Source organism: Rhodococcus sp. Ni2, from assembly GCF_021352185.1.
In the GTDB taxonomy this organism is placed as follows: domain Bacteria; phylum Actinomycetota; class Actinomycetes; order Mycobacteriales; family Mycobacteriaceae; genus Rhodococcus_F; species Rhodococcus_F qingshengii.
Genome location: NZ_WOXZ01000001.1, coordinates 2,048,516 through 2,106,186 on the forward strand (window position 1 = coordinate 2,048,516; position 57,671 = coordinate 2,106,186).

Sequence of the window (57,671 nt, forward strand, 5' to 3'; positions counted from 1 at the left end):
CATACGTCCGACCGTGATCACGGGGATCGATATCGCCTGCTTGATTCGCGTTGCATTGTCCGTGTAATAGCCGACCTTGTCGGGCAGGGGGCCGTCGGTGAAGTTGGCAAAAGCATTCAGCGCGGTACCGGTGACGTGAATGGCGTCAGCGCCGGCCTCTTCGAACATCTTGGCAGCCGCAGCAGCCTCGTCGACGGTCAGCCCGTCGGTTTCGCCGTACTCTTGACCGGCCAGACGCACGATGACGGCGAGCGCACCGCCGACCTCCTCCTTGACCGCTCGAATGACCTCACAAGCCAGGCGAGCACGGTTCTCCATGGAACCTCCGTACTCATCGCTGCGCTGATTCGTGTATCGACTCAGGAACGCTCCGAGGACGTAGTTGTGGGCACAGTGAATCTCGACGGCGTCGCCGCCCGCCGCCTTCACCCGTCCGGCAGCCTCGGCGAACATGCGAACCAGCCAATCAAGATCTTCCTTGGTTGCCTCGTGGTACGTAGCCCTCTTGCCCTCGTTGATGGCAGCCATCTTGCCCAGTTCTTCTGGCGTGCAATCGGCCATCGCGCTCATGTCACCCGGCGGCTTCGGCGTGGACGGGACCAACTGCGGTCGGCCGTCGAGGGTATCGATGCGCGCCACCTTGCCGTGGTGTGTCATCTGCACACAGAGCTTGCTGCCTGCGTCGTGGACTGCGTCGGCCAACGCCTTGAGACCGGGGATGAACCGGTCTTCCGAAAGCCCCGGTTCCTTGCGGCTGGTGCAGCCCAGCGGATACGCAACAGCGCAGCAACCGGTGATGATCAGACCCGTTCCACCAGCTGCACGCGCCACGAAGTGGTCGATGTCACCCTTTTCGATTTCCCCGTCTTCACACAGGTTCATGTCCATCGCAGGGAGAACCACGCGATTGGGCACGGTCATCGGGCCGATGGTGCCTGGTGCGAGCAGGTGCGGAAAGGTCTGGCTTCGGATCGTCACGAGCAGACGCTAGAACTGGACCACGCCCATCCGTTGCCGCACTCCCGATCAACGAGACTTCACGCGCTGTGACGTGCGAGGCACTCGGCTATCACCTCGAGCGCATATTCGAGGTCCGCGGATTCCACTCGCCCGTAGCCGATGACCAATCCGCCGGGGTCTCCGTGCGTTCGGGTGGACTCGACCAGGGTGGGCACTTCGACGCCGTATTCAAGTGCCTCGCGAGCGACGGTGGCTGCCAGATCCGCGTCGAGCATGAGCGTCGTGTGCATGCCGGCGCCGAGACCCCGCAGTTCACCGAACGATGACAGCGCTTCCTCGACCGCCCGATCACGCTCCCGGTACCTGCGCCGGGCGGTACGCACCGCTCGATCCCATTCGCCGTCACGGAGCAGGGACAGGAGTGCTTGCTGCAGCGGAACCGACGGGAAGTCGCCGATTCGCTGGCGGTGTACTGCTATGCGGTCGACCAGGTCGAGGGGAGCTACCAACCAGCCCAATCGAATTCCGGCGCCGAGCGTCTTTGCAACTGTTCCGAGATACACCACCCGATCAGGAGCCAACTGGGCAAGCGCAGGCAAAGGCGCTACGTCGTAACGGAATTCGGAGTCGTAGTCGTCCTCGAACAGGACGACGTCGCGGACGCGGGCGAACTCGATCAACTGGTTGCGCCGACCTACCGGAAGCAGCCCACCCGTCGGATACTGATGGGACGGTGTCACATACACGCCACGGACGCTCTCCGACGCAGTTTCGAGTTGGTCGACACAGAGACCATGAGCGTCGACGGGCACGTCGAGCAGCGACCATCCACAGGCTGTAGCGGCCGAGGACGCATACCGGTATCCGGGATCTTCCATCGCCAGAACAGCACCACGGGTACGCAGAGCCGACAGGGCGAGGCCGAGACCATGCGTGGCACCTGAGGTGATCAGGATTCTCTCGGGTTCAACCGACATTCCGCGGGCTCTTGCCAGCAATTCCGATAGTGCCGAACGCAATTCGTAGTCACCCGCAGGATCGGGATCCTCGAAAGGTGGCGGTTTGGACCCGACGTCACGCCACGCCCGCCGCCACGCTGCCGATGCACGCGGTGGCGTCCACGGCACGCCCGGCCGGAGCTGCACCCTGGGTGACATCTTGTCGGCGGCCTTCTTCGGTGTAGTCGTGGGAGTGACCATGGGGGAGGGCGCCTCGGCAACGAAGGTGCCTGAGCCGTGCACAGCGACAAGCCAACCCTCGGCGATCAACTGCTCATACGCCCGTTCCACGACGCCCCGCGCCACCTCGAGCTCCGCCGCCAGCTTCCGGGAACTGGGTAATCTCAGACCCACTGCCGCCTTACCACTGCGGATATCAGCTCTGAGGTGGTCGGCAATCTGGACCGGGAGCGCCCGCCGATCTGTCCGATCGAGGACCACGGCTACCGCCGAAGGCAGAAACATTCAGAACCCTCCCGGAAGTGGCAAATCGAAGTGGCCTATCGAAGTCTCCACTGATTGGACCATGACTTGAAGCCACTTTGCCACCAGCATTGTCTGCATGACAGATTCCGTTGTCTTTGCTGCCCCTGCTCCTGCCCCCACTGCACCTGTTCCGCTGTCCCCAACAGCACGTACGACGCACAAGCGCGCCCGCCACCACGGCGTCGCAGAACGCGCGGCACTCGTCGACGTCTTGCAGTCCGCGAAGCTGTGCCACATGGGTGTGACCGTCGGCGGAGTTCCCATGGTGTTTCCCACCGCCTACGGGTTCGACCTCGACGGCCCCGACCGCGGCGGATCTATTTATGTTCACGGTTCAGTCGCTTCACGGAGCTTGGCTCCCGACAGCGAAATCTGCATCACCATCACGATCCTCGACGGGCTCGTGTTGGCTCGGTCGGGCTTCCACCACTCGATGAACTACCGCAGCGGCGTCATCATCGGATCACCTCGAGTCCTGACCGACGGCGACGAACGCGTGAAGGCTTTGAATCTGATCGTCGACCAGGTGGTTCCCGGACGTTCCCAACACTTGCGGGATCACACGCGCAAGGAAATGGTGGCAACCATCGTTCTTGCGCTGCCGTTGTACGAGGCTTCCGTCAAGGCTCGCACCGGCGGCCCCGGTGACGATGCCGCCGACATCGGTATCGAAACCGTTTGGGCTGGAGTAGTTCCCGCAGCTACGCACTTCGGTGAACCGATCCCGTCCGAGGATCTCGACTCCGGTGTCGCGCTGCCGGACCATATCTCGACGATGCTCTGACCGCACACGCCGTACACACCGGGGCATGGCTAAGCCCCGGTGTGTACGTATTCAGTTGCGCCCGTTCAGGCTGCTGTGGGTGGGCTGTTCCCGCCGATCGGCTGTTGATACGGGTCGATCGACATCGGTGGATAGAACACTGTCTTCCGATCCGGCTCGATCTCCACCCGCCATTCGGTGTGGTGCAGTGTCCGATGATGATGACCACACAACAAGACCAGATTATCGAGATCCGTTGGGCCGCCATCGTTCCAGTGAACAATATGATGGGCATCGCACCACCCCGACGGTGTCCCGCACCCCGGAAACGCACACCCACCATCCCGAACCGCAAGAGCCCGCCGCTGCGGCACCGTCGCCGTTCTCGCTTCCTTACCGCAGTCGAGCGGAACACCATTCTCATCCAACAAAATTCGCGTCACGGTGCAGTCGCACGCCAACATCCGGGCGGTATCGATACTGATCGGGCCCACCCAATCCGTCCACGCGAACCCCAACTCCTCAGTGGACGGCAGGAGGTCTTTCAGAACTTTAAGGTCCGTCATATCTTTTGCCGACGCGGTCACCGTGATGTGCGGTTTCACCCCGCCCTCGATCGGACCCAACCCCGCCCGCTCGTACCGCCGCAACAACTCGCAGAACCCGTCCGCCCGCCGCAGCGCCGGCGTACGCGTGTCCTTGACACCGTCCTTCTCCGGCGTCGGCGCCGACAGACTCGACAACAACGTGATCAGACGCGCCCCGTTCACAGCATCCAAGTCACCCTTCACCGACACCCGCCCGTACAAACCTTTCGAGGCGTAGAACTCGTTACGCTCCGAATCCTCGCCGACCGGAACACCGTCCTCACGCTTGCCGTACTGCTTCTCGATCCGCCGGATCGCCGCCCGCACCGCATCACAATCGGCAATGTTCTTCGACGCCAACCCGAGCAAGATCCCGCGAGCCTTGTCCACGTCCGCCGGCGTCATGTTCTTCGGCGGATGCTGACAAAACGACGCAACCTGCCGCGCCTTCAACGCATCCACATCACCACGGTGAAACGCATCCGCCACCACGGGTTCGAGCATCAACATCCGCGCCAACCCGACCAGCAGACTGCACTCACCGATCTCCAAATTTGTCGAACCATGCAACCACTGCGCGATCGCCCGAAAACCCTTCCCACCGAGAACCTCCCGGGAAAACATCTCCACGATCAACAACACCAACCGCGACTGCAACTCGTGCCGGACACGCACCAGATCCAGAACCTCACCCTTGAGGTCCTCGCCATCCAGCTGCCACGCATCCCGACTGTCCATGCTCAAAGTCTAATCGAACATAGTTTCGAATACAAGGAACGGATAACCGAAACTAGATGCTAATCAACAACTTTCGCATTCCAGGCGAAACGGGCAGGTTCTTGGGTCGCGGGAGTTGCCGCAACTCCGCCACCGATAAAGGGCCGGACAAGATCCAGCGGCAAGGGGAAGACAACGGTGGAGTTGTTCTCGCTACCGATCTCGTGAAGTGTCTGCAGATATCGCAACTGCAGGGTGGTCGGATTGCGGCTGATCACCTCGGCCGCCTCGGCGAGCTTGGCCGAAGCCTGAAACTCGGCGTCGGCGTTGATGATCTTGGCTCGCCGCTCTCGTTCGGCCTCTGCTTGCCTGGCGATGGCGCGCTGCATGTTGGCCGGAATCTCGACGTCCTTGATCTCGACGGTCGTGACCTTGACTCCCCACGGCTCGGTCTGCTGATCGATTACCTTCTGCAAGTCCTCGTTGAGCCGTTCACGTTCGGAGAGGAGCGAGTCCAACTCAGCTTTACCGAGAATGGAGCGCAGTGTGGTCTGGGCGATCTGTGAGGTGGCGGCCAGAAAATCCTCGACCTCGACTATCGAACGGTCAGCGTCGACGACCCGAAAGTACGTGACGGCGGTGACCTTCACGGGGACGTTGTCGCGAGTGATCACTTCTTGGACCGGTATCTTCAGCGTGACGGTTCGCAGACTGACCCGCTCCATGCGATCGATCGCCGGCACCAGAATCACCAGACCAGGACCCTTCAAGGTGATTAGTCGACCGAGTCGGAACACCACCGCGCGCTCGTACTCGCGCAGAACTCTCACCGACATGCCCACAAGGACTGCAATCAGCACGACAAACACGGACAACACGACAAGCACGGTGGTCATAGCGGCAGCTCCCACGGTTCACGACGGCGCACTTTCAGAGTCAGGCCTCGAACCTGCTCTACGACGACGGATTCGCCCACGGCAGGCACAGAATCGTCGTACCCGAATTCCATTCGAGCACGCCATAATCCGCCGTCGAGCTCGACCTGACCCTGCGCACCGGTCCAACTGCGAACGGTCGCGTCCGAGCCGACAAGAGATTCCGTCCCCGTACGCACGGGAGCGCGGCGCGCGGTAAGCGCTTTTCGACTCGCTACCGCCACCACGCCCAGGCCGACTACCGCGACCCCCGCCGTCACCGGGATCGCGATCAATTGGCCGATACCGTCGGATGTGAAGAGCATCCAGACGCCGGCACCGATCATGAGTGCTCCAATCGCACCGAGCACCCCCGCGGTTGGGGCATGCGCCTCGACCACGATCAACAGGACGCCCAGCAACAGGGCAACGACACCGATCGTCGTCATCACTCGTCTCCACGCTCGCGAGGACGCGGTCACGTCGCGTAGCCATTGTGCGATCACGCCCTCGACTTCAACGGTAATCACGTTCGGCCGGATCTGCCACAAGCGCTTTCACATCACGTCAGAGAAGGACCTCACCGATCTGTCGTGCAGTCACCTTGGCAAGGTCGGCGAGAAACGGAATCCGTTCGTCGATCATCAGCTCGACCGGACCACGAAGCCCGAGAGCGTAACGCACAGTGCCGGATCCATCGATTATCGGAATTCCGATCGTTCGGAAATCCGGGGTCAACTCCTCGTCGTTGAATCCGTATCCTCGCTCACGAGTCAGTTCCAGTTCCCGGCGGATACCGGCGACATCGGTGATCGCACGCTGAGTGGTCGCTTCACGTGGCAGCGCAGCCAGCTCGGAATCGTCGACATCGGACCAAGCCAGAAAGGCTTTCCCCAGTGCGCTCGCATGCAAGGGAAGGCGGACACCCTGCAGCACGTGCCCGTCGGCCTCGCGCCACCGACTGAATCCGAGCAACACCACCTCACTTCCGCTTCGCACTGCCAGGGAAGCGGATGCTCCTGTCGTCGCGGCCAATTGCTCCAAATAGGGCTCGGACAGATAGATCCGATGCTGCCGGTAGGAGACCTGTCCGTAAGCCGCCAGCGCCGCGCCGATGCGATACCGACTGGTTGCGTCGTCCTTCTCGAGAAATCCCGCGTCGACGAGCGACTGCAGCAATCGATGCGTGGTGCTGACCGCAAGCTCTTGTCGCCGCGCAACTTCCGAGACTCCCAGTTCTTCGCCACTGCGAAAACATGTGAGCATGGTCAGGGCACGGGTTACCGTCTGAACTCCCGCGCCGCGTGCGTCCGTCACGAACGATCCTTTCGCTGTGGCCTGATCGACCTGAGAATCGGACGCTAACACGGACCCAGCAGTCCGGCCATCCTTTCCATCAGATGGAAAGGAACCGAACGTGGACCTGCAAAAGCCCAGATGAACAGACTTCCGATGTTGTCAAGATTTCCAATCTCCAGAAAACAAACGGGGGTAAAACGGACAGGCACCCAATAGCGTCATCGTCGTCAGTTCTGACGATTCAACGCCTGAAGGAGCCACATACATGTCCCGCTTCCGCCGACTGCCACGAGCTGCCGCTGCGCTCGCCATGATCCCGCTGGCCGGGTTGGCGGTGGCGTGTGGGTCTTCCGATTCCGACAGCGCCGCAGGCAATTCCAGCGCAGACTTCACGCTCAAAGTCTTCGATCCCGGAAACTCCGGTGCCATCGCCGTCGGCAAGCGTGACGGAACCTACGACGAGGCTCTGGCACCGCTGGGCGCAAAGATCGAATGGGTCAAGACCACACCGGGATTCAGCTCCAACCTCAAACTCTTCAACAGCGGTGAACTCGACATCCAAACCGGCGCATACAGTCCCGTCGTCGGCGCACTGTCCAAGGACGTGGGTGTCCGCATCTTCGCCACGTCCGACCCGTACAACAAGGACCAGGCCGGCATCATCGCCACTCCGGAGTCCGGCATCAAGACCGTCGCAGATCTGGCCGGCAAGCGCATCGCCGTCAACCCTGCAGGCAAGGGCGAGTACATCACGCTCAAGGCTCTGACGCAGGCCGGAGTGCCGATCGATTCCGTCGAACGTGTTCCGCTGCAACAGGCTGACGCGGCGTCGGCATTCTCCACCGGGCAGGTCGACGCGTGGGCATCGTTCCTGATTCCGTATCAGGAGGCCAAGGCCAAGGGCGCGGTCGAGATCGCAACCGAGGCGAGCATCGACTCCGTGGACAGCACCATCATCGCCGGCCGCACCGTAGTACTCGAAGAGCATCCCGAAGTGGTCCAGAAGTTCCTCGAGGTCACCCAGGAACTCACCGCGAAGCAGCAGGCCGACCCGGCAGCATTCGAGAACGTCTTCGAACAGACCGGTCCGCGCGCACTCTCCGGACAGCGACTCGACGACGCGATCACCCTGGGCGGCCAGATCACCAACTTCCGCTACCCGACTGCAGCCGACGCTACCGACCTCGAATCGATCTCCACGTTGTTCGCCGACAACAAGGTGATCCAGCAGCCGATCAAGGGCAGTGACGTGATCTTCGACCTCCAGGGTGCTGTGGCAGGTTCGGCAGCGGCAGCGCCCACCACCGAGGGGAAGTGACCCGATGGTGACGCTGACCCGGCCCGCACGAACTGCGTCGCCGTCAGTGGTGCATCCGCAACTCGAAACGCCCCGCTACCGCCGCAATCGCAGCAGGCCCAAGTGGGTCTCGATCCCACTCCGCTTCCTCGTGCCCGCGCTGCTGGTTGCCGGATGGTGGATCGGATCCGCTACCGGACTGATCCGCGAAGAGATCCTGGCCGGACCTCCGGCGGTGTGGACGGCATTCGCCGAGCTGTACCAGTCGGGTCAGTTGGTCGACTTCGGTCTCGCGTCGCTTCAACGTGCTGCACTCGGTGTTTCGGTCGGTGTGATCGTCGGATTGGTGCTCGGGGTTCTGTCCGGTCTCTCCTCGCTCGGCGAAGAACTGATCGACTCGACCATGCAGATCAACCGCGCGGTTCCGTTCCTCGCGCTCGTTCCGTTGTTCATCGCCTGGTTCGGTATCGACGAAACCTTCAAGGTAGTCCTGATCGCCGTCGCGACCGTCGCCCCCATGTACGCGTACACCTACCTGGGAGTGCGCGGAGTCGATCGCAAGATGGTGGAAGCGGCACAAGGTTTCGGCTTGACGGGTTGGCGACTGGTGTTCGGAGCGATTCTTCCGACCGCCCTCCCCGGTGTTCTGATGGGGCTTCGAATCTGCCTGTCGCTCAGCATCACCGGATTGATCGCCGCCGAGCAGGTCGGCACACGTGAGGGCATCGGATATCTGGTCACCCTGGCGCAGGAATACAACCGCACCGACTACATGGTTCTGTGCATCGTCATGTACGCGGCACTGGGACTCATCTTCGACGCAATCGTCAGACTGATCGAGCGGTACTCCATGCCGTGGCGGAGATTGTCGGTGGCGCGATGACGAATACAACCATCGGCTCGCTGCCATCCACCGAAGCACCTCTGCCGCCGTTGGCAGCCCGTGAGCGGACCGGCACCACTGCGGCCGAGCGACGTGCCGGATCACCGGTAGCGGTCTCGCTCACCGGAGTGCGTAAGTCGTTCGGTGACAAGACTGTTCTGGGCGGTATCGACCTCGAGATCACGCGCGGCGAGTTCGTCGTTCTCCTCGGCCCCAGCGGTACCGGCAAGACGACCCTGTTGCGAGTGCTCTCCGGTTTGGAAGCACCGGACAGCGGAGAGGTGCTGGTTCCGCGCGACCGCACGGTTGTCTACCAGGAACCGCGATTGATCCCGTCGAAGCGAGTTCTGGCCAATGTCACAGTCGGACAGAAACGGTCACGTCAGGTCACCGACAATGCACGCAACGCACTCGCCGAGGTCAACCTCGCGGACAAGCACCGCGCCTGGCCGGCCACCCTCTCCGGCGGCGAGGCCCAACGCGTCGCACTGGCGCGCGCTCTGGTTCGCGAACCTGAACTATTACTGCTCGACGAACCGTTCGCAGCCCTCGACGCTTTGACCAGGCTCCAAATGCAAGACTTGGTAGGCGATCTGGTCGCCCGCCACCGTCCGGCAGTACTGCTCGTCACGCACGACGTCGACGAAGCCGTACGACTTGCCGACCGTGTGCTCATCCTCGACAAGGGCGGGTTTGCCGTGGATGTCGACATCGACCTACCACGCCCCCGCGATCGGAACGATCCCGAATCTCTGCGCTACCGAGCGAGTTTCCTGAAGGAACTCGGCGTCGGTCGCACCTTCCCCGACGGACAGGACAGTCATGACATTGATCGCTGATTCCGCAATCGACACACTCTGGTACACCCGCTGCCCCGTTCCCACCGCCAGCGGCCTCGCCAACAGTCTCGGTTGGCTCGACCGGACGGCAAACGAATCCGGAGTGCGTTTCGGCGTACTGCAAGATGCCGGACCGGAATTGGCAGTGCGCCATTTCGATCACCACCTCTCCGGACTCATTCGCGAAGGCGGCAACGTCCCCGCACTGGCCGCGCGTGCCAGTGGTTCTCCGACGAGGCTCATCGGGCTCACCTGGATCGACGAGGCCCAGGCAATCCTGGTGCGCGGAGACTCCGACATCCGAGAAGCCGGTCTTCTGGCAGGCGCTCGGATCGGCATCCCGGCCTGGGCGGCAGATCAGGCCAGGAGCTTCCCCCGTGCCATGGCCCTGCACGGCTTCGCCTCCGCACTTCGACTCGGCGAGTTGAGTTTTGCCGACGTCACTCTCGTCGAGGTTGCGACGACGGCAGCCCCCGAGGTCCGCACCGCCTCGTCCACCCGCAACACGACGTGGGGCGTCGAATCCCTGCTACGCGGCGACGTCGACGCCATCTACGTCAAGGGTGCCCGCGCCCAGGAAGTTGCCCGCGAACATGGTCTCGCCGTTGCCGTCGATCTCGATTCCACTGCATCGCTACGTGATCGCGTCAACAACGGCACCCCACGACCGATCACAGTTCATGCCGACCTACTCGAACAACGCCCGGACATCGTCGTGGGTTTCCTCGCCGAGAGCCTGAGAGCGGCGGACTGGGCCGCAGCCAACATCGACGAGGTCCGAGCCGTTCTGCAGACCGAAACACAGTCGGGGCCCGAAGGTGTGGTGGCAGCGTACGGCGAGAACTTCCACACCGGACTGCATCTGAGCCTGTCTGACGAGCGTGTGGACCTGCTCGGGGTGCAGAAGCAATTCCTGTATGCGCACGGCTTCCTTGCCGCCGACTTCGACCTGCAGTCCTGGGTGGCGCACGAACCACTGGAACAGGCACGCAACCTTGTTGCGCAGAAGGGCACAGCAGAATGACGGACGTCTACTGGGAGCTGCCCTCTCGCGGTGACGGACGCCGGGCGGTGGCCGCACTGAACAGTCGCGGCGGCTTCGGGCCGCAGCGACCGACTACCGTTGCGACCGATGTTCGTCCCGGAAACTTCGGGCCCTTCGACGAATTGGCACAGATCGTTCTCGCAGCCGAACTGTCGGGCGTCGACGGCGTTGTCGCACCGTACGATCCGAATGGCGAAGAATCCTGGATCGTTGCTGCCGCCGCCCTACGTCAGACGCGTCATTCGCGAGTGGTCGTGGAGTTTCACCCCACTTTCGGCACCCCCGTCTACGCCGCCAAAATGTCGGCGACACTTCAGCGCCTGTCGGCAGGTCGTCTCGAATGGCGAGTGAAGGTAGAGACGGACCCCGAAGACGCCGCTGCTCGCGGCGACGTGGTTCGAGGAGCCGACCGCTACGCGCGCGCCGCGGAGTTCCTGACCGTGGCCCGTGGCGTATGGAACGAGGAGCAGATTCTCCCTGGCGGATTCGGCGGTACGGGTTACGACTTCGACGGCGAATACTACGACGTACTCGGCGGCGGATTCCGAGGCATCTTGTCGGGACTCCGTTTTCCCCGAGTACATCTGACCGGGGACTCGCCGGAAGCTCTGGAACTCTCGGCCCACCATGCCGATGTCCATCAGTTCACCCTTGCCGGCGACGAGTTGTCGACACGGATCACCACCCTCGACGACCGAGCATCCGAACTCGGCAGGACCGTCGAGAAGGTCCTGCGCATCCCGATCATCGCGAGGGAAACAGCGGACGAAGCCTGGGCTCGCGTCGAACGGCAACTGAGAGAAGCCGATTCCGCTGCACTCGAGATCGATCGGGGCGGCATCCTGTGGTCCGGATTCGACCGCATCGGCTACGAGCACAGTATCGGCCTCGTCGGAAGCTACGAGGAGGTGGCGCAGCGATTGTCGTCGTATCGCGATATCGGCGTGGACGGTTTCGTCTTGTCCGGTCGGCCACACATCGAAGAGCTGCACCGGGCGGGCGAGCATCTCCTGCACCTGGTCGATCCCGAGGGTCGGATTCGCAAGGAAGAGAAGGCCACCACAGAAGAGAAGGCCACCGCATGAGCATCGATTTCTATTGGCGGATCGGGATGGAAGGCGACCACGCGTCGCTGCGTACTCCGCGTCGCTACAACCGCGGCGATGCCGGTGGATACGGGCCGGGCAACATTGCTCCCGCGATCCGCGGCGGCGAACTGGACGGATACAGCTACATCGACCACATGGCCGCGGTGGCAAAGGCTTCCGAGTCCGCAGGGTTCCTCGGTGGACTTCTGCCGTCTTTCCCGATGACCGAGGATCCGTGGGCGACCGCAGCAGCGTTGGCCGCCGAGACCACCACCTACCGTTTCATGGTTGCGTTCCAACCAGGGTTCCTGCACCCGGTCCAGGCCGCGCGAATGTCGGCCAGTCTGCAGCGCGCAACCGGCGGACGTCTGGTTTACAACATCATCAGTGGTGGAGGCGGAGCGCCTCAGCTGTGGTGGGGCGACAAAGTCGACCACGACGATCGCTACACCAGGACGTCCGAGTTCCTCGATGTCCTCAAGGGTGTGTGGGACGGCGAACCTTTCGACTTCGACGGTCGCTTCTTCCAAACCCACGGCGCCGCACTGCCAACCGGACTGGCCGGCCAACCGTTTCCCGAGGTGTACTTCTCCGGATCTTCGGCCGCAGCCGTCGCCGCCGCCGGACTGCACTCCGATTACTACCTTTCCTGGCTGGAGCCGTACGCCGATCTCAGAGCCAAGATCGACGGAGTGCGGGAGAACTCGGCCAAACTGGGACGCACGCCGAAATTCGCCGTACGCATCGACGTCGTAGCCCGGCACACCGAAGAAGCCGCGTGGGCCGAGATCGAGAAAGGCTGGGCCTTCGTCGACAAGGGGGCCGCCGACCGTGCAGCCCAGGGTGACTCGGTGGGCGCCGCCCGCATCAAAGGCTGGGTACCCGAACACATCACCGGCTACCGAGATCTGGAAGTGCAACCCAACGTGTGGTGCGGCTTCAGCCTCATCCGCGGCGGACCGGCGTTCGGACTGGTCGGCAGTTACGAGCAGGTCGCCGAAAGACTCGACGAGCTGCGCGAACTGGGCGTCGACGCCTTCATCCTCGCCGGTAACCCGCATCTCGAAGAGGCATACCGCGTCGGCGAAGAAGTTCTTCCCCTCCTGCAGCGCACCCCGATCACACCTTCTGGACTGGAGACTCGATGACCACCACCGAAACTCGACTCGACGCCGATACCACAGCATTCGTCGAAGAGGCGCGTAAAGCAGCAGACAAGGCATTCGACGTCTTCCGCAAGACCGGAACGGTTGCAGCCAACGGGACCGTCAACTTCGTCGAACGCGTGCCCGGCACCGAAATCGCAGTTGCACTGAACGATCCGGGACCGTGGGCGGATGACCCATCGGTGTCACCGGTTGTCGCCACCTTCGACGGAGAGGTGCTGTCCGGCAACGGATCGGCCGGTTTTGTCACCGGCTACGCGTCAGTCTTCCGTCAGCATCCGGAAATCACCAGCGTTGTCCACATCCACACACCGTGGCTCGGCGGTTGGGCACAGACACATCGGACGCTACCCATCCGCTATGCGGCTTCGCAGAGGCTGACGCTCTCCCGAGAGATTCCGCCGCACGTCGATCGATCCCGGTCTGCAGGCGAGTTCATTCTCGAGCGTCTCGAACACGATCCCGATCTGGTGGCGATCTTCGAAGCCAACGGCGGGGTCAACGTCATCGGCCGCAGCGGGTTGCTCGACCTCGCGAAGTTCGTCGTCCTCCTCGAGGAAGGCGCCCAGTTCCAGGCGATCGCCGAATCCCTCGGCGGTTCGGTCGAATTCGATCCATCCAACCTCGTCGTGCAGTGGGGCCGTAGCGGACTCGCCGACGAGGCGCGTCGACGCGGCCTCATCTAGCCACCCCCATCACTGATTCAGAACAGGAAACCGTAGATCTCATGACCGTTCGCGTCGGATACTTCCCACACAACAATTCGCTGTTCGTTCTGCGCCACACCGGAATCCTCGAACGTCGTCTCCCGGACGTCGAGTGGGTGGACCTGCGTGAGCTTCCCGCCAAGCCCGCGGTCAACCCGGAGAACGCCTTGCCGACCCTGCACTCGGACTGGTTGTTCGAGGAGGGCGGATACGACGTGATCGGAACCGGATTCACGCCGCCCGTCACCGGACTGGCCCAGGGCCGCGACCTCGTCTACATCGGAATCTCCGGTCCCCGAGTGGAGAACGGGCGCCTGGTCGTCAAGGCCGATTCCGAGATCAAGTCGGTAGAGGACCTGCGCGGCAAGCGAGTCGGCATCGCGCACGGATCGTGGCAGACCACACTTTTGTTGTTCGCCTTGGATCAGGCGGGGCTGACCTGGTCCGACATCGTCCCCGTCGACACCGACGTACGCGGTGGTGGAGCGGACCTCGTCGACGGCACCATCGATGCCTGGGTTGGCGCGTACCCGGGGCTGACGGACATCGAAGCGAACCACGAACTGCGCACGCTGATCGCCACCGACGGACTCTTCAGCCACCCCTCACTGTGGTTCACCCGGCGCGATTTCGCGGATACCAACCCGGAGGCCCTCCAGGCGATCATCGAGGCCCTGCAGGAATCCGACGCCTGGATCGAAGCCAACCCCCGCGAAGCCGCCCAGGTCTTCGTCGACGACGTCGAGAAGCGTGGCGGGTCCGCGAGCCTCGATGCCTGGGAAGCTGCACTGCGCGGACGTCCTTTCGGTGTCAACCCTGTCACCGACGAGTTCCTAGACGAGCAGCAGCGCGCGGCCGATCTCCTGCTGAGCAACGGACTACTGCCGAAGGCGGTCACCGTCCGCGAAGCAGTCGTGCCGTGGATCAGCGAGTTCGTCGGTTCGGATCGTTCGTCGATCTGAGGACCCACTCCTGACAGATCCGCTTCACACGTGACAGATACCGAACGGTCTGCCATTGTGAAGGAATGCGGCGGCGCGTGGGTGAGAGTTGGTCCACGCGACCAGTCTCAGGGGTAACCCCTGGGTCGGCCAGAAGAATTGGATACTGCGTCCACCGGCGTTCGGCACGCTCCGCGTGCTTGCCGCCGCACCGGACAAAGGATTTGGTCACCCCGCCCCGTCGCATCCCGGAGTCGAATCATGCGTGACTTCGAGCTCGATCCCGAGTTGGCGCGTCGTCTGGCCGTTGCGGCCGCTGACGCTCCGTGGACCCTCAGCGGCCTCGAGGACGCATTCGGAACCGTCTTCGGCGTTTCCCCGACGCTCCTGGCCGTGCGCGTTCTCGACCTCATGCCTGGCTCGTTCACTGGATCTGACGATCTCCGAACTCGAGTGGTTCGCCGACCGAGGGGAATGGCTCCGCACGAAACCCCGACCGCTACGCCACTACCGGCCGATGCAGATCAGCAAGAAGGCCGGCGCTCGCCTCCTCGAGGTACCGAAACCCCGATTGCGCGAAATTCAGCGGAAGATCCTGCGCCGCATCCTCGACCTGGTGCCCCCGCACGACGCGGCACACGGATTTGTCCGTGGTCGAAGCCCTCTGACTTTTGCAGCGCCGCACGCACAGTCGGAAATCGTGATCGGCGCGGACCTCGCGCAGTTCTTCCCTTCGATCAGCGGCAGCCGCGTTCATGCCGTCTTCGCCGCCCTCGGCTATCCACCCGCAGTGGCAGGCGTTCTCACCGGATTGTGCACTGTTGCAACGCCTGCCGATACCCTGCGCGGCCTACCGTATGCACAGGCATCACAGCTACGCACCGCGCATCTTCCGCAAGGCGCACCCACTTCTCCTGCACTGGCGAATCTCGTCGCACGCAAACTCGACATCCGCTTGAGTGGACTCGCACAAGCGAACTGGCTCACCTACACGCGATACGCCGACGACCTCGCGTTCTCCGGAATCGAAGTAGCCGACGTCGGCACCCTCCTCTGGACGGTCGAGCAGATCGCCAGAGACGAAGGGTTTGCCATCCATCCACGAAAGATCAAGGTGATGCGCCCTCATCGACGCCAACACCTCACCGGGCTGGTGATCAACGACCAACCCTCGTATCCGCGCGACGACTACGATCGCTTGCGCGCCCTGCTGCACAATGCCGCCAGTACTTCTGCGCAGGAACAGAATCGGGATGGCGTGGAGAACTTCCGCGCCCACATCTACGGCCGGATCGCGCACATCGGCGAAACCAGCACTACACGCCGACGCACATTGCTGCGCCTGGCTGAACGTGTGGATTGGGACGGTTAGTGCCCGCGAGCAGTCAGAACCGCGGGGTGTAGGCCATGCATTCGACCTCCATGTGCGCACCCAGTGCCAGTCCGTCTGTTCCGAACGCACTGCGGGCCGGCAGTCTCGACGCCGGGAAATACTCGAGGTAGACCTTGTTGAACTCCTGCCAACGAGACATGTCGTCGAGCATGACAGTGCATTTGAAGATTGCTTCGACGCCGGAACCGTAAGCGATCAGCGAAGCCACGATGTTCTCCATGGTCTGACGAGCCTGCGCTTCGAAGCCGTCGGCCAAAGTCCCGTCCGGGAGCATGCCGATCTGACCCGACAGATACAGAACGTCTCCGACGCGCACTCCGGTGGAGAACGGCGTATCGAAAGCGGGTGGGATGAACTCGACGGTCTGAGATGAATCCATTAGATCTCCTCGGAGTTGGAATATGCGTGACGAGTTGGCGTTTCAGCGCACTGGGCGCGCACGAACATCGGCCAGGAAGTGCGCCACCAACTCGTTCCACGCGTGTGGGTCCTCGAAATAGGGGGAGTGGCCGCGGTCGGCAAGTTCGACCACTTCGGCGTGGGGCAGGAACTCGGCGGCGCTGCGAATCCGCTCGGGTGTCATCAAATCGTCCAGCTCACCCGCGATCAGCAGAACCGGCGCCGTCACCGCGGCAAGATCGCTCGGCGAGTAGTTGTGGGCCTTGAGAATTCGGAAGAACTCGGTGTCAGGTGGGCGATGACCGAAGGTGCCGAGCGCTTGGTACAGGTATGCCCTCGCCATGTCCAAGCTCGGCAACCGTCCGCCCACAGCGGGATGCTCCCCCAGGGGCCGCGCGGTGACGGGTGCTGCGGTGAGGGGAGGTGCGCTGTCCGGACCGAATCCGACGGGAATGCCGCCGGTCGTGCAGGCCAGGACTACCGACTCCACCCGGTCCGGAACAGCGATCGCGGTCCCCAATGCGGCCCAACCGCCCATCGACTGGCCGACCACGTGCGCTCGATCAACCGCCAACAGGTCCATGATTTCGATCAGATCAGAGACTGCCGCTACCGGGCCGTGGTTGCCGTTCTCGTTGGTAGAGCGGCCGAATCCTCGCTGATCCCAGCTGATCACCCGATAGTGCTGAGCGAAGTAGGGCACCTGCTGGTACCAGACGGCCGCATTTCCGCCGAGACCGTGCGTGAGAATCAGATCCGGGCCCTCGCCGGCAGTCTCGTACCAGACCCGTTCGCCGTCTGCGACGGTGATGAAGCCCTCGGTCCGTGAAATCATCCTTATTCTCCTGTGTCGGACGGGCGCTTGCCCGAAGTGTGGTCAGTGAGGAGTTGCTGCACTTCATCGGTGGCCCGCAGCAGGTGTTCTTCGACCATTCGCGTCGTTTTCGCATCGAAGTCGGTATCGAAACCGATCACCGTCAACGCACAGAGCGGAGCCCCCTTGCGGGAAGACACTGCACGCGAGACCGAACCGATGATGTCCTGAGATCGTTTGTGGACAACGGCGAATCCGGTTTTCTGCGTCTCGGCGATGTCGGCGAGAAAGCCGGTGGGTCCTTCCAGTGGATAGCCACTCTTCTCCACCATCGCCAGGTAGGGCGCCCGGGTGTTGTCCTCGAGTGCCGCCACCAACGCGAGCGGACCCGCGAACCGGTGCGGCGGAAGCAGATCCCCGAGCATCCGAGTGATCATCTTGAGTCGCTCGGGACGCAGCGCCGCGATGATCCGCGTCCCGCCGCTCTCGAGAACCTGCAGATTCACCATCATGTCCGTGCTCTCGGACAGCACCCGCATGGTCGGATCGCACAAGGCCGCCAACGAATGCGCTGCCGCTTCGTGGGAAACCTGTAGTGCAGCCGGGCCGGGGAGATAGCGACCGTCGTAGCGGAAGACCCAACCACGGTTCGCGAGTTCTCCGAGCACTCGGTGCGCAGTCGGGCGGAGCATCCCGACTTCTTCTGCCAGTTCGCTGAGCTTCATCGGCGTGGTCGAGCGCGCGATGGCCTCGAGTAGATCCAGCGCTTTGTCGACGGCGGACGCAGAACCCTTCGTCATCCGATCCCCTCCCGGTGCCGTGGATGTACCCGGCGATCCGAAATCTCGTGTTCTTGGAAAACCCTTGGCATTCGCCTAGGAAATTACTATAGTCACAACAATCATTCCGGCGTACGGAATTCTTTGAGCGTCTTCACCTTCCCACCGGATTACCGGCAAGGAAGTCATATCTTTCCCAGCGAGAGGTTTTCGGACATGACGGTTGGACTTACCCTTCGGTCGACACCACGGTTCAGAGTTGTTGCCCTGGCCGCGGTCGCGACCGCGGCATTGGCACTGACAGGCTGTTCGAGCGACGCCACGGCCTCCGACGACGGGGGCACCCAGACCACCACGATTCGAATCGCACCTCAGCCGATCGCGGACTTCGCACCGATTTGGCTCGGCATGGAGCAGGGGTACTTCACCGATGAGGGACTCGACATCCAACTCGTGGAGGGCGGCGCTAGTTCCTCGGCTCAAATTCCGTTGTTGCTCAGCGGAAATGCAGATATGGCAGCCACGACTGCCGCTGCCGCAATTCAGGCACGGAGCCAGAACATGCCCGTCACCATTGTCGGCGGGCTCACGAATTTTGCCGCAAATGACAGCGTCGACCAGTCCGGTCTCGTGGTCGCCAAGGACAGTTCCATCAGCGGCTTCCGTGACCTCGAAGGCAAGACCGTCGCGATCAGCGGTTTGAAGTCCGTCAGCGAAGCAGTCATCTCTGCCGCGGTGGAGAAGTCCGGTGGCGCAGCGAACAAGGTCTCGTTCATTCAGGCGCCCATGCCCAACCTCGGCGACCTGGTTTCCACCGGCGGGGCCGACGCGGCGTTCCTCATCGATCCGTTCCTGAGTAAAGCAACCGACTCGGGGCTGAAGATCCTCGGCCACCCCTTCCCCTTGGCCGCGCCCGGTGTGCCAGGGACCTCGCTGGTCGCTTCGGAATCGTTTGTCAATGCGAACCCTGACTCACTCGCGAAATTCCGTACCGCGCTTGCCAAATCAGTTGACTACGCCAATCAGAATCCGGGCGCGGTCAAGGCTGCACTCTCGACACAAGCCAAGATTCCGCTCGAAATGCTGGCCAACAGCAAGAATCCTCAGTTCGTCGCAGTAGTGGAACCGGGTGCTCTCGGCACGGAGATCGAACTGCTGGTCAAGTACGGGGTACTGACGGATTCGGTCGAGGCCGAATCCCTGCTGACCCCGGCCAACTGAGTTGTCCGCCTTGACAACCCTGCAGACTCGCCGCAGGCAGGTTCTGCTCGGTCGGCTGCTGACGCTCTTCGCGTTGGCAGCCGCCTGGCAGATCTTCGGAATGCTCGGCGACGAGGACGTCCAAGGTATTCCGAAGTTCAGCGACGTGGCAGTGGCCTTTGTGAACGAACTCGGCACGTCCTCGTTGTGGACATCACTGGGACAAACGGTGACCACGACGGCGATCGGATTGGCGCTGTGCCTGGTGATCGGAATCCCGGCAGGGCTGCTGCTCGCCGCGCACCCGTTCCTGACAGTCTCCTCCCGTTTCGTCATCGACTTCTGCCGAACTGTTCCGCCGCTCGCAATCATTCCGCTTTTTCTGCTGATCATGGGCCCGACGCAACGGATGGCGGTGGCACTGATCGTGGCAGTAAGTGTGTGGCCGATTCTGCTCCAGACGATTCACGGTGTGCGCAACGTCGAACCGGAACTGCTGGCGACCGCACGCTCCTTCCGACTTCCACTGTGGCGCAGGCTCGCTCTCGTCGTCGCACCGGCGTCGATGCCCTACATCTTCACCGGGATTCGCATTTCGGCAACACTGAGCTTGCTGCTGACCATCGGTGCAGAATTGATCGCCGGCGTGCCGGGACTCGGTAAGGAGATCCTGCTGAGCCAATCCGTTCCCGATCGAATGTTCGCACTGATCATCGTCGCCGGACTACTCGGAATGCTGCTCGCCTTCGCCGTGATGGCGATCGAGAATCGTTTACTTGCTTGGCATTACATCCCGAGGAGGATGACGACGTGAAGATGATGTCAGGACTTCGACTCCTCGTGTGGGAGTTGTGGCTGCCGATCTTGATCGTCGTCGTATGGTACTTCGGTTCGGAGTCGAGCAAGTCGCCTTACTTCCCGCCGCTGTCGCGTATCTGGAAAGCGTTTGTGGACAACTGGTTCGGTCCGGGATTCGTCCACGACGTCGTACCGAGCTTGACCAACCTTGCCTTCGGTCTCGCCGTGGCACTGGTGGTCGGCGTCGGTGCCGGTCTCCTGCTGGCACTGTTCCCGCTGGCTGCCGACATTGCCGATCCGTTTCTCCAGTTCTTCCGCGCTATTCCGGCGCTGGCCGTATTACCCGCTCTTTTCATCGTTTTCGGAACCGGTTCGACGGGTAACGTTGCCGCCATCGCCTTCGGCGCGGTCTGGCCGATACTCCTCAACACCCTCGACGGCATTCGCTCCATCGACCCGAGTATCCGATTGGTGGCGCGCAGCTACCGGATCCGTACACCCCTCCTGGTGACGCAGGTACTCCTCCCCGGAGCGATGCCGCAGATAACAGTCGGTATCCGTACCAGTCTCGCGATCGGTGTCGTCATCATGGTCGGAAGCGAAATGTATGTATCCACTGCAGGAATCGGTCACTTCGTGATCGTCGCGCAACAGACATTCGCGATCGCGGACATGTGGTCCGGAATTCTCCTGCTGGGAATCATCGGATACGTGCTCAACCTCGGATACGGCGTGATCGAACGATGGTTGCTCAGATGGCAGCCGCGGACCCACGACGCTCTCGCAGTGAAAGGAAACTGATGTCATCCACAGAATCTGCGGCATCGATACCCGCAGTCGAACTGAGCGGCCTCGGGGTGACCTACGGCGGCCCCACCGGCCGCGAAGTGCTCCGCGGGATCGACCTTACGGTCGCACCGGGAGAAATCGTCTGCATCGTCGGCCATTCCGGCATCGGCAAGAGCACGCTGATTCGTTGCATCGCCGGTCTGCAGAAGCCGACCACCGGTGAGGTCCGCATCGCCGGGATCGCGATCGATGCACCGCCGGCCACGCTGGCTCTCGTGTCACAGGACTACGGACGCACACTGATGCCGTGGCTTCGAGTGGGCGAGAACGTTCGCCTGCCGCTACGGGGCAACGGTCTGGCGCGGAAGGTTCAGAACGAGAGGGTTAGCGATGCACTTGCCGTTGTCGGTCTAGGCGGTGCTGCGCGTTCCTACCCCTGGCAGTTGTCCGGCGGAATGCAGCAGAGAGTGGCGATAGCTCGCGCTCTCGCCTATCGGCCGCAGGTACTCCTCATGGACGAACCCTTCGCGTCGGTCGATGCGCAGACCCGCGCGGAACTCGAAGACCTGCTGCTGACGCTTCAGCGTGATCTTGGCATCACCGTCCTCCTCGTCACCCACGACGTCGACGAATCGGTGTACCTGTCCGATCGAGTAGTCGTCCTCGGCGGAACTCCGGCATTGATGCAGGACATCGTCGACGTCCCGTTGACCGGAGCTCGAGATCAACTGACCACCAAGGCAGACCCACTGTTCATCGAGTGCCGTACCAGGGTCCTGTCCGCGATCCAGCAGTCGAAGGTGGTGGCGCCCGTGTCGTAAGCGCCTCGCCTAGGCTGGCTCCGTGATCCTTCTCCTCATCGGCCTCGCGCTGCTCGGATTCTGCGGCTACCGGTTCAGGCAGGATCGACGGAGGCTGAGCAACGGCGTCTACCTACTTCTCGGACTGATCTTCACCGGTCTGTGGATGTTGCAGTCGGGTGCGCCGGGAACCGAGGTCCCGTCGTTCGTCATCGCGACGATCGCTCTGCTCTCGCCGTTGCTGGTGCTCATGCTTGCAGGATTCCTGATCGTCAACGGGGTCACGATGCTGCGGCGCGAGGGATTCAGCGTCGCGAATCTGCTCTCACTCGTCGCCGGACTCGGCCTGCTCGTTCCCTACGTGTTGCTCGCATCAGCGCTGCTGACGCAGAGATATTGGCTCGCAGTCGTTCTCGGTTCGTTCAGCCTGGTCGCGTCGTACCTGGGCTTTCTGTTCACGAGCTTTCTGCTCTACTCCTACGTCTACGGACGCCAGAAGTACCAGCCCGGGATGGACGCAATAGTGGTTCACGGCGCCGGGCTTTCGGGCGCCGACGTGACACCCCTGCTTGCCAGCCGTCTGGACAAGGCGGCCGACGTCTTTCGCGCCGAGGTCCGCGAAGGACGTTCACCACTGTTGGTCGTGAGCGGCGGGAAGGGTTCGGACGAGGTGGTCAGCGAGGCGGAGGCAATGTGCGTCTACCTCGTCGATCACGGGATACCGCGCGAGAGCGTGATTCTCGAGGACCGCTCGACCACCACGCTCGAGAACCTCGAGTACACCAGAGACCTTCTCCGTGCCAACACCACGAAGCCTCGAATGATTCTGGTCACCAGCAACTTCCACATCCTCCGAACCGCGACGTTTGCCCGAAGCCTCGATCTGGATGCGGAAGTCATCGGTTCCCACACCGCCCGGTACTACCTGCCGAGCGCCATTCTGCGCGAGTTCGCCGCCGTCACGGTGGAGCACAAGTGGCTCAACGGAACTGTCTGCCTGATCCTGGCCGCCCTGCCCCCACTGGTGGTCTGGGCGGCAGGAGGCATTTCGTAGCCGGATTCAGCGAATCAGGCTCTCGACGCCCATCGGTCGGCGACCCAGAAGCAGTTCGACGGCCGCGCTGCCGGCAAGAAAATCATGGTGGTTGTAGAACTCGAACATCGCCGCCAGACGCGAGCTGGCGTTGACGTCAAGGCTGCTGCCGATCTGTTCGCGCCATTGATCCACGCTGATCTGATCTATCGCGACGGTCCGTGACGTCTGCTTTTCCACCATCTGTGCCACCTCCATGACGCTCAGAGCTTGCGGGCCGCCCACCTCGTACGTCGCTCCGTGATGTTCACCCGAGCCCTCGCTCAGTACGACCGCGGCAACAGCCGCCACGTCCGCCAAACTCACGAACGAGAACTTCGTTTCCGCGCTGTACGGCAGGACGATGGTGTCAGACCGACCAGTGAGTACCGCCTCGAAATTCTGCGCGTACGCACACGGTTGCAGCACAGTCCATTTCAAGGGTGAACGATGCAGTTCGTCCTCACACCTGGCTTTGTCCAGGTGATGCGGCATGGACGGGCTGAACGGCCACGCGACGGAGTGATAGACAAAGTGCTCCACTCCCGCCGAAGCCGCTGCCGTCAGCGCATTGCGAAGCAGTGCGGGCTCGTCGGGATGGACGTTCGGGGCAATGAAGTACACGCCTCGGCACCCGGCGAGCGCCTTGCGCAGTCCGCTTCCGGTTTCCAGTTCTACCTCGAAGTCCCCGTCGACACGCGCCTTTCGCACCAGCCGCCGAACTGTCACGCTCGGCGGCAGTGCGGCGACGACGGCCTCACCGGTCTTACCCGCGGCGCCGATCACCGCGATGTCGGCGCCGCGAGCAATTCCGTTCTCCATGAGAGTTTTCCGTCCTAGACGTAGTCGTAGACCGCTGAGGTGGCGCCACCGGAAAGCTGCGCGTAGCCCGGACCCCGATCGAAGAAGGGCTCGTTCTCACCGCGTTCCGAGCGCAACTGATCCCGCAACTCCGTGGTAGCAGCCTCGTCGACGGTCGGCTCGTCACCCTCGATCACGACAACGCCGTAGTCGTCGCGTGCGCCCTCGACGGAAACCTTGCGCCACTGAATGTCTCGCAAGACCTCTTCGGTCGGGCGCTCCAGGGGATCTCCCCAACCACCACCACCGGTGGTGCGAATCCGTACGACCTCGCCGGCCTTGATCGGCTCGGCATCGGTCAGCGCGTCGAACTCACGCTCGTTCGGTCCACCCGGATCCAGGACGACGGAGAACGGCCGACCGGCCTTGCCACCCTTGACTCCCCAGCAGGCGAGAATCGAACGGTCCGCGATGGACATGAAGTGAGCATCCTTGAGCATGCGGATGTGCTTCTCGTATCCCAGACCGCCGCGGTAGCGTCCGGCTCCGTCGGAATCCATGGCCAGACCGAGCTTTTCGACGATGAAGGGGAAACGGCTCTCGGTGAATTCGGTCGGCAGGTTCCGTGAATCGGGAACGACGTGAATCGTGTCCTCGCCGTCGGCGTAGTAGCGTCCGCCGGAACCTCCGCCGAGCACCTCACGCATGAGGTACGAGTGACCCTCGAAGTCCTCACCGTAAACACCGGTGTACCTGATGGTCTCCTGATCGGCGGGCATGTTGCCGTCCACAGCCTTGGCCACGACGCCGGCCAGCACTCCGAGCAGACGGAGGATGACGAACGTGCGCGCGTTGGTGGGGGCAGGGAAGATCGGGGTGATCAATGTTCCCTTTTCGGGGAACTTCATCTCGATCAGCGGTACGACGCCCTCGTTGACATCGAGTTCGGCCATGCGCTCCGGGGTGTCCGCGAGGTTACGCAGAATCGGGGCCAACCACTTGATGAGGAAGTTTCCGTCCGCGTAGTCACCGCAGTGGTTGATCGGACCCTTTGCCTGCGGTCCGGTTCCGTTGAAGTCCAGGATGAGTCGCTCGCCGCCCTCGTCCTCCGGCCGCGTCTTCGTGAGCGTGATCCGCTGGATGTGGAGCATCGGTTCGTCGACGCCGTCGTGCTCGGCGTAGTCCTCCCACGTGTACTCACCGACCGGGATCTTGCTGAGGATCTCGCGGCGGTACGTCTCGGTGGTCGCGTCCATCATCGCGTCGAAGCACGACTCGACGGTGTCGACGCCGTAGCGCTCGAACAATTCGGTGAGTCGACGCGCACCCATCAGGCACGCCGAGCACTCGGCGTCGAGGTCAGCTGCGAGAGCGTCGGGCATGCGGGAGTTACGCGTCATGATTCGCAGCGCCGCCTCGTTGGGAACTCCCTGGTCCCACAGTTTGATCGGCGGAACCATCAGTCCCTCTTCGTACACCGTGGTCGCGCCGGACGGCATGGAGCCGGGGCAGCAACCGCCGATGTCGTCGTGGTGACCGAATGCCTGAACGAACGCAACAACCTTCGGCTCGGCATCGGGAGTGACGCGGGCGAAGACAGGCACCGTGACGCAGAGGTCGGGGAGATGGCCGATGCCACCTTCGGACAGGTAGACGTCGTTGTGGAAGTACACGTCTCCCGGCTTCATCGTCTCGAGTGGGAAGTCCCGGGCGATCGGATGAACCAGGGCGGAATACGAACGGCCCGTGAGCTTGCGGAGGTTCCGGTCGTGAATACCGGCACGGAAGTCGTGAGCGTCACGGATCATCGGTGAGCGCGAGGTGCGCGAAATGGAGGTCTCCACCTCCATTTCCACGCTGGCAAGGTAACCGGCGACGATCTCGACCAGAATCGGGTCAGGTGACGCGCCGTCGGTAGCGGTGAGTCGGTACGGCTTGGCCGCGGTGGCAGCAGCAGCATCGAGAATGGCGGTCATCACTTCACTCCGTTCGAGTCGGAAGACTTCGAGATACGAATGTTCCCGAAGGTGTCGATACGTGCCGAGAATCCGGGATGGATCGGGACAGTCGAGCTGAACTCCTCGATCACGGCCGGTCCTTCGATGACGTCACCCGCACCGAGCAGTGTGCGATCGTAAGTGGCCGTTTCGACCCAGCTGTCGAAATACGATTGACGCGAACCGGTTCGAGCGGTGTCGGCGCCGGTGCCGGCCGGGATCTCCTTGAGCGTCGGACGCTTGATCGGGCCGATGCCACTCACGCGCAGGTTGACCCATTCCACGTGCTGCGACGGGTCTCCCCGGAAGTCGTAGCCGTACAGTTCGCGGTGCGCCTGGTGGAACGCCTCGGCCGCGTCGTCCATGATCTGCGCCGTGACGGTACCTTCCGCCACCGGGACGCGCACCTCGAATGCCTGACCGAGGTAGCGCAGATCCGCAGTACGAGAGTACTTGCGCTGCGTCTCGTCGAAACCCTCTTCGGCAAGCGCAATCTCGGCTTCGCCGGCCAGCGCGTCGAACTGGCTCTGCAGGTCTTCAGCCTTCAACCGGTCGTGACGACTGACATGCGTCTGGACGTAGTCGTTGCGGACATCGACCGTCAGCAGACCGAACGCGGAGACGTTACCCGGATTGAGCGGGACGAGAACGTCTTTCAGACCCAGGATGTCGACGAGACGGCAGGCGAGCAGCGAGCCGGAGCCGCCGAACGTCACGAGGGTGAAGTCGCGAACGTCGAGGCCACGCTTGACGGTGATCTGACGCAGGGCGTTGGCCTGGTTCCACGCCGAGACCTCGAGGACGCCGACCGCGCACTCCTCGAAGCCCAGACTGAGCTGTGTTGCAAGCTCTTCGAGGCCCTTGCGTGCCAATTCCGTGTCGAGAGGAATCTCGCCACCGAGCAGGTGGGGTGGGATGCGACCGAGCAGGACGTGCGCGTCGGTGATGGTCGGTTCGCTGCCGCCCTTGCCGTAGCACAACGGTCCGGGATCGGCGCCGGCCGACTGAGGGCCGACTCGGAGGGTGTGTTCCGGCGTCATCCACGCGATCGACCCACCACCGGCGCCGACGGTCACGACGTCGATCATCGGGATCTTCGACGGGTAGTTGCCCACTCGCCCTTCGGTGGTCAGCGCGGGCTCGCCGCGAACCACGACGGTGACATCCGTCGACGTTCCGCCGCCGTCACAGGTCAACACCTGCTCGACGCCGGCGGCGTCGGCGATCAGCGCAGCACCGAGGGCTCCGGCGGCCGGTCCCGACAGGACTGTCGTAATAGGCTGGTGAACAACCTCTTTGGCCGACAGGACACCGCCGTTGGACTTCATGACGTAGAACGGGATGTCGCGGGGTTCACCGTCGGTGGTCGAGAACTCACGCAGACGATTCGCGATGTTGTTCACGTAGTTGCGGATGTTCGGCTTGACCGCGGCGTCCACGAGTGTGGTGATGGACCGCTCGTATTCGCGGTACTCACGCAGCACCTGGCTCGAGATGCTCACCGTCGCATCGGGGAAAACTTCGAAGAGGATGTCGCGTACGCGCTCCTCGTGCGTCGGATCGGCGTACGAGTGCATGAGGCAGACGCCGATGGTCCGGATCCCGCGGTCCTTGAAGAACTGCGCTGCGCTGCGAACGCTCTCTTCGTCGAGCGGACGAATCTCGCTGCCGTCGAAGGAAAGGCGTCCACCGACGGTGCGTACACGATCGGCGGGGACGATGCGTTCGGGCTTGACCCAGAAGTACGAGTTGCCGTAACCGTCCGGCACCGACTGACGAGCGATTTCGAGAACGTGCTCGTAGCCCTCGGTGGTGATGAAGCCGAGGTTCTCGACCTTGCCTTCGAGCAGCTTGTTCGTCGCTACGGTCGTACCGTGGCTGACCGCACCGATCGAGTCGCCACTCTCACCGAGCTTGGCGAGTACCTTCTCGATACCGGCGAGAAAGCCCTCGGCGGGGTCCGCCGGGGTGGACGGGGTCTTGGTGGTGACGATGGCGCCGGTTTCGTCGTCCACTGCCACGATGTCGGTGAACGTTCCGCCGGTATCGATACCGACCCGAATCTTCCTGGGTTCCACGCTTCCTCCTGAGATCTTTGGCTCGTCTCGTCTGGTACCGATCGACGGTTGCGGCCTAGCCGGTAAGTGGCTCGTACCTGACGTGTAGAGCTATTCCACAGGTTCGGAAGAGCGGATTCTTTGTCACAATTCGCCGAATCGGGGGACCAAGGTTCGGCGCACGATCACGAGCGGATCTTCGCCGGCGCCCCCGTGGGTTACGCGGACGTGAAAAACGCCCCGAACCTGGTCGGTTCGGGGCGTTTCCCTCATCGCAAATCAGCTGTTGACACCTGAGTGAACTACTCGCGACAACCAGAACGCGCCAGGAATCCGCCTATAGCAACACCTGACAAAGCAATGGCTGCGCCGACGACGGCGCTGACCATCACCGTGCGAGCATCTGTGCCGCCCGCTGTCGGTGCAGCGGCCGGGAGAACCGCCGGTGCCGCGACAGCTCCGGAAACTACCGGCGCGCCTTCGACCGCCACTGCCGGTACCGCCGCCGCCACGGCGGCAGTGACCTTCTCGGGGATGCCGTTGGCAATGACGCCGTCGATGCTCTTGAAGAACACCCCGGCCATCTTCTTGGCTACACCGGTGATCATGCGCTGCCCGACGCCGCCGACCATCCCGCCGACCACGGCGTCGGCGTCATACGAAAGCAGCGTGCCACCCTCGTTCTCCGTCAAGGTGACCGTGACGTCCGCCTTCACCGTGCCGGGAGCACCCGCCCCCGAAGCCGTCATGACAAACGAATTGGGCCGATTCTGTTGCGACAGAACAACCTCGCCGTCGTAGACGCCCTTGATCGACGCAACTCCCGCCATGATGGAGAGCTTGTAGTGATTGTCCGTGAGCTGCTCGAGCGACTGCACACCGGGAATGGTCGCGGCCAGTACACGACCGTCCTGGAGCTTGTCGTAGACCTCTTCGCGAGGTGCCGTCAGCTGCGCGGTGCCGGCGATTCTCATGCATTCTCCTCTGATGACGAACCCGCGTGTGCGAGTCGAAGTTCGAACAGTTCGGACGGTGAAATGGGCATGGACGTGATCGAGATTCCTTCGGCGTCCTCGATGGCAGCCGCGATGACGGCGCTGGTGGGGATCACACCCGCCTCACCGGCACCCTTCATTCCGAGCGGGTTGAGTCCCGACGGCGTGACGGTGTGATCCATCTCGAGCGAATCCGGCATCTCGGTGACGAACGGCATCAAGAAGTCCATGTACGACGCGTTGAGCATCTGCCCGTGCTCGTCGTAGACGATCCGCTCGTAGAGTGCGCCGCCGATACCTTGCGCGACGGCGCCCATGACCTGACCTTCGACGATGCGGGGGTTGATCACGTTTCCGCAGTCGTGGATGACAACGTAACGACGGACCGTGATCTCGGCTGTCACGGGATCGGTTTCGACGATCGCCGCGTGCACTCCCGAAGCGAAGGTGGAACTGGGCGGCGAGTAGTAGCCGGTTGCTTCCAGACCGGGCTGCTCACCCTCGGGAATCGGCGGCTTCGACATGTCCGTGTCGGTCTTGGCGAAACCGGTGGCCAGCTTCGACTCACGGTCGAACGCATATCGTAGCGGGTTCGACAGCACGGCAACAACACTCAGCGGTACGGACGTACCCTCCACTCCGGCTTCGGTGCCGATCTTGCACACGTGCCCTTCCCGGAGTTCCAGTTCGGTTTCCGGCAGATCCAGGATTCCGGACGCGATCTTCTTCGCCTTCTCCGCGACCATCTGCGCTGCGACGTGGAAGGCCGAACCTGACATGACCGCACCACGCGAGGCGAAAGTGCCGACGGCATAACCGAACCGGCGGGTATCACCCGTGACGATCTCGACGTCGGAGACCTTGACTCCGAGGTCGTCCGCAACGATCTGGGCGAACGCGGTCTGGTGGCCCTGACCCTGCGTCGTCAGGCCTGTTGCGGCCTTGACCTTTCCGGACGTCTCGACCACGACGTGCGCACCCTCGTAGGGTCCGGGTCCGGTTCCCTCGACGTACGCGCCGATACCGATGCCGACCGACCGACCTTCGGCACGAGCCTTCCTCTGGTACTCGGGAAATCCGTCCCAGTCGATGAGCTTCTTGAGCTTGTCGATGCCCGCCTGGTAGTCGCCCGTGTCGTAGATCAACGGGCGTCCGTCCTGGAACATCAGGCCGAAGTCGTACGGCATGTCCTCGGGGCGAATGAAGTTCGCCTCCCGCACCGCGATCTTGTCCTTGTTCAGGTACTTGGCGATGGCGTCCATGGATCGCTCCATCGCGAACACGGCCTGCGGACGTCCGGCGCCGCGGTACGGGGTCACGATCACGGTGTTGGTGTAAAGCGAATAGGCGTTGACCCGGAACGACTTCGGCTTGTACGGCCCGAGAACCTGCGTCGCGGTGTTGATCATGACGATGATCCCGTACGGCAGGTAAGCGCCGTTGTCATGCCAGAACGTGAAGTCGAACGCCAACAGACGACCATCGTCGTCGAATCCGATGTCGACCTTCTGGATCTGCCCGCGCTCGTGTGCGCTCGAGATGAAGTGCTCACGGCGATCCTCGACCCACTTCACCTCGCAGGAGATACCGGCCTGGCCGAGGCGTCGAGCGGCCCACGTGATCATGACTTCTTCGGGCCACGGGTGAACGATCTTGACGCCGAATCCGCCGCCGACGTCAGGAGCGATGCAGTGAACCTTGTTCAGCGCCATCCCCAATCGCGCGGCGATTGCGGCGCGGGCGGACGTGGACGTCTGGGTGGAGGTCCAGAACGTGAGGGTGTTCTCGTCACCGTCCCAACGTGCGTAGACGCCCTTGCCCTCCATCGGCATGGAAGCCGAACGCTCGATTTCGAGATCCAGCGTCAGTCGGTGCGGCGCGGCGGCCAGTTCGGCATCCAGATCTCCGAACCCGTGCTGCAGGTGAGCGGCGACGTTGTCCGGAACGTCGGCGTGGACGGCGTTGGCGGCGGTGCGAGCGACGTCGATCCCCACTACAGGCTTCAGCGCCTCGTAGGTGACGTCGATCTTCGCGCAAGCGTCCTCGGCGATGTACCGGTTGTCGGCGACCACCATGGCGATGGCTTCTCCGACATGCTTCACCTCGTCCTTCGCGAGGGGATACCCGTTGCGCGGAGCGATGATTCCCGGATGAGGAATGAGCAGTGGCAGGTTCTCCGCCATTTCCGGCGTGTCCGCGAGGAGATCTTCGTAGGTGTAGATGGCATGTACGCCAGGCACTTCCAGCGCCTGATCGATGTCGATGTCGATGATTCGCGCATGGGCGTGCGGCGACCTGACGAATGCCGCGATCAGCGCGTTGTGGCCCAGATCGTCGAGGTATCGCCCCTGCCCGCTGAGCAGACGCGTATCTTCCTCGCGCGGAATCGGTTTGCCGAAGAACTTGCCGTCGTCGGCAACCGAATGATCGGCCGTCGAATGATCGGAAGCGGGATGCTTCGCCCCGTTGCGCTTTGCTGGTTTGACCGGAGTACTCATGCCTTACCCGCCCGTCCTCCGACGGGATTCGTTGTTCCCCGCACTTTACGATCCAACGCCTCCCGAGTGGACGCGTCGTCGATTCCGAGCGGGAACTGCCCGGCCCGTTCACGCTTGATCTCGGCTGCGCGCAGAACCGACGCCCTGATGTTCTGGTACCCCGTACAACGGCAGAGGTTTCCCGCTATCGCGTCGGTAGCTTCCTCCCGCGTGGGGTTGGGGTTCTCCTCGAGAAATGCCGCGATGGTCGTCACGAATCCCGGAGTGCAGAATCCGCACTGCAGACCGTGACAATCCTTGAACGCCTGCTGAACCGGATGCAAAGTGCCGTCCGGCTCGACGAGGCCTTCGACGGTGGTGATCGATCGACCTTCGAGGCTGGCCGCGAGGACGAGGCAGGATCGAACAGGCTTTCCGTCGAGCAGCACGGTGCACGCACCACACACGCCGTGTTCACAACCCACGTGCGTGCCCGTCTTACGGAGGTGGTGACGAATGGCATCCGAAGCCAGAGTGCGGGAGGGAAGAACGACGGTGTTCGTCACCTCGTTGAGCGTGAACGTGACAGCTACATGGTGCTCACCGGTATCCGCTGCCAGCTCGGCAAGTTGATCATCGATGGAGCGATCGTTTTTGGACATTGTCACCACTTTCCTGCCAGTACTGCGTTCTCACTGAGAGCATCCGTTGCCGCCGCGAAGCCGACCCGCGCCGTGAGCGCGGACACCAACTGCGAGCGGTACGCCGCCGTCCCGTGAATGTCTGCCTCGGTATCTATCTGCGCGCGGGCGCATTCCCCGAGGGTGCGCCACCGCGGGTCCCGCTGATCCGTCGCCGACGCCCCCGCCAGCACGTCCGTGTAGTCCACGACCTGCCCCAGCTCTCCGGCGGACACGTACGTCATGTGCGCTTCGGCCACCAGACCGTCGACCACGCGAATCCGGGCGACGACACCGACCAGTGCATAGTCACCGTGACGACGCGCGATCTCGTCGATGGCGGTTCCCACGCCGGGTTCGGCGGCGGGCACCGACACCGACACCGCGATCTCGTCTGATTCCAGGCTCGACTCGAGAGGGCCGGCGAAGAGATCCGTCGACGCGATCTCGCGGGTGCCACGCACCGACTGGACGGTCACGCTGCCCCCGAGCAGCGTCAGGACTGCCGGCATCTCCGCCGACGGATCGGCATGGACGATGGAGCCGACGCTCGTCCCGCGGTTACGGATCGTGGGGTGCGCTACCAACTGCAGAGCACGGTTCAGCAGAGGCTGGACTCGACGAGCACCTTCGTCGGCCGCCAGCACCGAGTGCGTGGCCAGGGCCTGGAACCGCACTCCTTCGTCTTCGGACGAGGTCACCGAAGCGAGGTTCGGGATCGATCCGATGTCGACGATGTGGGCGGGCGCGGCGAGGCGCATGGACAGCAGCGGCACAAGCGATTGCCCACCGGCGAGCACCTTCCCCTCGTGAGAGACCTCGGAGAGGATTCGGCACGCGTCCTCGACCGAGGACGGTCGGTGATAAGTCAGCGGCGACGGTTTCATTACTCAATCCTGCCTCTATGAGTCACTTCACGTTTTGTGCAGATGTGACAACGGTCACGGGTCATACCTGGCATACATTCAACTTGGCATCACGTGAGCTGCGCCACGGGCTCTTCGCGTTCGTCATCTGACGCATTCGCCCCCGGCGTTGCGCCCGGCCGCCTGCCGGACTTCGGCCTGTTCAGTTCAGGGTTCCAGGACCCTACGAGCCGGCAGAGGTGGTACATCACGATCAAGACGATGGTGCCGAGCGCGATACCTCCGAGCGAGAACGTGTCACTGAACTTCAGCGCCGTGTCGCCGATACCGATGATCAGACCGGCGGCAATCGGCATCAGATTCAGCGGGTTCCCGAAGTCGACGCCGTTCTCTTTCCAGATCTTGGCGCCGAGCAGACCGATCATGCCGAACAGAACCACAAGAATTCCGCCCAGGACGCCGCCGGGCGTCGCCGCCATGACTGCTCCGAACTTGGGCGAGAAGCCGAGCAGGATCGCGATGAAACCCGCAATCACGTACGCGGCGGTCGAGTACACCCGCGTGGCAGCCATGACACCGATGTTCTCGGCATGCGTCGTAGTGGGGGAGCCGCCTACTGCGCTGGCGATGGCGGTGGCAAAACCGTCACCGGCAATGGCGCGTCCGATGTACGGGTCGAGATCGTCGCCCGTGATTTCGGCGACCGCCTTGACGTGTCCGGCGTTTTCCGCGACCAGTGCGATGACACCGGGAAGCACCAGAACGATGAACGTGAGGCTGAACGAGGGAGCGTGGATACCGACGATCCCGTTGGCTTCGTCCGAGAACGGCGGCAACCCGAACCAGGACGCCGAGTGCACCGAATCCCAGTTGACACGAAAGTGCTCGGTGGGTGCGCCGCTACCACTGGCGGACGTGATCGGACCGGAGAGCCGGTCGAGGACCCACGAGAAGATGTAGCCGAAAACCAGCGCGACGAGAATGGCGATACGTCCCAGGAAGCCGCGTAGCGCAACGCTCATCACGATCAGTGCAACCATCACGATCAGTGCCACCCACTGATCCTGCGGCCAGTACAACCCCGCGACCACAGGCGCCAGGTTGAAGCCGATCAACATCACCACAGCGCCGGTGACCACCGGCGGTAGCGCTTTACTGATGACGCCACCGCCGAGAAAGTGGATGGCGATGCCGACGAATCCCAGAACCAACCCCGACACCAGAATCGCACCGGTCACTTCGGCCGTCGTTCCACCTTGGGCACGAATGGCGGCAACGCCACCGACAAAAGCTGCGGATGTTCCGAGGTAGCTGGGGACGTGCCCCTTGACCACCAGCAGGAAGAAGAGCGTACAAAAGCCTGACATCATCACGGCAAGTTGAGGATTGAGGCCCATGATGATCGGGAAGACGAACGTCGCGCCGAACATCGACACGACATGCTGGCCGCCCAACCCGATGGTTCTCGCCCAACTGAGTCGCTCGCCGGGAGCGACCACTTCACCGGCTCCGATGTTCTTTCCGTCTCCGTGCAACGTCCAGATCGGCATGACGAGACCTTTCGCAAAGGAGGAAGGTGTTCGAAATGCTTTGTGCCCCAGCTCACAAACACCGTGTCTGGAGTGAAACGCTAATGCAGGAACGAGATTTGGACGTGATGACAATCTGCCAGAACCCACTCACCGAGATTGGCAACAATGGTGGCAGATGATGCGGGCAGGGGTCATCGTCAGTGTTGGAGGCAGTTTCGACCGAAATGAGGACCACGCCACGAAGGGCCCAAACATTTTCTTCGGCTTAATGATTCCGTAACACGATGTCTGTCAACGGAAAACGACAGTCCTAGCCGAGGGCTGCGAGGATCCCTGCTGCCATCTCCGCGACCTGATCATCGGTCATGACAAACGTCGGCGAAATCTGCATCGCACCCTGACCCGCCGCGCGACCCGAAATACCATGCTCGCGAAGCGTCTTCACGAACGGCAACGCCTCCGCCGGATCAGCCAACTGCACCGCAGCAACCGCACCGAGCCCACTACGAACCTCCGCCACCCGCGGATGCTCCGCCAGCGGCTGCAGATGCGTATGCAACGACGCCTCCAAACGCTTCGACTCCGCGAGCAGATTCTCACGCTCGAGAATGTCGAGGTTCGCCATCGCCGCCGCAGCAGCACCGGCATGCCCGCCGTAGGTGTACCCATGACGCCACCACGAACCGGCATAGAACGGCTCCGCCACCCGCGGCGCGATGAACACCGCACCCATCGGAACGTAACCCGACGTCAAACCCTTTGCCGTGGTCATCATGTCAGGCTGCAAATCGAAACGAGTGGACGCGAACCACTCACCACCGATACGACCGAAACCGGTCACGACCTCGTCGACGACAAACAGAATGTCGTGCTCACGGCAGATGTCACGCACCTCGGCCAGATACCCCTCCGGCGGCAGATACACCCCACCCGCACCGATGATCGGCTCCGCGAAGAACGCAGCGATCTTGTTCGCACCGACCCGCTCGATCAACTCGAGCAGGCTCTTCGCATCATCCCAGCCGACCGTCGCCGCATCCGCCATCAGCTCGCCGTACCCCTCACGGTTCACCGGAATACCAGCGAGAGCCGTTCCCGCAACGTGCATTCCGTGATACGCCTTCTGGCGTCCGACGATGATCGCCTTCTCCGGCTGCCCCACCTCGTGCCAGTACCGGCGAGCCAGCTTCGCCGCAGTGTCCACCGAATCCGAACCACCCGAGGTGAAGAAGATCTTGCTCCCGGCAACCGGCGCGATGGCCGCCAGACGCTCGGCCAACACCTGCGTGGTCTCGGGAACAAAATCACCGAAATTCGAGAAATGAGCGATCTTCGACAACTGAGCCGCCACCGCATCCGCGATCTCCGTGCGCCCGTGCCCGACATTGGTGAACCACAGGCCCGCCGTCGCATCCAGATACCGAGTGCCCTCGCGGTCCCAGATGTACGCGCCCTCACCGCGAGAGACGACAAACGCGCCGTTCTTCTCCACAGCGCCCATGTCCGCGAACCCGTGCCACAATGCCGAAGCCATCGTCGTTCTCTCCCAACTGGATACGTTCGAAATAGATCGGTCAGTTCACGCGGAGTGCGGGCGGAAGAACCCGCTCGACCCACTGGGTTGCCTGCTCGAATGCGTAGGCGAGTTGGAGTACGTCCAAGTCGGCTCCGTGCCGACCGATGATCTGGATACCCATGGGAAGCGAACGATCGTCGAAGCCGACCGGCATCCCCGCAACCGGAACCCCGGCCATCGTCCAGGGAACAACCGTCTCCATCCACCGGTGATACGTGTCCATCGACCGCCCGTCGACGGTCTCGGGCCAGTGAGTGTTCTTGTCGAAAGGAAACACCTGAGCACTCGGCGCGAGAATGTAGTCGTAGGTTTCGAACATCTTGGTAATGGCCGACAGCCAGCCGTTGCGGGCCTCCGCGGCCTTGGTCACGTCGAGAGCCGACAGTGTGACCGCGTGCTCGAGTTCCCACAACAGTTCGGGCTTCATCAACTCGCGCAAGCTCGGATCGTTGTACTGATCGATCAAGCCGAGCTGTGCCCACCAACGCCACCGCAAGAACAGTTGCCAGATGTCCTCGGGTTTGAAGTCGGGAAGCGCCGCCTCGACGCGGCACCCCAACTGTTCGAAGACCTCGAACGAGGATTCGCACAACTCGAGAACTCCAGGTTCGGTTGCCAGGTAACCGTTCCAGTCACCGACCCATGCGATCCGAGAGCCCTTCAGATCACGTGCGAGGCTTTCGGTGAATACCGCGGGATCCTCACGAATCCCCAACGGTGCATAAGCATCCGGCCCCGCCATCGTGGAAAGCAGGTGAGCCACGTCGGTGACGGTTCGGCCCATCGGGCCCACAACGGCGCCCTGAGCGATGAATCCCGTCTCCGGTATCCGACCCCAGGATGGTCGAAACCCAACAACGTTGTTGAATGCCGACGGGTTTCGGAGCGAACCCATGTAATCGCTTCCATCAGCCACCGGCAACATGCGGAGCGCCAACGACGCTGCGGCGCCACCGCTGCTACCGCCGGCAGTGCGCGAATGGTCGTACGGCGACACCGTCGTACCCCACACCGGGTTGTACGTCTGGGATCCGAGCCCGAACTCCGGTGTGTTCGTCTTGCCGATCACAATGGCACCGGCAGACCTGATCCGCTTGACGAACAGTTCGTCATCTTCGGCGATTCGATCCGCGAACATCGGCGACCCGGACGTGAACGGCAGACCCTTGGCTGCCGAAAGATCCTTCACCGCATGCGGAAACCCGTGCATCCAACCGAGATACTGCCCACTCGCCAACTGCGAATCACGCTCGCGCGCCTCCGCCGTCAACGCTTCCCGATCCCGCAATGCGACGATCGCGTTCACCGCCGGGTTATGTAATTCGATCTGATCGAGGAAGCTGTCCATCACCTCGACACACGACACTTCACGCCTGCGTATCAGACCACTGAGCGTGACCGCATCGGCCATGACGAGTTCGCGATTCTCGGGCGCACCGGAAACGCTCTCGTCGACAGGGTCAGCAGCATGAACCATCGTGAATCCTTTCAAGCAGTGAAGTGGGGTACGCCGCGGCGGACTCGCCGACACCGGCAACTGATTCGAGGACGAATTGCCGGTGGCGGCGCGACTGTCGAGGTTTCCAGCGAGGTTCTTGCCTACTACTGACCGAGATCGACGATGGCAGCGACTGGGCCGCCGCCCTCGGGACCCTGGTGCGCTGCCGATACCGAGACGAACACTGCCGGATCGCCGGTGACAGCTGCCGTGACTCCGCCGACACACGACTTGATCTGGCGGTGCCAGTGCACGTCGGAGTCGTCGAGCATCGCATTACGACGGCCACGGACCGTTCCGTCCTGACTGGCCTCGCACTTCAAGAACACGTTGACGAGTTGACCGTCCAGGTCGCTCGAGTGCGGCCGCTCCGGAAGTTCGAGTCCGGCGTCACGGATCGCCGCCCAGATGCCGTCCTGGTCGAGCGGATCCTTCATCACGCTGTGGCCGATCCGGTAGCGTCCGCCGACGCCACGTGCGTTACCGACGACGACGATCTGCGCGCGGTCCAACTCGACGCCGGACGAGCAGGATGCGACAGAGGAGAAGAGTTCGCGGCTGTGCATGACATCCTCGTCGGTCGGCATGTCGATTTCGCCGAGCGCAACCGCGATCCCCAGAGCCGTTCCGCCGTTGGACAGGTCCATCGACTCATGAGTCTGTTCGGTCCACACAGTCTTGCCGCGGCTCTTGGCGTCACGGATGGTGTGAATTGTCAGCAACGGAGTCTTGGTCTGTACGTAGTGCACGTCGGCGGGATCGGTGATGCCGGCATTGGCCATCGCGTCTTTCACTGCCGCAGCAACTTTGGTGATCATGGCCGTACGGCCGATGTCCTCGGGCAGCAGTTGCTCACTCATGGCGACACCCACGGTCAGTCGCGGCTCGTCGGTCTTGGTGACCTTGTCTGCCGGCACGGTCGCGAAGATCGTCGCGTGCGGGCTGATCACGCCGTCCGTGCCGCCGGACCAGACGATCGGCACCTCCGCCACTTCTTCGGGGCTGCGATTACCCTTGGCGGAGAGAACCTCTCGGAACGCTCGGTCCGCGATGATGCGCGTGTAGTCGTTGACGCCGCCGTTACCCTCGGTTTTGCCGATGACTGCAATGACGCGGTCGGCCTCGAGGACACCGTCGTCGATCAGCTTGGCGAGCTCACTGGCGTCGGAGACGCTGTGTAGCGGAACCTTACGGACCTCGATTGCTTCGGGCATTGGCATCTCCTTGTATAGGGAATCGTGGAGGCAAAATTGGGCCTTGACAGCTCCGGGCGCCCAGTCCAGCCGAGCGGTTCGGAACTGCCGTGTCGACCACGCTATGACGACTCGAACCCATCGGCATCGTCAATACTTGCCCAAACGAAAACCGCGATTGGTTATTTCGACTCCGAATCACCGGTTGTGCGCCGCCCCATCGGTTCTCACTTACGATTCGACCATGGACACCACTGTTGTCGACCATCCGCTGGCGGCATCGCTGCTCACGACCATGCGCGACGCTCGCAGCGACAACGCAACGTTCCGGTCCGCCTTGCGCAGACTGACCCATATGTTGGTCTACGAGGCCATGCGCGGCGCAGAACTGGAACAGTTCGACATCGAGACGCCAGTTGCTCCGACGCTGGGGGTGCGGCTGGCGAATCCACCGCTCCTGGTCCCGGTCTTGCGAGCGGGCCTCGGCATGGTCGAACAGGCGAGTGCCCTCATTCCGCAGGCAGGCGTCGGTTTCGTGGGAATGGCACGAGACGAGAAGACACACCAGCCGGTTCCGTATCTCGAGTCCCTGCCAGCTGATCTGTCGAGCACCCCCGTCTACGTCCTCGATCCGATGTTGGCGACCGGTGGATCCATCGTCCGCACAATCGATCTGCTCATTGCACGCGGAGCCACCGATGTGACTGCAATATGTGTCGTCGTGGCTCCGGAGGGGATCGAAGCACTGAAGAACTCCGGACATCCGGTCCGGCTCCTCACAGCGAGCATCGACGACGGCCTGAACGAAAATGCTTTCCTGATACCTGGACTCGGAGACGCGGGCGATCGCCAATTCGGGCCGCGGTAGTTGGCAGACATACGGAGAACCGCTCATTTCGAGAGGCTATTTTCGTCAACTGTTGACAATGTTCGTCGCGTGATCGAGCGTAGTCTCGCGACATGGATAGATCTGCCAAATATTCGAGCGAAGAGCTTCAACATTTGCCAGAAGGTGGCGACTACAGACTCACAGTTCGGGATGTCCTCGAGCTGCCCAGTCTGCGTGGAGCCGAAGTCCTTGCCGGGCACGGGGGCTTACGCCACCTCGTTCAATCGGTGAACGTGATGGAAGTACCGGACATCCTCGCTTGGGTGAAGCCGAACGAGTTGTTGGTGACAACCGGGTTCCCGCTGCGCTACGGGCGAACCGGCGAGCTTCTCGACGACACAGATCTCAGTGACCTCGTCGACGGTCTTGCACGTCGAGGAGTCGCGGCACTTGCCGTGAAAACGGGCCGTTATCTCGACGAGCTGCCCGAGGCGATGCTGCACATGGCAGAGCAGCGAGGGCTTCCGCTGTTGGTTCTTCCCGTCACCGCGGGATTCGACGAGGTGATCTCGGAGGTCTTCACCAAGTTGGTGGCGAAGCAGTCCGCGGCACTCGACATTGCCGATCGACTTCACCGCTCGTTGACGTCGATCGTCTTGGAAGGTGGCGATCTACCTCAGATTGCCGCAGAATTCGCCGCGCTTTTCGACGTCAGCGTTCTCATCTGCTCGCCGGACGGAAGGGTATTGACCGAGGCCGGGGATTCAGCCGCGCTGAACGCGCTTCCGTTGTTCGAAAGCACCGGTCGGTTCCTGACCGAGCGGGTCGCCGTCGGTTTACAGAACGCGCCCAAGGGATTTCCCGGCCAGTTGGCGCTCACCCGAGTGGTGGCCGGCGGCACCGACCACGGCCGGATGGTGGCGTACGCCGGCACCCACGAACTCGGCGCAGTTGTCGTTCAAGCGCTGGAGCGAGCGGCCACCGTTGCCGCGCTGGCCGTCACCAAACAGCTGGCAGTTGCGGCAGTGGAATCCAAGTTCCGCGGCGACTTCCTCCGTGACGCACTGATAGGCGAAGCCGGCTCGCCTGCGGAAGTGAGCGCGCACTTCACCCAGTTGGGGTGGGATGTCACTCGTCCACTTGCCGTTGTGGTTGCAGAACTCGACGTCGATCACCCGGAATCCCAGCACGCGAATTCCACTCGCACGGACCAAGATCGACTCAGCGACGGCTGGCAACAAGTGGTACGAACACACGAGCGGACGGCGCCGTCCGTCGGGTTTCGACACGAGGTGGTCACGCTTTTCCCGACCAGCACCGACCGTGCGGTTCGGGACATCGAAGGGTTGGTGCGCAAGGTTGCCGGCGATCGCACCAGCGGCCGCCGATCCTTCAGCACGGGAGTGAGCCGGGTGATCTACTCCCTGGCCGATCTACCCGCGGCCTACGACCAAGCCTGTACAGCCGTGGTCGTCGGCCGACGTATCAACGGGCCGGGGCAGATCGCACACTTCGACGAACTCGGTGTACACCGACTCCTCTCGCTCCAGACGGACAAGAGCGAACTGCGTTCGTTCACCGATGACGTTCTGAAGTCCTTGTCGGAGGACAACGCCGAAGCCGCTGACCTGCGTCTGACACTCCAGACCCTGCTCGACTGCAATTGCAATGTCGCCGAGGCCTCCCGGGCGCTGCACATGCACTACAACACTTTGCGTTACAGAATCGGAAAGCTGGAGAGCGTCGTCGGATCGTTCACCGACGACCCCGTCCTTCGATTGAACGTCTCACTCGCCCTGCAGGTCATGAAGATGCACGAAATGTCATGACTTCGCACGATATGAGCTGACAGAACGTCCCGATAACGGTTCGATACAACCGCAATCGCGCCGCCCGGTGAGCGTTCGTCACTTCTTACCCACCACTGACACCCGTCGTCGGCAAGGTTACCCATGTGCCGTTCACCGGTGCCCGCTTACGGTTCGAAAGACGGGCCGCACATACCTCCTTCAGTGGCCCTGGCCGGTTTCTCGGTCCAGCGGACCGGAGTCGACCGAACTACGGAGGCCTCAACCACCAACTGGCTCAGCCAATTACACCAGAACACGGCGGTGCGACATGAACTCGACTTCGAAGCCTCACAACACAAGTGCTCGTAGTGGTCCGTTACACGACGTGATAGTCGTCGACCTCACGCGCGCACTCGCGGGTCCTCACGCGGCAATGATGCTCGGCGATCTGGGTGCCGACGTGATCAAGGTCGAATCACCTCACGGCGGCGACGACACCCGTGGGTGGGGGCCGCCTTTTGTGGAGCCCACGTTGGAACCACCGAACACACAACGGGAATCGACGTATTTTCTGTCCACGAACCGGAACAAGAAGTCGATCACGCTCGATCTGAAATCCGACAGTGGGCGAGCGACCCTCGAAGATCTCGTCTGCCGCGCCGATGTTCTCATGGAGAACTTTCGCACCGGAGTTCTCGATCGACTCGGATTCTCGACCGAGCGGCTGGCCGAACTCAATCCTCGACTGATCGTTCTGTCCATCAGCGGTTTCGGCCACGACGGCCCGGAAGGCGGTCGCGCCGGCTACGACCAGATCGCCCAGGGGGAAGCCGGACTCATGTCGCTGACCGGCTCGAGTCCGGACGACGTTCAACGAGTCGGAGTTCCGATCGCCGATCTTCTCGCCGGAATGTACGGGGCGTTCGGTGTCGTCGCGGCTTTGAAGGAACGCGAACAGACGGGGAAAGGCCGCGTTGTCCGAACGTCGCTCTTGGCCAGCGTGGTCGGTGTTCACGCGTTTCAAGGAACGAAGTGGACCGTCGCCGGTGAGGTAGGCACAGCGCAGGGCAACCACCATCCCTCCATCGCACCGTACGGGCTCTTTCGTACCGGCGATGGCGCAGTGCAGATCTCGGTCGGCAGCGAAAGCCTGTGGAGAAGATTCTGCGAAGGATTCGACCTCGACCCTGACGCCCCGGGTATGGCAACAAACGCCGAACGCGTCGAAAATCATTTCCAGGTCGTCGAATTGATCGAACGTACCTTCAAGCCGTACTCGCGTGACGAGCTTCTGACCGAACTCGACCGCATCGGAGTACCGGCAGGACGGGTTCGGACGATCTCCGAAGTGTACGAATGGGAGCAGACCCGATCACAGGGATTGCTCGTCGACGTCGACCACAGCACGCTCGGAAACATCACACTGCCCGGTCCACCGCTACGATTTTTCGATCCGGACGGAACCGAAGTGACGGAGACCCGCCACACTGCACCTCCGGTTCTCGGTGAAGACACTGACGAAATCATGTCATGGCTACAAGGATTCACCCGATGAACCGCCTGACGGCTCGCGACTTGCTCGACCTGGTGATCGATGCCGGCACCTGGGAGTCGTGGGATACCCCTCCGATTCCCGTCGCGACCGACTCCGATTACGCCGAAGCACTTCTGCGGGCCCAGGAGAAGACCGGACTCGACGAGTCCGTCCTGACCGGAAGCGCCTCCGTCCGAGGCCGCCGTGTGGCAATCATTGTCTGCGAGTTCGGTTTTCTCGGTGGTTCGATCGGCGTGGCGGCGGGAGAACGCCTCGTCGTCGCCATCCGTCGAGCCACCCAAGAGCAGCTGCCCCTTCTTGCGCTTCCCACGTCCGGGGGAACGCGTATGCAGGAGGGGACGACGGCGTTTTTGCAGATGGTCAAGATCACCGCGGCGCTCATCAAGCACAAAGAAGCGCACCTGCCCTACATCGTCTATCTCCGAAACCCCACCACCGGAGGCGTATTCGCGTCCTGGGGATCACTCGGTCACGTGACGATCGCGGAACCGGGGGCCCTCGTCGGATTCCTCGGCCCTCGAGTGTTCGAGGCCTTGTACAACTCACCTTTCCCCGCCGGTGTCCAGACAGCGGAGAACCTTCACGAGCACGGACTCATCGATGCAGTGAGGCCGCCAGACCAGCTCGCCGAAATCGTCGAACGCGCATTGCGCATCATCACCGGGGCGCATCGTGGGTACTTATTGCCCAGTGACCCGTGCTCGTACGATTGCCCACCCGATACGTCGGCGTGGGAATCCGTCGTCGCATCCCGGCGCGAAGACCGACCGGGGATACGGGAAGTGTTGCTCAATTCCGCCTCGGACATGCTCCCGCTCAACGGAACCGGCCAAGGCGAGAACGATCCCGGCATCATGCTCGCGCTCGTTCGCTTCGGCGACATGCCCTGCGTCCTTCTCGGACAGGACCGGCGCGGACAGACTGCTCACTCCCCACTCGGCCCCGGCGCTCTGCGGGAGGCTCGGCGAGGTATGCGGCTGGCCGCAGAACTCGACCTGCCGCTGGTGACGATCATCGACACAGCGGGCGCGGCACTGTCGAAGGAGGCCGAAGAAGGCGGACTGGCGGGCGAGATCGCTCGGTGCATAGCCGACATGATTTCACTCGAGGTCCCCACCATTTCCCTCCTGCTCGGGCAGGGCACGGGCGGCGGCGCCCTGGCACTGATTCCGGCCGATCGAGTGCTGGCGGCCCGCCACGGTTGGCTCTCGCCCTTACCTCCCGAAGGTGCGAGCGCGATCATGTTCCACGACGTCACGCACGCGCCGGACATGGCAGCCAGTCAAGGGATCAGGTCCTTCGATCTGCTCGCGGGCGGCATCGTCGATCGGGTCATCCCCGAATTTCCCGATGCCGCGGACGAATCCGCCGCCTTCTGCACTCGAGTCGGAACGGTACTGCACTACGAGCTGAGCGTGCTCAGTGCTACCGATGCGACTGAACGGCTCAACACCCGCACCGAACGCATCGACCGTATCGGCCTGGTCGAAGCCAGTACCTCCGTCTGATCGATCAGTACCCAGAACACCGGAAAGGCCGGACATCCTCCGCGGAGGATGTCCGGCCTTCGTCGATCGAGCACACTCAGCCAAGCGTCACGTGAGTTGCTTGGCGGGTTCCTCCCGCTCGCCGCCGGGAGTCTTCGAATCCGGCTTGTTCGGTTCCGGATTCTTCGCATTCAGTTCCGGGTTCTTCGAACCGATGAACTGGCACAGGTGGTACATCCCGATCACGACGATGGTGCCGAGCGCGATGCCGCTGAGCGAGAACGTGTCACTGAACTTCAGGGCCGTGTCGCCGATACCGATGATCAGACCGGCCGCGATCGGCATCAGGTTGAGCGGATTGCCGAAGTCGACGCCGTTCTCCTTCCAGATCTTGGCGCCGAGAAGGCCGATCATGCCGTAGAGCACCACGGTGATTCCGCCGAGAACACCGCCGGGCGTCGCCGAGATGACGGCACCGAACTTGGGGGAGAAGCCGAGCATCATGGCGACGATGCCGGCAACCGCGTAGGCGGCGGTGGAGTACACACGGGTCGCTGCCATGACACCGATGTTCTCGGCGTACGTCGTGGTGGGCGAACCGCCGACGCTGCTGGCGATAGCGGTGGCGAAACCGTCACCGGCGAGCGCACGTCCCATGTACGGGTCGAGGTCGTCCCCGGTCATCTCGGCCACGGCCTTGACGTGGCCCGCGTTCTCCGCGATCAACGCGATGACACCCGGAAGGACCAGGATGATGAACGTGAGGCTGAACGACGGAGCGTGGATGCCGACGATTCCGTTGGCCTCGTCCGAGAACGGCGGAAGCCCGAACCACGACGCCGACTGCACCGAATCCCAGTTGACGCGGAAGTGCTCGGTGATCTGACCGGTGCCTGCGTCGTAGGAGGTGATCGTCCCCGAGACCCGGTCGAGGATCCAGGAGAGGACGTAGCCGAAGATCAGCGCCAGGAAGATGGCGATGCGCGCCATGAAGCCGCGTAGCGCGATACTCATGACGATCAGGGCCACCATGACGATCAGAGCCACCCACTGGTCCTGTGGCCAGTAGAGCCCCGCGACGACGGGTGCCAGGTTGAATCCGATCAGCATCACCACTGCGCCGGTCACCACCGGGGGAAGAACCTTGAATACGACCCGGCCACCGAGGAAGTGGATCGCGATACCGATGGCCGCCAGGACCAGTCCGGACACCAGGATCGCGCCGGTCACCTCTGCGGATGTTCCGCCCTGGGCACGAATGGCGGCGATACCACCGACAAAGGCCGCCGACGTACCGAGGTAGCTGGGGATGCGTCCCTTGACCACCAGCAGGAAGAAGAGCGTACAGAAACCCGACATCATCACGGCAAGTTGAGGATTGAGCCCCATGATGATCGGGAAGACGAACGTCGCGCCGAACATCGACACCACGTGCTGGCTGCCCAGCCCGATGGTTCTTCCCCAGCTGAGCCGCTCGCCGGGAGCGACCACTTCACCCGGTTTGATGTTCTTTCCATCTCCGTGCAACGTCCAAATCGGCATGATGGGACCTTTCGTGCAGAGGAAGGTGTCCGAACGCTGAGTGTGCTCCAGCTCACAAAACACCGTGACTGGAGTGAAACGCTATTACAGCGCAGGGGTATCGACGTGATGACAATCTGCCAGAACCCACGGACTCGGATTGGCAATATTAGTGATTGATGCCGCGCATCGCGGTTATCTTCAGTGCTAGAGACAGATCCAGCCGTAGCTCGGGTTGCGCCGTGAAGGGTCCCAGCATTTTCTCCAGCTTAACGACCCTGTAACGCAGTGTGTTGTAATGGAAGTGGAGCTTGCGCGCTGTCTCGGCGATGTTGATGTTGGTCGCGAGCAAGACTTCCAATGTCTTGCGCATGTCCTGCGCTTCGGCAGTTTCCTCCGTCAGTTCCCGCAGTGTCTCCCGCGCGAACGTCTCCAGCTCGTTTTCGTCCTCGACCAGACTGAGCAGTCTGTACACGCCCAGATCGTCGAACTGAGTCACCGTCCACGGACCGGAGATCCGTCGCCCGACGGTCAGTGCGGTGCGCGCCTGACTGTAGAGCGCCGGAACGGCGTCGATCGCCGCTGTCGGCCGGGACACCCCGACACTGAACGGCCTTCTCCCGCCGCCACCTTCACCGCGAACGACCGTGACGAGGTCCCGCACCAATGCCATCGTGTCGGTGCCGACGCCCATCACGATCACCGTCTCGCCCGTCAGCGCGGTCACCGCCGCACCGGGATCGCGGTGGGCGATCGCCCCGGAGAACGCCATCGCCTGGCGATCGACAACAGGCAGCCGAGCGGGCGCCGCAGAGGCCGGTTCGTCGATCGGGTCAGGCTCGATCGAGACGATCACCAGCGGGCGGTCGAAGTCCCAACCGAATGTCTTGGCATGGGAGACAACGTGATCGTGGTCCCCGGCCCGACCGAGGAGCAGGTCGTGAACGAAGTTGGCGCGATGGCGTTCCTCCACCGACGCCACGGCTTGTTCGCGGGTGATGACCAACGCACACACCGACGCGGCCCGCTCGACCAGGTACTGGTCGTAACTCGTCATCACGCGCTCACCGGTGAACAACGCGAGACGCCCGTGGTCGATGTGATTGGCGGAAATCGCGGACACCGCGATGAATTGACCGTCGAACTCGTGCAGACCCAATCCGCCCTCGACGGTGTCGGTCCGCAGACGACCGGTGGAATCGACGGCGGGACAGGCAGACAGATGCTTGCGCTCCGCGGCGTCCCCGGCGCGGCAGATCTCGCGTCCGTCCGAGGTGGTGATCAGGGCAGCGCCCTTCATCTCCCGAGCGATGACTTCGGTCAATTGCGGGAGGCCGCCGCCGCCCATCACGACGTCGACCAGCAGCCGTCGCAAGCGCTCGGCCCCGAACATGGCGTCGATCTGGGCCGACTCCGTCTGCTCACGGTCTCTCGCCGCAGGGTGATCACACGCACCGTGAAAAACCAGGAGCGGGAAGCCGGCGCTTTCGGCCGCGTCGACCAGCTCCGGCGCGAGAGTGTCCCCGTCTGCGCCGAATTGGACGGCAAGTGCCGCAACACCTCGCGTCGACAACCGTCCGACAAATGCTTTGAAGGTTTCGGTGACCCTGGCGAGGGTTTCCGGCGTGGTGATCAGCAACTGTCCGTGCCGCAGCCACGGTCCGATGTCCGGAACCGCCATGAATCCCACCCGGGCTACCGTCGGGTCTTCGCAGCCGCCGGCGACCTTTCGAACACCAGGAAGGAGCTGGGTTCGAAGAAGTTCGGAGAGAACAGCATTCACCTCGGATGCCGGTACGGCCGGGTTTGCCACTTGGCAGGCACCTCGATTTCATTCGGATCACGGAAGATGGTTCACGAAAGAAACGATCCTATCCCCACCGAACACAAGATGTCCGAATTCAGCGCAGTCGACTCAGGCCGTTCGATGCAGGGCGGTCGGATTCTCCTGAGGTGGCGGGTGGATCGGCCCCTGCAGATCCCGCAGTTCCAAACCGGAGGCATTGCGCAGGGTCTTGGTCATCTCGGCGAGGATCGACACTGCAGTCTCCTCCGGTGTCCTCGCGCCGAGATCCAACCCGATCGGTGAGTGCAGACGCCCCAACTCGGCGTCGGTGACGCCTCGCTCCTTCAACAGCGCCACCCGACGCTCATGCGTCGCACGACTTCCCATCGCGCCGACGTACGCAGCCGGCGAACGCAGCGCGATCTCGAGCAGGGGGATGTCGAACTTCTCGTCGTGCGTGAGCACGGCCAGGACGGTTTTGTTGTCGATCGGTGCGGTTTCGAGGAACTTGTGTGGCCACATGACGACCAGATCGTGGGCGTCGGGGAAGCGCGCCCGTGTCGCGAAGACCGGCCGTGCGTCCACGACGGTCACGCGATAACCCGCAAAGGCGCCCAACGTACACATCGAGGCCGCGAAGTCGATGGCCCCGAACACGTACATCCGCGGTAGTGGCGCGAAGATCTCGACCAGCAGGTCGTGCTGCGAATCGATGAGAGTTCCCCCCGGCGCGACAAAAGCGACGGACTCACCGGTGTCCATCGTGCGCAGCAGGATGGACACCTCGTCCTCCGTGGCATCCAGATCCCCGCTGCGTCGGCCATGCTCGACGACGAGGTGCCGTGCCGGTGCTCCCGGACGCACTTCGGTGACCACGACGACGGGCGTATCGGCCTCGATCCGTTCACAAACCTGACCGAACTCGACGAAATCGGCTCCGACGGCCTGGACGAACACTTCGATGGTTCCGCCGCAGGTCAGCCCTACTCCGATGGCGTCGTCGTCGGAGACGCTGAAGACCTCGACGCGACTGGTGCCGTCGGCGAGAACCTCCTGGGCGATCTCGTACAGTGCACTCTCGATACACCCGCCCGAGACGCTGCCGACCACCTCGCCGGAGCGTGAGACGGCCATCGAAGCACCGGGCATGCGCGGTGAGGATCGCCAGGTACGGACAACCGTCGCCAGTGCAAAATCCTCGCCGCGGGCGTGCCACTGCGCCAGCTGAGTGGAAATGTCGCGCATCGCCTCGCCTCCCGCTTGCATCGCCGTCCGTAGAGAGTTCACGGTATCGGCCCACCGCAATCCTGCCTGTCACACAATGCGCCTAAATCCGGGCCCTGCAGTTGTGCAATGTCGCCGTCGCATCACCTTGCGCTCTCGACCAGTGTTGTCACCGAGCCCAGCCGAAAGCAGGCCTGACCTTCATTCTTCCCCTCTCCGACGATCACTGCAGCGGCAATTCACGCAGATGGTGCGACGGATCGAGTGGGCGACGTTGCACACCACAGAACCGAGGTTTCTCCCATGGACCAATTGCTCAGCGGTATCAAAGTTCTCGACCTCACCCGCGCTCTCGCGGGGCCTCTGTGCACGTCGCTGCTCTCGGACTTCGGCGCCGACGTGGTCAAGGTCGAAACCCGTGGCTCCGGCGACAGTTCGCGTCAGTGGCCGCCGTTCGACGGCGATCGAAGCCTCTACTTCGCTTCCGTGAACCGCGGCAAACGGTCGATCGCCATCGACATGCGCAGTGACCGCGGGCGGAAACTGCTTCGCAGCCTGGCCCTCGACGCAGATGTGCTGGTCGAGAACTTCCGTCCGGGAGTACTGGCCGACATGGGGCTCGATCCCGACTCGCTCGAGCAGGAGAATCCAGGGCTCGTCGTGATGAGCATCAGTGGTTTCGGCCCGGTGGGCCCGGACCAGTTCGCGCCCGGACTCGATCAGGTGGCCCAGGGCATGTCCGGGCTGATGTCGGTCACCGGTGCCGGGGAACAGACCCCGATGCGGGTCGGTATCCCCATCATCGACACGGTCTCGGGCATCTACGCGGCACTGGGAATCACGGCGGCACTGGCTTCGCGCGGACGCGACGGTCGTGGGCACCGCGTGCAGACCTCGTTGCTGGAATCCGCGATCTCGATCATGACCTTCCAGGCGCAGGACTACCTGAGCACCGGGCGGGTTTCGACGCCGAACGGCAATACGCACCCGACGATCACGCCGTACGGCGCTTTCGACACTGCCGACTTCCCGATCAACATTGCCACCGGCTCGGACAAGCACTGGATCGCACTGTGCTCGGTACTCGGTGACCCCGAGCTCGCCTTCCGTACCGAATATGCCACGGGTAAAGAACGTTTGGCGCACCGAGACCAACTGACCAAAGAACTCGAGGACCTACTGACCACGAAGGGCGCGGCGCAATGGATCTCCGAGATCCGCGGTGCCGGAATCCCCTGCGGCCCGATCCATTCGATCGATCAGGTGTTCTCCGACCCGCAGGTCGAGGCATTGCAGATGGTCGAGCAGACCCAGAGCGCCGACGGAACGTCGATTCCCGTTGTCCGCGGACCGTTCTGGGTGGACGGCAAGACCCTTCCCGTCAGGAATGCGCCACCCATGACTCTCGGCGGTGACGCCGACGACGTACTCACCGACTTCGGCCTGCGCCCGGAGGAGATCGAGGATCTTCGCGCAAATTCGGTGATCTGACCGCAGCCTAGTAACAGAGCAGACGCTCTGTTACTGTGCGTTCATGCCTCGGCCACGCGTCCACGACCTCGACACCCTGCTCGACGCTGCCGAAAAACTTGCCGCCACTGCCGGACCGAGCGCTGTCACGGTCCGGGCAGTCTCCGACGCCACCGGTGTATCCAACGGGGCGATCTATCACGCATTCGGCTCTCGCAGTGGACTGGTCGGTAGCGCCTGGCTGCGTGCTGCGCGACGATTTCTCGCGCTTCAACAATCGAGAGTGGACGACGCTCTCGCGGACCCGTCGCCGACTTCGGCGGTTTCCGCCGTCGTCGCGGCCGCCGAAGTTCCGGCTGTCTTCGCGCTCGACTACCCACAATCCGCGTTGCTGCTGTTGACGATCCAGCGCGACGAACTGCTCGGCACCGACGTCCCTGCCGACATCGCCGAGCAACTCACACAACTCGACCGGTCTCTGGTCGAGTTGTTCATCCGGTTGTCGACCGCGCTCTGGGGCCGCAAGGACGGCAGAGCCGTCGAGGCAATCGAGGCCTGTGTTGTCGGCCTGCCTACCGGACTGCTCATCCATCCCGCCAAACGCGCCGACGGTTGGCGAGTCCCCGACGCCGCAGCACGCGCGCGGTTGGATGCCGCCGTTCGAGCGGTTCTGCATCTCGACCCACCACTGCCCAAGCCACGCAACAGGAAAGGCCAATCATGACCGCAACTCTGCGCTTCGAAGACAAGATCGCCGTTCTCGATCTCGGCGAGGACGAGAATCGATTCTCGCCGGAGTGGCTCGATTCCGTCGACAAGCTACTCGACCAGGCTTTGAGCGAAAGCGCACATGCCCTGGTCACCACGGCGACGGGCAAGTTCTACTCCAACGGACTCGACCTCGACTGGCTGGGCGCGAACGGCGACAAGGCGAAGTGGTATGTGCAGCAGGTGCAGTCGCTGTTCGCCCGGATGCTGACGTTCCCGATGCCCACCGTCGCGGCGATCAACGGCCACGCCTTCGGAGCCGGCGCCATGCTCGGCATCGCGCACGATTACCGCGTCATGCGCGATGATCGCGGCTACTACTGCTTCCCGGAGGTGGACATCAACATCCCCTTCACCGAAGGAATGGCAGCTCTCATCCAGGCCAAGCTCAGCCCGGCGTCGGCAATCGTCGCCATGACCACGGGGCGGCGATACGGCGGAAGTGACGCATTCGCAGCCGGTTTGGTGGACTTCACCGCATCCGTCGACGCTTTGACCGCCAAGGCCATCGAAATGGTTGCACCGATCGGCCCGAAGAATGCGGGCACACTGGGGGCAATCAAGTCGACGATGTTCGCTTCAGTGGTCACCGCTCTGAACACCGACGGCTAGAAGCGACGGACTGTGTTCTCGCAGAGCCGCTTCCAGATCGTCGGCAACACTTTCGGGATCGCGGCCTTCGGTGCTCAGAACCACGTCGACTCCACTGAGCGTCGGCATCGAACCGGCCAGCAGTTGTGACGCCTCCACCAACTCGTCCAACCCGGCCCAGCCGGTCGGTTCACGCTCGATGATTCTGGTACGCAATGTATCCGGATCGGCCTCGAGGCGCGCCAGCAGGTGCCCCTCGGCGCCGGTCGCGGCCAGCAGGGCGCGCCCGTAGTCGTCGTCTTCGACGGTAGCCGTGAGGAACAGGAGTTCGTACCCCGCTTCCCGGTACGACGCGCACAACATCCCGACGTGTGCGATTGCCCGCTCGGTTCCCAGCGGCGGGTAGCACCGCTCGAGTTCGTCCACCTCGATCATCGCGTTGCTCACCCCGGCCTCACCGAGTCGATCGTGAAGCGCGGTCAGCACGGAACTCTTCCCCGCGCCCGGCGGGCCTGTCAGCAGCAGTACGAACACGTCCTCCACTATTGCAGAGCCGTAAGCACGTCCAGAACCTTGTGCAGGCGCGGGGCGGCGAGAAGGCTGAAGAAGACAGATTGACGTGTACAACAGCCCTGATCGGAGCACAGCGATGACCACCACGATCACCGAAATCGCGCCGGACATCTACCGACTGTCGACCTTCGTGGACGAAGCGAACCTCACGATGAACCAGTTTCTCGTCGACGGCGAGGAACCCTTGCTCTTCCACACCGGGCAGCGAGCGTTGTTCACCTCGGCTTCCGACGCACTCTCCACGCTGATCGACATCGACCGTCTGAAATGGATCACGTTCGGTCACGTCGAGGCCGACGAATGCGGGTCCATGAACTCCTGGCTTGCGGCGGCCCCCGAAGCGCAAGTTGCACACGGTGCGATGGGGTGCTTCGTCCAGGTCAACGATCTGGCCGATCGGGCGCCACTTCCCTTGCAGGACGGCGACGTACTCGAAACCGGCAGCCGCCGAGTCCGGCACATCGACACCCCACACGTCCCACACGGTTGGGACGCGGGCCTGATGTTCGAGGAGACGACGTCGACGCTGTTCTGCGGAGATCTCTTCACCGCGTTCGGGCACCACCCCGCGACCACCGAGCACGAAATCGTCGGTCCCGCTTTGGAAGCCGAAGACTTGGGCCACGCCACCTGCCTCACCCCGGATCTCGAACCCACGATCCGTGCCCTGGCCGACCTCGAGCCGCGGATTCTGGCGACCATGCATGCACCGACGTACTACGGCGATTGCGTCACCACTCTTCACGACCTTGCCGACTCGTACGCAACACGTTTCGCAGCCGAAACCGAAAAAAGGAAGTCAGACTAGAGCTTGCGAATTCGACGTGATTCGCGCCGCCACGGACAGCGCAACGTGCTCGCGGAACGGTCTCGCCACCACCTGCACCCCGATCGGTAAACCGTTGCGGGAGAGTCCTACCGGAACCACAACCGACGGAAGACCGAGCACACTGATCGCCCGGCAACTCGCGAGCGCATCCATCCACGTGAGTTTGCGACCGTCCACCTCGAAGCTCTCCACACCGAGCGGCGGAGCGAGCACCGACGCAACCGGCAGAATCAGGACGTCGCCCATCTCGTCGAGGAAGTCGGCGATCAACATCGCACGATCCGCCCACAGCGCTTCCACCTCGGCGGAACTGCGATCATGGCCTGCCGCAAGCATGGCGGTGATGTCCGCGTCGAAAGAGTGCGCTGAACCTGCGGCGAGAGAGTGGATGTCCGCGTGGGTCTCGACCGATCGCAACGCGCCGAAAAGCGCGTTGGCCCGCGACAGGGCCAGACCGTCGTACTCGCTCGCATCCAGACTGTTCGCCACCGAGCGAACCGCCGTCAGGATTTCTTCGTCGACAGGCATGGTTCCCTCGCCGGGTGCCCAGCGGATGTCGAGGTCGTCGACGTCGACCGAATCAGGCTCGCTCCACGAGAAATGCGGCATCGACAGGACGCGCAACGCAAGCGCCGCATCACCGAGGTTGCGGGCCAGTGGGCCGATGGTCTGGATCGTGCCGTGCATCGTCGCAGGGTTGGCGAGTACCCGTCCATCCGAAAGCACGCCTGGATACTGACCTTCCGGATCGACACGTCCGAGCGTCGGGCGAACCGAAGTGAGGCCGGTGCAGTGGGCGGGCCAACGCACCGAGCCACCAAAATCCGTACCGAGTCCGAGCACGCTCATTCCGGCAGCAACCGACGCGGACTCGCCGCCACTCGACCCGCCGGGGGACCGGACGACGCCGTCCGGTCGCACCGGACTGGCCGTGGTTCCGAACAGTTCGTTTCGAGTCAGGCCGCACGCGCCGAATTCCGGGGTGTTGGTCTTGCCGATCAGAATTGCACCGGCAGCCTTGAATGCCGCGACGGCCGGGGCGTCGGCGGTCGGGATGTTGTCCGCCAGAGTGCGAGAACCGGCAGTGGTGCGCACGCCGGCAGTGGCGATCAGGTCCTTGACCGTGAACGGAACCCCGGCAAGGGGGCCGAGTGTCTCACCGAGAAGGCGTCGTTCGTCCAGGGCATCCGCGGCCGTGCGAGCCTCCTCGGCGCACACGGTGACCAGTGCGTTGAGTTCGTCATTGCATTCGTCGACCCGTGCAAGGTGGTCTTCGACGACGGTCCGCGCCGACGCCTGACCCGACCGCACGGCTTCGGCGATGGATCGGGCATCACGGCCCACCCAGCTCTCACGACTCATCGCACGCCTCTCCTTGCCAGTACCCTCTGCCGAGCCTAAGGACAGCGAGTGAACCGAGAAACGACCACAATGCACATACCGACGGCTCCGGCGATGTGAGGTTTTGCCACAACGTTGGCAGCTCCCGAGGGATCGGTCAGGTGCTGGTATCTACAAACCCTGCCTGATGAATGCTGCAAGCTTCTCGATTTGACTCACCATCACTCGAATCTCCACGACACATCGATGCATCCCACTGCCTACTGGCACGGCGGCAAGGTCTCCGTACCGGTACCGATACGGATGAGTTGATCAAGTGCCTGACCTCAGACGATTTCCCATTCCCCTCTTGCTGAATGTCAGCGGGGGCGTGCACCGAGTAGTGCGGGTACGCCGCTACGCGCGCGAACCCAGTCTGCAATAAGCGGATCAATCCATTCGAGTACCTCGAGCAGTTCGCCGTATAGGCCGGCAATGTCCTTCCCGGTATCGGCGATCTGTGATCGGTGAATGGGTTCGTGGTGGGTATGCGATTACGGAGGGTGTTGAGGTGATCGAGTCGCGTGTAGACGGTCTGGCGTCGTCGAGGTTGCAGGTGTGGGTATGCCAGGCGTAGGCACGGGGTCCACAGCGTGGCCTCATAGCTTCTGGCATGGAGGAACCTCCAGAAGCCGAACATCAGTTCGGCAACGACCCTGCCGGGCCGCTCCGGTCGTCCACTGCGGGTGGCTCGCTGCCGCGCCTTGCCAATGTCGTCCTGGGACGCCTGGCTGAACACAGAGTGGCTATACCAAGGTGAATTACCGCTCTGTCGGTGACTCCATTCGTGGAGTTGGTTGTGGCACGCGTTGCGCAGGACGACCTCGAGATAGCTGAGGTCTTCGAACACCGCGGCACTGATGCGGCCGTTCCACTCGTAAAGATCCAAAGCCCGGTCGATGTCCCCGCCGACTGCGGCCTTGTACGGTGCGAGACGTTCGGGGGTAAGAAGCGTATCCAGGCTCTGGATTAGGGTGGTGGAACGGTTGTGCATCTCACTCCTGGTTCTTTGGGTGGCTGGTGGATGTGCTGTACCATCTTGTACGAAGACCCCGGATCGGCCTCTGCACATAGTGCATGTCACCGGGGTTTTGATCTTTAACGCTGGGTTCGTCAGCGTCCGGAGGTTTACTCCACCTCAAAGATTTGGGCGGCTTGCTCACGGATCCTGTTCAGCCGCTTCGAGACGGCGCTGTGATTGCGATATCCCATAATTTCTCCGATCTCGGTCAGCTTGGTGACTCCGCTGTAGAGCAGGATCACGATTTCGCGGTCACGCGCGTTGAGGAGCGTCAGAAAGTCGCCGTACACCGTCCGATCGACGATCTCAGTCTCAGGCCCCTGCACTGGGATCGTGTCGGGCAGCTCGACAAAGCTGACCTTGACCTTCGAACGCTTGCTATAGAGCTTCCGCTCAAAGTCCTCCCGCGCGCGAGTCCAATGAGGGGAAAAGTCGTCTTCGACTCGGTTGGAGCGGACGGCATCGAGAATGCCCCGCAGACGACCGTCGGTGTCGGCCGCCTCGACAGTCCTTCGGGTGATCTCGGCGGCTTCCTCCTCGCCGGCCCACAAAGTGCCACCCATCCGAGGATTTTCCACGGTCACACCCTCAAGTAGCGATCCGTCCTCAAGTATTGCCGGACCTGTGGGGGCGCCGTTGTCGACGACCGGAAAATCGAGCAACTCGTCTTGGATAACCTGGTTAACCGGCGGGATCCAGAAGTCCAGGTTGTGCGCCAGCAGCCGGATTGGATCTGATTTGGTAAAGCCCCGTATCGGGGACACAGGCATCAGATGCCGCCACACAGTGCCGGCCCAAGCCCGCGAAAGTCTGGTCTCGAAATCGTGCGGAAGGTTGTAGTCCGGGTTGATCACGTCGGCGAGGAAGGGCCACTGCCCGGGGGGCAGCACAGGAAGGCCGTGTCGTTCCGCGACGGCCCGGGGAAGCAGGTGGAACAGCGACGAATGCTCGTGATAGCGGGACTTCGTGCGTGGAACGAACACGACGTTTAGGTCGCCACGGTTAGCTACTTTCTCCAACTCGGGGGGAAGGTCAGCGCCGACGATCCGGCGACGGAACTGGGCTGCCTCCCATAGCATGTTCCATTCTGATATAGCGACTTCCAGTCGCGGCTCGTCACTTCGAAGTGGGATCGAGACCGTGATGTACTCCGGTGGCGTCGGATCCTGCGCGCGAAGGACAGCTTTGAATAGGAACCCTGCAGAGATGTTTCTGAGGGAGGGGTAAGAGTCGGGATCGGCTCGCTTATCCTGCGGGTCGAGTACGACGCCCATGTCCTCGGTGTGGTCCATGTCTTCTCCGTCAGAGTCGTCGGGTGCGGCTACATCAGTTGCTACTGCGATGGCGGTCATATATATGACACGGCAGCAGGGCGGATTTTCGTTCCACTGCCACGATGTGACGCTCGACACTATGAGTGAAGGGTCTAGCTCCGGAAAGAAGGCATCGGGAGGCAGTGCATCATCCGCGCATGGCGTGACAGATACGGAATCACTGGACACAGATGGCATTCCTACCCTGCTGGTTCCGATCATGAACCCTTTTCCCGTTGGCTGGCTGACCTTTCCTACATCGCAACGGATCTGGAGACCGCCGCCAGATTCCTTCAGAAGTTCATGACCCTCGCAGTGCACGGCATTCCAAAGAACGGAGAGCCTCTCAAGACGGATCTACACGCGTTGTGAAACGCCTCGTTCATCTCGTACCGCCGGGAGAGGACTTCCGCGCCTCGACCTCCCAAATGGACCTCAACCGAAACTGGCGGACGACATCATCAAGCACCTATCCGCAGAAGAGCAGACGGCCCACCGGGTTGTCTGGGATCAAACGAACAACATGGCAGACAGCATTGCTGACCTTGAACAAACTCGGGTGGACGCAACCCTCACTCCACAGCGATGCAGCACGGGGGGCAGCGGGATGATCGTTCGAACATCGGCCCAGATCCCCCTGACGCTGAAGGCTGTCGCCCTGTACACGCAGACCATTCCATGTCGTTGAGCATGAACTCCACGACCTAATAACAATTCGACCCCTGCGCTTTTCTGAGGATCTCGACGTTCAATCCCTCGACGCAAGTGTGGGAGACGATTCAGAAGGGGAGGAGCCCCGAACACCGGATGATCCGGAAGGTGCGGTAGCGCCTCGAAATCGATGGATTTCCATCACCATTCGATTCGAGATTACGGAGGCCCTAAGGGAAAATCGGGGTCGTCCTACCTGTAACTCGCCTGACGATGGGCCCATACTTCTAGTGTGGATGAACTTAACCTTGGGCTCCAATTGGCCCAGATCCCGGCACCGATCATTGCAGCAGTTATAGCCGGTGGAGTTGCATTGTGGGTCAACAGTCGCAATCTTCGGAGGATTAGTGCGAACGCCGACAAGGCAATCGCAGCGGCTGCAGCGAGCACAGAAAAAACGATCGCCGCGGCAGCAGC

The 57,671-nt window shown here is 62.6% G+C and carries 50 protein-coding genes (2 of these 50 running past the window's edge); 24 read left to right on the plus strand and 26 right to left on the minus strand.

Annotated elements, in window-relative coordinates; genetic code table 11:
• A protein-coding gene (locus tag GN300_RS10085; protein WP_063315404.1) for an FAD-dependent oxidoreductase crosses the window boundary here: on the minus strand, positions 1 to 978 show its beginning. Its footprint begins 1,140 nt before the window's first position; 978 of the gene's 2,118 nt are visible here — the first part of the coding sequence; the start codon lies at positions 976 to 978; its stop codon lies beyond the left edge, outside the window.
• Between the two features lie 59 nt (positions 979 to 1,037).
• The gene (locus GN300_RS10090) at positions 1,038 to 2,423 is read right to left on the minus strand and encodes a PLP-dependent aminotransferase family protein (protein ID WP_063315403.1); all 1,386 of its coding nucleotides are present in this window, start codon (positions 2,421 to 2,423) and stop codon (positions 1,038 to 1,040) included.
• Positions 2,424 to 2,520: 97 nt separating this feature from the next.
• On the opposite strand from GN300_RS10090, the gene GN300_RS10095 reads away from it, so the two are divergent.
• Complete coding sequence (locus GN300_RS10095) at positions 2,521 to 3,228, plus strand: pyridoxamine 5'-phosphate oxidase family protein (protein WP_063315402.1); 708 nt, start codon at positions 2,521 to 2,523, stop codon at positions 3,226 to 3,228.
• 65 nt (positions 3,229 to 3,293) lie between these two features.
• Here GN300_RS10095 and GN300_RS10100 read toward each other — a convergent pair whose 3' ends face one another.
• From GN300_RS10100 to GN300_RS10115, 4 genes are all read right to left on the minus strand, one after another.
• Positions 3,294 to 4,532 carry an HNH endonuclease signature motif containing protein gene (locus GN300_RS10100; protein WP_063315401.1) on the minus strand — a complete coding sequence of 413 codons (1,239 nt, stop codon included), beginning with the start codon at positions 4,530 to 4,532 and terminating at the stop codon, positions 3,294 to 3,296.
• A gap of 59 nt (positions 4,533 to 4,591) precedes the next feature.
• Positions 4,592 to 5,407: a slipin family protein gene (locus GN300_RS10105; RefSeq protein WP_003946040.1), complete on the minus strand. Its 816-nt coding sequence runs from the start codon at positions 5,405 to 5,407 to the stop codon at positions 4,592 to 4,594.
• Positions 5,404 to 5,874, minus strand: a complete 471-nt coding sequence (locus tag GN300_RS10110; RefSeq protein WP_063315984.1) for an NfeD family protein — start codon at positions 5,872 to 5,874, stop codon at positions 5,404 to 5,406. Before GN300_RS10110 ends, GN300_RS10105 begins: the two co-directional genes overlap by 4 nt.
• Before the next feature lie 118 nt (positions 5,875 to 5,992).
• Positions 5,993 to 6,742 (minus strand): IclR family transcriptional regulator, encoded by a 750-nt coding sequence (locus tag GN300_RS10115; RefSeq protein ID WP_030537941.1) that lies wholly within the window; start codon positions 6,740 to 6,742, stop codon positions 5,993 to 5,995.
• Between the two features lie 247 nt (positions 6,743 to 6,989).
• Between GN300_RS10115 and GN300_RS10120 the strand changes: the two genes are divergently transcribed.
• The 9 genes from GN300_RS10120 (at position 6,990) to GN300_RS10160 (ending at position 16,062) form a co-directional block, all read left to right on the plus strand.
• Complete coding sequence (locus tag GN300_RS10120) at positions 6,990 to 8,042, plus strand: NrtA/SsuA/CpmA family ABC transporter substrate-binding protein (RefSeq protein ID WP_050656908.1); 1,053 nt, start codon at positions 6,990 to 6,992, stop codon at positions 8,040 to 8,042.
• A gap of 4 nt (positions 8,043 to 8,046) precedes the next feature.
• Entirely contained in the window at positions 8,047 to 8,904 is an 858-nt protein-coding gene (locus tag GN300_RS10125; RefSeq protein ID WP_007735506.1) for an ABC transporter permease, read from the plus strand.
• Positions 8,901 to 9,743 carry an ABC transporter ATP-binding protein gene (locus GN300_RS10130; protein WP_007735504.1) on the plus strand — a complete coding sequence of 281 codons (843 nt, stop codon included), beginning with the start codon at positions 8,901 to 8,903 and terminating at the stop codon, positions 9,741 to 9,743. The genes GN300_RS10125 and GN300_RS10130 overlap by 4 nt, the downstream gene beginning before the upstream one ends.
• The gene (locus GN300_RS10135) at positions 9,727 to 10,767 is read left to right on the plus strand and encodes an ABC transporter substrate-binding protein (RefSeq protein WP_007735503.1); all 1,041 of its coding nucleotides are present in this window, start codon (positions 9,727 to 9,729) and stop codon (positions 10,765 to 10,767) included. The genes GN300_RS10130 and GN300_RS10135 overlap by 17 nt, the downstream gene beginning before the upstream one ends.
• Positions 10,764 to 11,873, plus strand: coding sequence for an LLM class flavin-dependent oxidoreductase (locus GN300_RS10140; protein WP_050656907.1), 1,110 nt, complete (start codon positions 10,764 to 10,766; stop codon positions 11,871 to 11,873). The genes GN300_RS10135 and GN300_RS10140 overlap by 4 nt, the downstream gene beginning before the upstream one ends.
• Positions 11,870 to 13,024 (plus strand): LLM class flavin-dependent oxidoreductase, encoded by a 1,155-nt coding sequence (locus GN300_RS10145; protein WP_007735501.1) that lies wholly within the window; start codon positions 11,870 to 11,872, stop codon positions 13,022 to 13,024. The genes GN300_RS10140 and GN300_RS10145 overlap by 4 nt, the downstream gene beginning before the upstream one ends.
• The gene (locus tag GN300_RS10150; protein ID WP_063315400.1) at positions 13,021 to 13,728 is read left to right on the plus strand and encodes a class II aldolase/adducin family protein; all 708 of its coding nucleotides are present in this window, start codon (positions 13,021 to 13,023) and stop codon (positions 13,726 to 13,728) included. Before GN300_RS10145 ends, GN300_RS10150 begins: the two co-directional genes overlap by 4 nt.
• 41 nt (positions 13,729 to 13,769) lie before the next feature.
• Positions 13,770 to 14,711, plus strand: a complete 942-nt coding sequence (locus GN300_RS10155) for an ABC transporter substrate-binding protein (protein ID WP_063315399.1) — start codon at positions 13,770 to 13,772, stop codon at positions 14,709 to 14,711.
• 244 nt (positions 14,712 to 14,955) lie between these two features.
• Positions 14,956 to 16,062 (plus strand): reverse transcriptase family protein, encoded by a 1,107-nt coding sequence (locus GN300_RS10160; protein ID WP_233405616.1) that lies wholly within the window; start codon positions 14,956 to 14,958, stop codon positions 16,060 to 16,062.
• A 13-nt stretch (positions 16,063 to 16,075) separates the two neighbouring features.
• Here GN300_RS10160 and GN300_RS10165 read toward each other — a convergent pair whose 3' ends face one another.
• From GN300_RS10165 to GN300_RS10175, 3 genes are read right to left on the minus strand one after another with little or no spacing between them, the layout of a single operon-like run.
• Positions 16,076 to 16,462 carry a RidA family protein gene (locus GN300_RS10165; protein ID WP_050656904.1) on the minus strand — a complete coding sequence of 129 codons (387 nt, stop codon included), beginning with the start codon at positions 16,460 to 16,462 and terminating at the stop codon, positions 16,076 to 16,078.
• A 42-nt stretch (positions 16,463 to 16,504) separates the two neighbouring features.
• Positions 16,505 to 17,317 (minus strand): alpha/beta fold hydrolase, encoded by an 813-nt coding sequence (locus tag GN300_RS10170; protein ID WP_050656903.1) that lies wholly within the window; start codon positions 17,315 to 17,317, stop codon positions 16,505 to 16,507.
• A gap of 2 nt (positions 17,318 to 17,319) precedes the next feature.
• Positions 17,320 to 18,096: an IclR family transcriptional regulator gene (locus GN300_RS10175; protein WP_063315398.1), complete on the minus strand. Its 777-nt coding sequence runs from the start codon at positions 18,094 to 18,096 to the stop codon at positions 17,320 to 17,322.
• A gap of 195 nt (positions 18,097 to 18,291) precedes the next feature.
• Here GN300_RS10175 and GN300_RS10180 point away from each other — a divergent pair, with 195 nt between their 5' ends.
• Genes GN300_RS10180 through GN300_RS10200 form a run of 5 tightly spaced genes read left to right on the plus strand, consistent with a single transcriptional unit; the run spans position 18,292 to position 22,716 of the window.
• Entirely contained in the window at positions 18,292 to 19,296 is a 1,005-nt protein-coding gene (locus GN300_RS10180; RefSeq protein ID WP_054781165.1) for an ABC transporter substrate-binding protein, read from the plus strand.
• A gap of 10 nt (positions 19,297 to 19,306) precedes the next feature.
• Positions 19,307 to 20,089 (plus strand): ABC transporter permease, encoded by a 783-nt coding sequence (locus GN300_RS10185; protein ID WP_197487707.1) that lies wholly within the window; start codon positions 19,307 to 19,309, stop codon positions 20,087 to 20,089.
• Positions 20,090 to 20,091: 2 nt separating this feature from the next.
• Positions 20,092 to 20,874 (plus strand): ABC transporter permease, encoded by a 783-nt coding sequence (locus GN300_RS10190; RefSeq protein ID WP_231914972.1) that lies wholly within the window; start codon positions 20,092 to 20,094, stop codon positions 20,872 to 20,874.
• Positions 20,874 to 21,683 (plus strand): ABC transporter ATP-binding protein, encoded by an 810-nt coding sequence (locus tag GN300_RS10195; RefSeq protein WP_063315395.1) that lies wholly within the window; start codon positions 20,874 to 20,876, stop codon positions 21,681 to 21,683. The genes GN300_RS10190 and GN300_RS10195 overlap by 1 nt, the downstream gene beginning before the upstream one ends.
• 22 nt (positions 21,684 to 21,705) lie before the next feature.
• Positions 21,706 to 22,716: a YdcF family protein gene (locus tag GN300_RS10200; protein ID WP_063315394.1), complete on the plus strand. Its 1,011-nt coding sequence runs from the start codon at positions 21,706 to 21,708 to the stop codon at positions 22,714 to 22,716.
• Positions 22,717 to 22,722: 6 nt separating this feature from the next.
• Here the strand turns inward: GN300_RS10200 and GN300_RS10205 are convergent, their stop codons facing one another.
• The 11 genes from GN300_RS10205 to GN300_RS10255 form a co-directional block, all read right to left on the minus strand.
• Entirely contained in the window at positions 22,723 to 23,556 is an 834-nt protein-coding gene (locus GN300_RS10205; protein WP_030537953.1) for an NmrA family NAD(P)-binding protein, read from the minus strand.
• 14 nt (positions 23,557 to 23,570) lie between these two features.
• Positions 23,571 to 25,511, minus strand: a complete 1,941-nt coding sequence (locus GN300_RS10210) for a hydantoinase B/oxoprolinase family protein (RefSeq protein ID WP_063315393.1) — start codon at positions 25,509 to 25,511, stop codon at positions 23,571 to 23,573.
• The gene (locus tag GN300_RS10215) at positions 25,511 to 27,610 is read right to left on the minus strand and encodes a hydantoinase/oxoprolinase family protein (protein WP_003946077.1); all 2,100 of its coding nucleotides are present in this window, start codon (positions 27,608 to 27,610) and stop codon (positions 25,511 to 25,513) included. Before GN300_RS10215 ends, GN300_RS10210 begins: the two co-directional genes overlap by 1 nt.
• A gap of 281 nt (positions 27,611 to 27,891) precedes the next feature.
• The gene (locus GN300_RS10220) at positions 27,892 to 28,563 is read right to left on the minus strand and encodes a carbon monoxide dehydrogenase subunit G (protein WP_007735490.1); all 672 of its coding nucleotides are present in this window, start codon (positions 28,561 to 28,563) and stop codon (positions 27,892 to 27,894) included.
• Entirely contained in the window at positions 28,560 to 31,082 is a 2,523-nt protein-coding gene (cutA, locus tag GN300_RS10225; protein WP_042448026.1) for an aerobic carbon-monoxide dehydrogenase large subunit, read from the minus strand. The genes GN300_RS10220 and cutA overlap by 4 nt, the downstream gene beginning before the upstream one ends.
• Positions 31,079 to 31,723, minus strand: a complete 645-nt coding sequence (locus GN300_RS10230; protein WP_003946048.1) for a (2Fe-2S)-binding protein — start codon at positions 31,721 to 31,723, stop codon at positions 31,079 to 31,081. The genes cutA and GN300_RS10230 overlap by 4 nt, the downstream gene beginning before the upstream one ends.
• Before the next feature lie 2 nt (positions 31,724 to 31,725).
• Positions 31,726 to 32,628, minus strand: coding sequence for a xanthine dehydrogenase family protein subunit M (locus GN300_RS10235; protein WP_042448023.1), 903 nt, complete (start codon positions 32,626 to 32,628; stop codon positions 31,726 to 31,728).
• An 89-nt stretch (positions 32,629 to 32,717) separates the two neighbouring features.
• Entirely contained in the window at positions 32,718 to 34,157 is a 1,440-nt protein-coding gene (locus GN300_RS10240; RefSeq protein WP_003945984.1) for a uracil-xanthine permease family protein, read from the minus strand.
• Between the two features lie 292 nt (positions 34,158 to 34,449).
• Complete coding sequence (locus tag GN300_RS10245; RefSeq protein ID WP_063315392.1) at positions 34,450 to 35,673, minus strand: aspartate aminotransferase family protein; 1,224 nt, start codon at positions 35,671 to 35,673, stop codon at positions 34,450 to 34,452.
• 40 nt (positions 35,674 to 35,713) lie between these two features.
• Entirely contained in the window at positions 35,714 to 37,192 is a 1,479-nt protein-coding gene (locus tag GN300_RS10250) for an amidase (protein ID WP_063315391.1), read from the minus strand.
• A 125-nt stretch (positions 37,193 to 37,317) separates the two neighbouring features.
• A complete protein-coding gene (locus GN300_RS10255) occupies positions 37,318 to 38,427 on the minus strand; it encodes a ring-opening amidohydrolase (RefSeq protein WP_007735206.1) in 1,110 nt (369 codons plus the stop codon).
• A 223-nt stretch (positions 38,428 to 38,650) separates the two neighbouring features.
• On the opposite strand from GN300_RS10255, the gene upp reads away from it, so the two are divergent.
• From upp to GN300_RS10275, 4 genes are all read left to right on the plus strand, one after another.
• Positions 38,651 to 39,274, plus strand: a complete 624-nt coding sequence (gene upp / locus GN300_RS10260; RefSeq protein WP_007735207.1) for a uracil phosphoribosyltransferase — start codon at positions 38,651 to 38,653, stop codon at positions 39,272 to 39,274.
• Positions 39,275 to 39,366: 92 nt separating this feature from the next.
• The gene (locus GN300_RS10265) at positions 39,367 to 41,064 is read left to right on the plus strand and encodes a PucR family transcriptional regulator (RefSeq protein WP_063315390.1); all 1,698 of its coding nucleotides are present in this window, start codon (positions 39,367 to 39,369) and stop codon (positions 41,062 to 41,064) included.
• 289 nt (positions 41,065 to 41,353) lie between these two features.
• Positions 41,354 to 42,580, plus strand: a complete 1,227-nt coding sequence (locus GN300_RS10270; RefSeq protein WP_007735210.1) for a CaiB/BaiF CoA-transferase family protein — start codon at positions 41,354 to 41,356, stop codon at positions 42,578 to 42,580.
• On the plus strand, positions 42,577 to 44,088 hold the full coding sequence (locus GN300_RS10275) for a carboxyl transferase domain-containing protein (RefSeq protein ID WP_063315389.1): 1,512 nt from the start codon (positions 42,577 to 42,579) through the stop codon (positions 44,086 to 44,088). The genes GN300_RS10270 and GN300_RS10275 overlap by 4 nt, the downstream gene beginning before the upstream one ends.
• An 87-nt stretch (positions 44,089 to 44,175) precedes the next feature.
• On the opposite strand, the gene GN300_RS10280 is transcribed toward GN300_RS10275, so the two are convergent.
• The 3 genes from GN300_RS10280 to GN300_RS10290 form a co-directional block, all read right to left on the minus strand.
• Positions 44,176 to 45,609 (minus strand): uracil-xanthine permease family protein, encoded by a 1,434-nt coding sequence (locus tag GN300_RS10280; protein WP_042450598.1) that lies wholly within the window; start codon positions 45,607 to 45,609, stop codon positions 44,176 to 44,178.
• A 148-nt stretch (positions 45,610 to 45,757) separates the two neighbouring features.
• The gene (locus tag GN300_RS10285) at positions 45,758 to 47,401 is read right to left on the minus strand and encodes a PucR family transcriptional regulator (protein ID WP_007735212.1); all 1,644 of its coding nucleotides are present in this window, start codon (positions 47,399 to 47,401) and stop codon (positions 45,758 to 45,760) included.
• 102 nt (positions 47,402 to 47,503) lie between these two features.
• Positions 47,504 to 48,619, minus strand: a complete 1,116-nt coding sequence (locus tag GN300_RS10290; protein ID WP_063315983.1) for an XdhC family protein — start codon at positions 48,617 to 48,619, stop codon at positions 47,504 to 47,506.
• A 282-nt stretch (positions 48,620 to 48,901) separates the two neighbouring features.
• On the opposite strand from GN300_RS10290, the gene GN300_RS10295 reads away from it, so the two are divergent.
• The 3 genes from GN300_RS10295 to GN300_RS10305 are packed head-to-tail and all read left to right on the plus strand — an operon-like array spanning position 48,902 to position 51,448.
• The gene (locus GN300_RS10295; RefSeq protein WP_003946016.1) at positions 48,902 to 50,089 is read left to right on the plus strand and encodes a CaiB/BaiF CoA-transferase family protein; all 1,188 of its coding nucleotides are present in this window, start codon (positions 48,902 to 48,904) and stop codon (positions 50,087 to 50,089) included.
• Between the two features lie 43 nt (positions 50,090 to 50,132).
• Complete coding sequence (locus tag GN300_RS10300; RefSeq protein ID WP_003946066.1) at positions 50,133 to 50,792, plus strand: TetR/AcrR family transcriptional regulator; 660 nt, start codon at positions 50,133 to 50,135, stop codon at positions 50,790 to 50,792.
• Positions 50,789 to 51,448 carry an enoyl-CoA hydratase-related protein gene (locus tag GN300_RS10305; protein ID WP_007735215.1) on the plus strand — a complete coding sequence of 220 codons (660 nt, stop codon included), beginning with the start codon at positions 50,789 to 50,791 and terminating at the stop codon, positions 51,446 to 51,448. Before GN300_RS10300 ends, GN300_RS10305 begins: the two co-directional genes overlap by 4 nt.
• Here the strand turns inward: GN300_RS10305 and GN300_RS10310 are convergent.
• Complete coding sequence (locus GN300_RS10310; RefSeq protein ID WP_233405617.1) at positions 51,416 to 51,961, minus strand: hypothetical protein; 546 nt, start codon at positions 51,959 to 51,961, stop codon at positions 51,416 to 51,418. The two genes, GN300_RS10305 and GN300_RS10310, sit on opposite strands and share 33 nt — an antisense overlap.
• A 115-nt stretch (positions 51,962 to 52,076) precedes the next feature.
• Here GN300_RS10310 and GN300_RS10315 point away from each other — a divergent pair, with 115 nt between their 5' ends.
• The gene (locus GN300_RS10315) at positions 52,077 to 52,808 is read left to right on the plus strand and encodes a hypothetical protein (RefSeq protein ID WP_063315388.1); all 732 of its coding nucleotides are present in this window, start codon (positions 52,077 to 52,079) and stop codon (positions 52,806 to 52,808) included.
• Here the strand turns inward: GN300_RS10315 and GN300_RS10320 are convergent.
• Both GN300_RS10320 and GN300_RS10325 read right to left on the minus strand, forming a co-directional pair.
• A complete protein-coding gene (locus tag GN300_RS10320; RefSeq protein ID WP_063315387.1) occupies positions 52,800 to 54,191 on the minus strand; it encodes an amidase in 1,392 nt (463 codons plus the stop codon). The genes GN300_RS10315 and GN300_RS10320 overlap by 9 nt on opposite strands.
• A 1,146-nt stretch (positions 54,192 to 55,337) precedes the next feature.
• The gene (locus tag GN300_RS10325) at positions 55,338 to 56,522 is read right to left on the minus strand and encodes a sigma-70 family RNA polymerase sigma factor (protein WP_156511701.1); all 1,185 of its coding nucleotides are present in this window, start codon (positions 56,520 to 56,522) and stop codon (positions 55,338 to 55,340) included.
• Between the two features lie 964 nt (positions 56,523 to 57,486).
• Between GN300_RS10325 and GN300_RS10330 the strand changes: the two genes are divergently transcribed.
• On the plus strand, positions 57,487 to 57,671 hold the beginning of the coding sequence (locus GN300_RS10330) for a hypothetical protein (RefSeq protein ID WP_063315384.1). The gene runs 583 nt beyond the window's last position; 185 of the gene's 768 nt are visible here — the first part of the coding sequence; it begins with the start codon at positions 57,487 to 57,489; its stop codon lies beyond the right edge, outside the window.

What these genes read in the sequence shown, in the direction of transcription:
- GN300_RS10240 (WP_003945984.1), bottom strand. Translation starts at nt 34,157, where the DNA reads ATGCCGATCTGGACGTTGCACGGAGACGGAAAGAACATCGGAGCCGGT.
- GN300_RS10105 (WP_003946040.1), bottom strand. Translation starts at nt 5,407, where the DNA reads ATGACCACCGTGCTTGTCGTGTTGTCCGTGTTTGTCGTGCTGATTGCA.
- GN300_RS10220 (WP_007735490.1), bottom strand. Translation starts at nt 28,563, where the DNA reads ATGAGAATCGCCGGCACCGCGCAGCTGACGGCACCTCGCGAAGAGGTC.
- GN300_RS10150 (WP_063315400.1), top strand. Translation starts at nt 13,021, where the DNA reads ATGACCACCACCGAAACTCGACTCGACGCCGATACCACAGCATTCGTC.
- GN300_RS10175 (WP_063315398.1), bottom strand. Translation starts at nt 18,096, where the DNA reads ATGACGAAGGGTTCTGCGTCCGCCGTCGACAAAGCGCTGGATCTACTC.
- GN300_RS10190 (WP_231914972.1), top strand. Translation starts at nt 20,092, where the DNA reads ATGATGTCAGGACTTCGACTCCTCGTGTGGGAGTTGTGGCTGCCGATC.
- GN300_RS10120 (WP_050656908.1), top strand. Translation starts at nt 6,990, where the DNA reads ATGTCCCGCTTCCGCCGACTGCCACGAGCTGCCGCTGCGCTCGCCATG.
- GN300_RS10110 (WP_063315984.1), bottom strand. Translation starts at nt 5,874, where the DNA reads ATGACGACGATCGGTGTCGTTGCCCTGTTGCTGGGCGTCCTGTTGATC.
- GN300_RS10145 (WP_007735501.1), top strand. Translation starts at nt 11,870, where the DNA reads ATGAGCATCGATTTCTATTGGCGGATCGGGATGGAAGGCGACCACGCG.
- GN300_RS10275 (WP_063315389.1), top strand. Translation starts at nt 42,577, where the DNA reads ATGAACCGCCTGACGGCTCGCGACTTGCTCGACCTGGTGATCGATGCC.
- GN300_RS10210 (WP_063315393.1), bottom strand. Translation starts at nt 25,511, where the DNA reads ATGACCGCCATTCTCGATGCTGCTGCTGCCACCGCGGCCAAGCCGTAC.
- GN300_RS10265 (WP_063315390.1), top strand. Translation starts at nt 39,367, where the DNA reads ATGGATAGATCTGCCAAATATTCGAGCGAAGAGCTTCAACATTTGCCA.
- GN300_RS10305 (WP_007735215.1), top strand. Translation starts at nt 50,789, where the DNA reads ATGACCGCAACTCTGCGCTTCGAAGACAAGATCGCCGTTCTCGATCTC.
- GN300_RS10320 (WP_063315387.1), bottom strand. Translation starts at nt 54,191, where the DNA reads ATGAGTCGTGAGAGCTGGGTGGGCCGTGATGCCCGATCCATCGCCGAA.
- GN300_RS10280 (WP_042450598.1), bottom strand. Translation starts at nt 45,609, where the DNA reads ATGCCGATTTGGACGTTGCACGGAGATGGAAAGAACATCAAACCGGGT.
- GN300_RS10250 (WP_063315391.1), bottom strand. Translation starts at nt 37,192, where the DNA reads ATGGTTCATGCTGCTGACCCTGTCGACGAGAGCGTTTCCGGTGCGCCC.
- cutA (WP_042448026.1), bottom strand. Translation starts at nt 31,082, where the DNA reads ATGAGTACTCCGGTCAAACCAGCAAAGCGCAACGGGGCGAAGCATCCC.
- GN300_RS10315 (WP_063315388.1), top strand. Translation starts at nt 52,077, where the DNA reads ATGACCACCACGATCACCGAAATCGCGCCGGACATCTACCGACTGTCG.
- GN300_RS10290 (WP_063315983.1), bottom strand. Translation starts at nt 48,619, where the DNA reads ATGCGCGACATTTCCACTCAGCTGGCGCAGTGGCACGCCCGCGGCGAG.
- GN300_RS10130 (WP_007735504.1), top strand. Translation starts at nt 8,901, where the DNA reads ATGACGAATACAACCATCGGCTCGCTGCCATCCACCGAAGCACCTCTG.
- GN300_RS10235 (WP_042448023.1), bottom strand. Translation starts at nt 32,628, where the DNA reads ATGAAACCGTCGCCGCTGACTTATCACCGACCGTCCTCGGTCGAGGAC.
- GN300_RS10195 (WP_063315395.1), top strand. Translation starts at nt 20,874, where the DNA reads ATGTCATCCACAGAATCTGCGGCATCGATACCCGCAGTCGAACTGAGC.
- GN300_RS10155 (WP_063315399.1), top strand. Translation starts at nt 13,770, where the DNA reads ATGACCGTTCGCGTCGGATACTTCCCACACAACAATTCGCTGTTCGTT.
- GN300_RS10245 (WP_063315392.1), bottom strand. Translation starts at nt 35,673, where the DNA reads ATGGCTTCGGCATTGTGGCACGGGTTCGCGGACATGGGCGCTGTGGAG.
- GN300_RS10165 (WP_050656904.1), bottom strand. Translation starts at nt 16,462, where the DNA reads ATGGATTCATCTCAGACCGTCGAGTTCATCCCACCCGCTTTCGATACG.
- GN300_RS10180 (WP_054781165.1), top strand. Translation starts at nt 18,292, where the DNA reads ATGACGGTTGGACTTACCCTTCGGTCGACACCACGGTTCAGAGTTGTT.
- GN300_RS10090 (WP_063315403.1), bottom strand. Translation starts at nt 2,423, where the DNA reads ATGTTTCTGCCTTCGGCGGTAGCCGTGGTCCTCGATCGGACAGATCGG.
- GN300_RS10100 (WP_063315401.1), bottom strand. Translation starts at nt 4,532, where the DNA reads ATGGACAGTCGGGATGCGTGGCAGCTGGATGGCGAGGACCTCAAGGGT.
- GN300_RS10270 (WP_007735210.1), top strand. Translation starts at nt 41,354, where the DNA reads ATGAACTCGACTTCGAAGCCTCACAACACAAGTGCTCGTAGTGGTCCG.
- GN300_RS10325 (WP_156511701.1), bottom strand. Translation starts at nt 56,522, where the DNA reads ATGGACCACACCGAGGACATGGGCGTCGTACTCGACCCGCAGGATAAG.
- GN300_RS10135 (WP_007735503.1), top strand. Translation starts at nt 9,727, where the DNA reads ATGACATTGATCGCTGATTCCGCAATCGACACACTCTGGTACACCCGC.
- GN300_RS10300 (WP_003946066.1), top strand. Translation starts at nt 50,133, where the DNA reads ATGCCTCGGCCACGCGTCCACGACCTCGACACCCTGCTCGACGCTGCC.
- GN300_RS10170 (WP_050656903.1), bottom strand. Translation starts at nt 17,317, where the DNA reads ATGATTTCACGGACCGAGGGCTTCATCACCGTCGCAGACGGCGAACGG.
- GN300_RS10125 (WP_007735506.1), top strand. Translation starts at nt 8,047, where the DNA reads ATGGTGACGCTGACCCGGCCCGCACGAACTGCGTCGCCGTCAGTGGTG.
- upp (WP_007735207.1), top strand. Translation starts at nt 38,651, where the DNA reads ATGGACACCACTGTTGTCGACCATCCGCTGGCGGCATCGCTGCTCACG.
- GN300_RS10295 (WP_003946016.1), top strand. Translation starts at nt 48,902, where the DNA reads ATGGACCAATTGCTCAGCGGTATCAAAGTTCTCGACCTCACCCGCGCT.
- GN300_RS10255 (WP_007735206.1), bottom strand. Translation starts at nt 38,427, where the DNA reads ATGCCCGAAGCAATCGAGGTCCGTAAGGTTCCGCTACACAGCGTCTCC.
- GN300_RS10140 (WP_050656907.1), top strand. Translation starts at nt 10,764, where the DNA reads ATGACGGACGTCTACTGGGAGCTGCCCTCTCGCGGTGACGGACGCCGG.
- GN300_RS10230 (WP_003946048.1), bottom strand. Translation starts at nt 31,723, where the DNA reads ATGTCCAAAAACGATCGCTCCATCGATGATCAACTTGCCGAGCTGGCA.
- GN300_RS10205 (WP_030537953.1), bottom strand. Translation starts at nt 23,556, where the DNA reads ATGGAGAACGGAATTGCTCGCGGCGCCGACATCGCGGTGATCGGCGCC.
- GN300_RS10095 (WP_063315402.1), top strand. Translation starts at nt 2,521, where the DNA reads ATGACAGATTCCGTTGTCTTTGCTGCCCCTGCTCCTGCCCCCACTGCA.